Consider the following 54,623-nt stretch of genomic DNA (forward strand, 5'->3'; position numbering starts at 1 on the left):
CCATGAAACGCAGGTGCTTGCGGTCGATATGCTCCTTGAAGTCGATATCGACGGGGCAGGCTACCTGGCTGCGTAGCCCCAGCTCCTGATATTCCTCCTGGAAGCGAATGCCGCTGCGGCCTTCTTTCAGGGACGCGGTGACCGCCTCCAGATTGGTGCCAATGCAGGACGTAATGCCCATTCCGGTGATCGCAACCCGACGCATAGTGGTCTCCGTAAAGCTTGTCGACTTTGGACGTTGTTATTGTTTGTTCGGTCCGGTGTCCGGCAGACGACTGGATTAAAAGTTGTCTGTGCGGGTGAACAGGCCGACGCGCAGGTCCTTGGCTGTGTAAATCTCGCGTCCATCCACAGAGACAGACCCGTCACCGATACCCATCACCAGCTTGCGCTCGACCAGCCGGCTCATCTGGATATGGTAAGTGACTTTTTTCGCTGTCGGCAAAATCTGGCCGGTGAATTTCACTTCACCGCAGCCGAGGGCGCGACCGCGGCCCGGATTGCCCTTCCAGGCCAGGAAGTAGCCGAGCAGCTGCCACATGGCGTCGAGGCCGAGGCAGCCGGGCATGACCGGGTCACCGGGGAAGTGGCACTCGAAGAACCACAGGTCCGGGTGGATATCCAGCTCGGCGATCAGCTCGCCCTTGCCGTAGGCGCCACCGTCTTTTGACACGTGGGTGATGCGGTCGAGCATCAGCATATTGGGGGCCGGCAGCTGGGCGTTGCCCGGGCCGAACATTTCACCCCGAGAACAGGCCAGCAGTTCTTCGCGGGTATAGCTACTTTTCTGAACGAAATTACTCATTTTGTTCCCGATTTTGGGCGTTTTTACAAGAGCGGGCATTCTAAGGGTTGGAGGTTTCTTGTCCAGTCGGTCACCGGCCTATTTGTGACTGGCACGGGGTTTGCTGACTAATTCGCAGTGGTTTCTTGCCGCAAATGCCCATCCGGCCTTGGCCTGGCGCGACATGGGCGCTGTAACTGAATCTGGCCATGAAAATGTGCTAACTTGCGTGTCCGGCGCTGGGGGAGCGCCCTCTATCGACAATGGGGATGTAATAAGAATGCTGAAAAAATGTCTGTTTCCGGTGGCCGGCTACGGCACCCGGTTCCTGCCCGCCACCAAAGCCATGCCGAAAGAGATGTTGCCGCTGGTGAATAAGCCACTGGTCCAGTACGGCGTGGAGGAAGCCATCGAGGCCGGCCTGACCGAGATCGGTTTCGTGACCGGTCGTGGCAAACGGGCCATCGAGGATCACTTCGATACCAATTTCGAGCTCGAGCACCAGATCTCCGGCACCGGCAAGGAGAAGTACCTGGAGAGCGTACGCCGTGTCATCGACCAGGCCAGCTTCTCCTACACCCGCCAGGGCGAAATGCGAGGCCTCGGCGATGCCATCCTGCAGGGCCAGCGCCTGATCGGCGACGAGGCGTTTGCGGTGGTGCTGGCGGACGACCTGTGCCTCAATGACGGACTGGGCGTGCTCGGTCAGATGGTCGAGCTCTACAAGCAGTTCCGCTGCAGCATCGTGGCGGTGGAAGAGGTGCCCCGGGAGCATATCCACAAGTTCGGCGTGATTGCCGGCAATGAAATCAAGCCCGGCCTGTGGCAGGTCACCGACATGGTGGAGAAACCGCCGGCGGAAGAGGCGCCCAGCAATATGGCCATCATCGGCCGTTACATCCTCACACCGGATATCTTCGACCTGATCCGGGAGACCCCGCCGGGCAAGAACGGCGAGGTACAGATTACCGACGCTCTGCTGGCGCAGGCCCAGCGCGGCTGTGTGCTCGCGTACAACTTCAAGGGCCGCCGTTTCGACTGTGGTTCAGTGGACGGCTTTATCGAAGCCACCAATTTTGTCTACGAAAATGTCTACCTGCCGGAGCAGGCGGAACTCGAGAAGTAACAACCAGGTGTGACAACAAGAAGTAACAAGGGAAGTCATTGATGAGTACTCTGACCTGTTTCAAGGCCTATGATCTGCGCGGCCGGGTCCCCGATGAGCTGAACGCCGATGTGGCCTACCGGGTGGGCCGCGCCTTCGCCCAGTTCCTGGATGCGCGCCGGGTGGTGGTGGGCCACGACATCCGCCTGACCAGCCCCGAACTGACCGATGCCCTGGCCAACGGCCTGCGCGATGCCGGTGCCGATGTCTACCATATCGGTGAGTGCGGTACTGAAGAGATCTACTTCTCCACCTTCCACGGCGACTTCGACGGCGGTATCTGCGTGACCGCCAGCCACAACCCCATGGACTACAACGGCATGAAGTTCGTGCGTGCCGGCAGCCGCCCGATCAGTGGCGACACTGGCCTGAAGGACATTCAGCGGCTGGCGGAAGAGAATGAGTTCGCCCCGGTGGAAAAGCGTGGCGAACTGAAGCATTTCGAGCACCGTGCCGATTTCGTCCAGCACCTGCTGGGCTATGTGGACGGCGAGCAGCTCAAGCCACTGAAGCTGGTGGTCAACGCCGGTAACGGCGGTGCCGGCTCGGTAGTGGATGCCCTGGCGCCGCACCTGCCGTTCGAATTCGTCCGCGTACACCATGAGCCGAATGGCAACTTCCCCAACGGTATCCCCAACCCGCTGCTGCCGGAGAACCGTGCTTCCACGGCCCAGGCCGTGAAAGAGAGTGGGGCTGATTTCGGTATTGCCTGGGATGGCGACTTCGACCGCTGCTTCTTCTTTGATGAAAACGGCGAGTTCATCGAGGGTTACTATGTCGTCGGCCTGCTGGCCGAGGCGTTCCTGCTCAAGCAGCAGGGTGCCAAGATCGTGCACGACCCGCGCCTGACCTGGAACACCGAGGATATCGTCAAGGCGGCGGGCGGGGAGCCGGTGCAGAGCAAGACCGGCCACGCGTTCATCAAGGAGCGCATGCGCAAGGAAGACGCCATCTACGGTGGCGAAATGAGTGCGCACCACTATTTCCGTGACTTCGCCTACTGCGACAGCGGCATGATCCCGTGGCTGCTGGTGGCCGAGCTGGTCAGCCGCAGCGGCAAGCCCCTGTCCGAGCTGGTGGGTGAGCGCATGGCGGCGTTCCCCTGCTCCGGTGAGATCAACTCCAAGGTGGAAGACCCGGCAGCCCTGCTGAAAGCGGCGGAAGAAAAGTACGCCCCGGATGCCGAAAGCGTCGAACACGTGGATGGCCTCAGCGTGGCGTTTGCCGACTGGCGCTTCAACCTGCGCATGTCCAACACCGAGCCGGTGGTGCGCCTGAACGTGGAGTCCCGCGGCGACCCGGCGCTGATGCAGGAGAAAACGGAAGAGCTGCTGAATCTGATTCGCGGCTGATCGGCGAAACTGCACTGATGCGATGAAGGGCGAACATGGTGTTCGCCCTTTTTCGTTTGGTGACTTGCACAAAGTGTAGTGGCGGCCCGGTAGCCGGTTGCGCCTTCGCGAGACGTCTGTCGACCTTGTCGGGCCCGCCTGTTCAACTCTTTCAAGCAAAGCTGCTCTCGCGAAGAAAGGCTGGGGCGGTCACATACTGCGCCCTGACAGCACGACCTCGCTGCGCGGGAATGGCTGTCAGGTGGGAAATGGTGTTGAGCTGATGTCTGGATGCAGCCCCCGCCTGCCGAAAGTGGCATTCATTTCGGGGGAAGGTGCTGTTGCTGGCGAACTCCTGCCGGACCTTACGCGGCCATGGATGGCCGCGTAGAGCCTACAGGGAAGTATTTACGGCGTGTCCGGCAGGATTTCGCCAGCGGCAGCGCCGCCACGGAGGTGACGACAGCGGCCGGGGTTACACCGTACGCTCGACTGCAAAACTGGCCAGCTGTTGCAGGGCCGTTTTCTGCTCCCCTTCCGCCAGAAACGCCAGCTGGCTCCTGGCCTCATCGACTGCAGTACGCGCCCGCTCCATGGTGTAATCCAGAGCACCGCAGGCCTCGATCGCCGTCACGATCTCGGTCAGCCGTTCGGCACTGCGCTGCTCGATGGCTTCCCGCACCAGCGCGGCCTGTTCGGCGGTGCCGTTGGCCATGGTGTAGATCAGTGGCATGGTGGGTTTGCCTTCGGCCAGGTCGTCGCCCACGTTTTTGCCCAGCTCTTCCGGATTGCCGCGATAGTCCAGGGCATCGTCCACCAGTTGGAACGCCAGGCCCAGCTTGCGGCCGTAGAGCTTGAGGGCCTCGCGCTCCCCGGGGTTGCAGCCTGCCAGTACCGCGGCCGTCTCGCAGGCGGCCTCGAACAGGGCGCCGGTCTTCTTGTGAATGACGGTGAGGTAGTTCTCCTCACTGACCTGCGGGTCGCCGGCATTCACCAGCTGCTGTACCTCACCTTCGGCGATGGTGTTGGTGGTGTCTGAGAGCACCGCCATGATGTCCATGTCCTGCAGGGCTACCATCATCTGGAAGGCGCGGGAGTAGAGGAAGTCGCCGACCAGAACGGCTGGAGCGTTGCCCCATTGGGCGTTGGCGGTCAGGCGGCCGCGGCGCCGCTCGGAGGTGTCCACCACATCGTCGTGGAGCAGGGTGGCGGTGTGGATGAATTCGATGATGGTGGCCAGGTCGATGTGGTTCTGGCCCTGGTAACCCGCCGCTCGGGCGCAGAGTAGCACCAGCAATGGGCGCAGGCGCTTGCCGCCGGCCTCTACCAGGTAATGGCCGATGTTTTCCACCAGGGGAACGTCCGAGTGCAATTGGTCGAGGATGCGCTGATTGACCGCGGCGAAGTCGTCCGCGGCGACCCGGTGGAAAGGCAACATGGGTGGGTTCCTTATACTGCTTTATAGGGCTGTCAGAGTCGCCGGTGCTGCGGCGCGGGCGCTATTGTATCAATCACGGGAATTGATTAGAATCTGCGCCCCGTTTGACCGGCCCTCGCGGCCCGTCAGGGACAAGCTGTTAAAACACACGGCGCAAGCTCCCGAAATGCGGAGCAGTGACTGCCAGGTTCTGGTGTCTGCCCGCTGCTTCGTGTCGTCCATTCGGAGCATAGAGATATGTACGCTGTAATTGAGAGCGGTGGCAAGCAGCACCGCGTAGAAGAAGGCGAAGTACTTCGCCTGGAGAAGCTGGAAGTTGCAACCGGCGATTCCATCGATTTTGACAAGGTGCTGATGGTCGTCGACGGCGACAAGATCAACATCGGCGCCCCCGTTGTAGACGGCGCAAAAGTGACTGCCGAAGTGGTTAGCCACGGCCGCGGCGAGAAGGTGAGAATCATCAAGTTCCGCCGTCGCAAGCACTCCATGAAGCGCCAGGGCCACCGTCAGTGGTACACCGAAGTTAAAATCACTGGCATCAAGGCATAAGCAGAGGAGTAACGACTCATGGCACACAAGAAAGCTGGCGGTAGTACGCGCAATGGGCGCGATTCCGAAAGTAAACGCCTGGGCGTGAAGCGCTTTGGCGGCCAGGCCGTAGCGGCAGGCAACATCATCGTGCGTCAGCGCGGCACCAAGTTCCACGCCGGCGTCAACGTTGGTATGGGCAAGGACCACACCCTGTTCGCCACTGCGGACGGCGTTGTGAAGTTCGAAGTCAAAGGCCCCAACAACCGCAAGTTCGTTTCTATCGAAACTGCCTAAGCGGTTAGCAGCCTTAGCTTCACGAAAGCCCCGCATATTGCGGGGCTTTTTTGTTTCGGCTCCTGCGGGAGCGGGTAGGAAAAGATTTCGCAGGTTACACTGCCAGAGAGAGAAGCAGCCGCTGGCGCGGTGGAGAGAGCATGAAATTTGTCGATGAGGCGCCCATATACGTACAGGCTGGCAAGGGTGGTAACGGCTGCCTGAGCTTCCGCCGGGAAAAATTCGTCGAAAAGGGTGGCCCCGACGGCGGCGACGGGGGTGACGGCGGCTCCGTCTACCTGGTCGCCGATGAGTCCCTGAACACCCTGGTGGACTACCGTTACCAGCCGCGATACAAGGCCGAGAGCGGCGAGCCCGGTCGCGGGCGCAATTGTACCGGCGCCAAGGGGGAAGACCTGGAGCTCAAAGTGCCTGTGGGCACGACGGTGATCGATACCGACACCGGTGAGACGCTGGGTGATCTCACCGAGCACGGCGAGCGCCTGATGGTGGCCCAGGGCGGCTGGCACGGCCTCGGCAACACCCGCTACAAGTCCAGCACCAACCGGGCACCGCGCCAGACCACCAATGGTACCCCCGGCGAGGAGCGCAACCTGAAGCTGGAGCTCAAGGTGCTGGCGGATGTGGGCATGCTGGGTTTGCCCAACGCCGGCAAATCCACGTTCATTCGCGCCGTTTCTGCCGCCAAGCCGAAAGTGGCCAACTACCCCTTTACGACTCTGGTGCCGAACCTGGGAGTGGTGCAGGTGGAGCGGCACCGCAGCTTTGTGATTGCCGACATTCCCGGGCTGATTGAAGGCGCTGCCGAGGGTGCCGGCCTGGGGATCCGCTTCCTCAAGCACCTGACCCGCTGCCGGGTACTGCTGCACCTAGTGGACCTGGCGCCGTTCGATGGTTCCGATCCGGTGGAAAATGCCCGTGCTATCGAGCGCGAGCTGTCGTCTTTCAGTCCCACACTGGCCAGTCGTGAGCGCTGGCTGGTGCTGAACAAGACCGACCTGGTGCCGGCGGCGGAGCTGGATGCGCGCTGTGAGGCGATCGTGGATGCGCTGGGCTGGGAAGGACCGGTATTCCGTGTCGCGGCCATCCGCAAGGAGGGCACCGATGTGCTGGCCGGGCGCCTCATGGATTACCTGGAAGAGCGCAAGGAAGAGGAAGACGCCAATCCCGAACTGGTGGAGGCGGAGCTGGAGGCGCAGAGGCAGATGCAGCGGGAGGCGCGCCAGCGGATCGAGGAATTGCGCGAAGCACACCGGGCCAGACGTCGCGCCGATCACGATCAGGATGATGACGATTGGGACGACGATGACCACGACGTCGATATAGAATACCGCCACTGAGGCCGGGCGGGCCGGCCTCTGTGCCCCGTATTGGGGCAGTTTCGGGGGGAACATGGATTTCGTAGCGGCTCGCCAGCGGCTGGCAAACACCCGGCGCTGGGTCATCAAGATCGGCAGTGCGCTTATCACCGACAACGGCCGCGGGGTCAACCGCGAGGCCATTTTCCAGTGGGCCAGCCAGATGGCGGCGCTGCGTGCCCGCGGCGTCGAGGTGTTGCTGGTCTCCTCCGGCGCCGTGGCCGCGGGCATGGACCGCCTGGGTTGGCATCGTCGCCCGGAGTCCATCCACCAGTTACAGGCGGCCGCCGCCGTGGGCCAGAGCCACCTGGTGCAGGTCTACGAGCAGGCTTTTGGCCAGTTCGACTGCCGCACCGCCCAGATCCTGCTCGACCACGACGACCTCTCCAACCGCACCCGCTACCTCAATGCCCGCAGTACCCTGCGAACTTTGCTCTCCCTCGGCGTGGTGCCGATCATCAATGAAAACGACACGGTGGTCACCGACGAGATCCGTTTCGGTGACAACGACACCCTGGCGGCGCTGGTGGCCAACCTGGTAGAGGCGGAGGCGTTGATGATCCTCACCGATGCCGACGGCCTGTTCACCGAGGATCCCCGCGACAATCCTGCCGCTGAGCTGATCCGTGAGGGATCCGCCGGTGATCCGGCACTGCTGGGCATGGCGGGTGGTTCCCGCAGCGGTCTCGGTCGCGGCGGCATGACCACCAAGGTGCGCGCGGCCCAGCTGGCGGCGCGCTCCGGCGCCGGCACGGTTATCGTTGGCGGTGCGGTGGAAGGTGTGATTGAGCGGGTGAGTGCCGGTGAGCGTCTGGGCACCCTGCTGTTGCCGGAAGCCGACCCCATGACCGCGCGCAAGCGCTGGCTGGCGGGCCAGTTGCAGGTGCGTGGGAAACTGGTGCTGGATGCCGGGGCCGAGCGGGCGCTGCGGGAGAGTGGTCGCAGCCTGCTGGCGGTGGGGGTCAGTGCCGTGGAGGGGCATTTCCGCCGCGGGGAGCTGGTGTCCTGCTGCAACGGCGCCGGCGCGGAGATCGCCCGTGGGCTGGTGAATTACGACAGTAGCGAAACGATCCGCATCGTGGGGCAGCCGTCAGAGCGGTTCGCGGAGTTGCTGGGCTACCGGGATGACGAGGAACTGATCCATCGCGATAACCTGATCCTGCTGTAACCCCGTCGCTATGGTGGGTTTGCCGCCCTGCAGAAACAAAAAAACCCCGCCGTGGCGGGGTTTTTGCGTCTGAGCGCGGATCAGGCAGCCAGGGCTTTGATCTTGGCGTTCAGGCGGCTCTTGTGACGGGCGGCCTTATTCTTGTGAATAATGCCCTTGTCCGCCATACGGTCGATGACCGGTACCGCTTCCGCGTAGGCTGTCTTGGCTTTTTCCGCATCACCTGCATCAATGGCCGCAACTACCTTCTTGATGTAGGTGCGCACCATGGAGCGCAGGCTGGCGTTGTGTTTACGGCGCTTGTCGTTCTGGCGCGCGCGTTTCTTCGCTTGAGGTGAGTTGGCCACCGGTTGCTCCTGTTGGAATCTAAAAACTCTGTAACTAACGGGCCGGGGCCCGATTGGGACGCGACATTATCCCCACAGTTGGTTGTTTGTCAACCGCTTCCGGGGCTTGCGGCGGACTCTGCATTTCCGGTCAATCCATTGGGTAGCAGCAGCGTGAACACGGCGCCCTTATTGTCTTTGCGATTGGCCGCTGTGAGCCGCCCGCCGTGGAATTCGGCGATGAGTCGGGCGATATAAAGGCCGAGTCCCAGGTGACCACCGCGGTCGCCGTCACTGCGAACGGAGACCAGTGAGTCGAACAGCTTGCGGTCGAAGCCCTCCGGCAGCAGGGGCCCCTCGTTTTCCACCTGAATCACGTAGGCATCACCGTGGCAGCGGGCGTGTACGGCGATTGTGCTGCCTGAGGGGGCGAAGCTCACGGCGTTGTCCACCAGCTTGTCCATTAGCTGTGCCAGCAGTTCCGGCGCGCCGTGGCAGGGCAGGGGGCCCTCGGGGCAGTTCAGCACGAACGGCTGTGTCGGGTGGGCATCTGCGTAGCACTGCACCAGCGCCTGCAGAAGATCCGCCAGGTCGAAGGATTCCCGTTCGGCGTGACGGATGCTGGCCTCCAGGTCGCTGGCGGCGGAGAGGCTGTTGAGGATGCCGCTCAGCCGGGCGCTGCCCTCCTGGGCCCGCGCCGCATAGCGGCGGCCGTCTGCCGGTAATTCCGCCATGGCAAGGTTGTCCAGCGATGAGCGCACCACTGCCAGTGGTGTGCGCAACTCGTGGGAGAGCTTGCTGGCGAGGGTGCGCAGATAGTGGTGGTAGCGGTCCAGCTCAGCCAGCAGATCGGCAAAGGCGCGGTTGAGGTCGCCCAGCTCGTCGCCGAGCCGGGCCCGCGGGAAGCTGCCGCGGAGTCGCCCGCTGCTGTCGACAGCATTGGTGGCAGCCCGGTGCAGCCTGCGCACCCGCCAGGACAGCCAGCTGGCATAGCCGAGCAACAACAATGCTGCGGCCCCGGCGGCGGAGGCGGACAGCAGCCACAGGCGGTGGGCGGCCGACTCCGTCAGTGCCAGCATGCTGTCACCGGACTGGAGGGCGATGACCCGGCCCAGCAACGGTCGCTCGACAATGTCGTCGACCCGGGTGATTACCGGCGCGCTGGCCGCCGCAATGCGGCTCTCCCGGGGGCCGTGGAACCAGAGGGTGTCGGTGTCCCGGTTGTCGGTTGGGAAGGCCGGCATTCCGTCTGCCGGTAGTGCCGGCAGGTCGCTTCTGCTCAGCAGCCTGCGGTAGGCCCAGCGCTGCAGCCAGGACGCGTTTTCCCGCACCGCGGGTGTGGCTTCCATGGCGCCGGCAGTGGCCAGTACAAAGCCCTCGCTGTCCACGACAGCGAGCTGCAGTCCCGGCCGCTGGAAGTGATCCAGCTCACTTTGAAGTTCCGGCAGCGGCTGCACCAGTCGGCCGGGGATGCCGTCATCCGGCAATGTCGAGGCCAGCCTGAGGGGCGGGCCGCCGTTACTGTGCTGGCGATCCAGCACGGAAATGGCCATCTCGCCGGCGGCCAGTGTCCTGGGCAGGGCCAGCTCCAGCTGGTAGCCGCTGGCATCGGAGGTCCAGCGCCCCCGCAGGCGCAGCTCCCGCTCGACGTCGCCGCGCGCACGGTTGTGCCACAGGGCTGACGCCGGCCCCCGGCTGGCCACCGGCAGGGTGAAATGGCGGCCGCCGGTCTGGATCTCTACCGTGTCTCCGCTGGCGTGCAGGCCCGTGCGTGGATCGTTGTAGCTGGGGCTTTTATCAATCACGGTGAGCAACAGGAAGATGCGGTCCCTATGCTGTCCCAGGGTGACCCTGGCCATCGTATTGCTTTCTGCATCGAGCAGCGGTTTCGCGGGCAGGCTCCACTGGCGCCACTCCTCACCATAGCCGTCCACCTGGGGCGCCTGTGGCAGGGGATTGAGGTAGAGCTGGGCCCCGGGCGGGCGAGAGTGGCGTTCGGTGTCGGGCAGGATCAGCCGCGGAGCGCTGGACAGCCGCGCGGCGACGGCACTGGCGGTGGCTTCCAGCGCCTGCATCTGGCCGTTGGCGAGGGCGCTGTCCACCTGGCGCAGGTACTGGCAGCCCGCCCAGGGCATTGCCAGGGTGACCAGGCTGACCAGGAGCAGCTGGCGTCTCAGTCTCACCGTCTAATCCCCATAGGTTGCCGGCACATTGCCGGCTCAGGCCTGCCAGCGATAGCCGAGGCCATAGGCGGTGGCGATGGCATCGAAGCGATCGTCCACTGCCTGGAACTTGCGACGGATGCGCTTGACGTGGGAGGTGATGGTGCTGTCGTCCAGGACCACCTGCGCGGCTTCCATCAGCTGGCTGCGGGATTTCACATGGCCGGGGCGGCGGGCCAGGGCGTACACGATCCAGAACTCGGTCACCGTCAGGTCGACCGGCTCGCTGTTCCAGCGGCAGTGCATTCGCTCGACATCCAGTTCCAGGGCGCCCTGCTGCAGGCGTTCGCCCTCATCGTTACGGCTTTTCAGCACACTCACCCGGCGCAGCAACGCATTGATGCGTGCCTGCATATGAGGCAGGGAGATGTCCTTGGTGAGATAGTCGTCGGCCCCCAGGCGCAGGCCGGAAATGATATCCAGCTCCGAGTCGCGGGCAGTGAGGAACAGGATCGGCAGGGCTGGTGCCATGGCCCGCAGTTCGCGACAGAGCTCGAAGCCGCCCTCCACTTCAGTCCCCAGTCCCACGTCGATCACGGCCAGGTCCGGCAACCGCTGGCGGAAGGCTGTCAGGGCCTCATTGCGGCTTTCGTACAGGTTGACCTGATAGCCGCTGCGGCGCAGGGCGTCGCGATAGTTCTCGGCGATCGCGCGTTCGTCCTCGACGATGGCAATGGTGGGATTCATGGTTGTTTCGGCGTTTCTTTGATCGTGCGGGGGATGATGCCGCATTTGCGCAGGGTAGGCGAGCGGGCACGGCGGCGGGGCATCCGCGGGCGGGACGCCCCGATCGGGGCCCGGTTGTTCGGGCCCCGGGCTTTAAGGGAGGCTCAGAGTCCGGCTGTCGATGCCGGCAGTACGAAGTGGATGTCGACCCGGCGCTCCATGGCGTAGGCGTCGATGTCGCCGCGGGGAGCCTGCGAGTAGGTGGCGCCGAGAGCCTTGCGGCTGATCCGGGCGCTGTCGATGCCCCGGGCCGTCAGGGCGCGCTGCACGCTGAGTGCCCGCTGATCGGACAGTACGTTGTTGTAACCGTCGCTGCCGCGGGGATCTGCGTGTCCTTCCAGTTGGACCTGGAGTTGTGGATGCCGCTCCAGGAAATCGGTCAGTGCGGAGATCTGGTGCAGCTGGGTTTCGGCCAGCTGGTCGTTGCCGGTGGTAAAAAAGAGCTGGAATTGCAGGCTGTCGGCGGCCAGCTGGTTTGCATCGTTGGCCGAGAGGCGCGCTGCGTCCAGTTGATGGGCCAGGTTTTCCAGTTCGCTGCGGCTCTCTGTCAGTTGTGATGCCAGCATGGTTGCCTCTTCTGCCTGTTTAATCTGCTCGCCCAGCCAGGCTCCACCAAGGGCGCCGGCAATAAATCCAATGGGGCCGCCAACAGCAGCGCCCGCGACAGCGGCGCCTGTGAAGACGGTGGCCTGCTTGGCCGGGGTGAGTTTCGATCCTTGAATCTCTGCGGTGTCCGCCTGGGCGCCGGATGCAATTGCGGTTCCCAGGGTCACTGCCATTATTACGTTTTTCACTGTCGTTCTCCTTGCGGTTTCTCCGTCGGGCGCCGTTTGTGGCCCGGTCGAGAGTTATTTAAAAACCGCAAAGAGACATCGGCATGGCGCCGATGGGGCAAAACCGGGTGCAATGATGGCGAATTATGGCATTCGCCATCCCGCGCACCCCGCGGGTTACTGCTGGCGCCGGAAGCGCTGATCCCGGGGCGTATCTATCCGCACCTGTACCCTCTTAGGGCGGGGGCCAAGGGCTGCGGCAGCGTACAGCAGGACTGTCAGCGCCAGGGCGATCAGTAAAGCGTTGATGGTCATCCGTCATCTCCTTACGCCACCAATCCAGTGCGGCGCGCCTTTCGCTCTTCCTGAGTATAGTTTGCTTATGACCGGCCGGTAGGCGAATCTGCTGGCGAGCCGGCGTCCGCAATCATTGTTTTGCGGTAGACTTGCCGGCCATTCCACCGAAGCCGTTTTGCGGAGATCCCAGCTTGTCCTCAGAGCCTGCCAGCGAAGAAAAAAAGACGGTTCCGCGGGCGCCAGGCCTGCTGCGCGGGAGTTCCGTGGTCGGCGGGGCAACCCTGCTGTCCCGGGTCCTGGGGCTGGCGCGGGACATGGTATTCGCCCGTTTTGCCGGCGCCGGTGACGCTGCCGATGCCTTCTTCGTCGCTTTCAAGATTCCCAATTTCTTCCGCCGCCTGTTTGCCGAAGGCGCCTTTGCCCAGGCCTTCGTGCCGGTGCTGGCGGAGTACCGGCAGAAAGGTGGCATCGCCGCCGCCCGGGAGCTGAACGACCGGGTGGCCGGTGCACTCGGAGGGACCCTGCTACTGGTTACCCTGTTCGGCATCCTCTGTGCGCCGCTGGTGGCGGGAATTTTTGCTTTTGGTTGGTGGTGGGACGGCAGCGAGCGGGAAAAGTTCGCCCTGGCCACCGAGATGCTGCGCATTACCTTTCCCTACCTGATGCTGATCTCTCTGACCGGGTTTGCCGGTGCGGTGCTCAACAGCTTCGATCGCTTTGCCATTCCGGCCCTGACGCCGGTGCTGCTCAACCTGGTGCTGATCGGCGCCGCCGTGCTCGGCACGCGCTGGTTCGAGCCGCCGATCATGGCCCTGGCCTGGGGGGTGCTCGCTGCCGGGGTGGTGCAGTTGCTGTTCCAGCTGCCGTTCCTGATGCGGATGGGACTTCTGCCCAGTCCGAAATGGGACTGGCGCTACCCGGGCGTGCGCAAGATCCTGCGTCTGATGGCGCCGGCGATCTTCGGTGTGTCGGTCACACAGATCAGCCTGGTGCTGGATACCGTGCTGGCCTCCTTCCTGCCCACCGGCAGCGTGTCCTGGCTGTACTTCTCAGACCGGCTCGTCGAGTTACCCCTCGGTGTGTTCGGTGTGGCCGTGGCCACGGTGATCCTGCCGAACCTGTCGCGACAGCATGTGGGCGGTGACCCCCAGCGGTTCAGCCAAACGCTGGACTGGGCGCTGCGCTCGGTAACTTTGATTTCCCTGCCGGCGGCCCTGGCCCTGATCGTGCTGGCAGAGCCGCTGCTGACCACGCTGTTCCAGTACGGGCGTATGGAGCCGCGGGATATGTCCATGGCCGCCTGGTCGCTGCGGGCCTATGCCCTGGGCCTGCTGGGCTTCATGCTGATCAAGGTGCTGGCGCCGGGCTATTTCGCCCGCCAGGACACCTATACCCCGGTGCGTTTCGGCCTGATCGCCATCGCCGCCAAGATGCTGCTCAGCCTCGCCTTCGTCATCCCCCTGCATCATTACTTCCGCCTCGGCCACATGGGGCTGGCTCTGGCCACCGCGGCCCAGGCCGCCCTCAACGCCTGGTTGCTGTTCAAGGGTTTGCGCCGCGATGCCGTCTATCAGCCCGAGCGGGGCTGGGGCGCCTTCCTGCTGCGCCTGCTGGCGGCGAATCTTGCCATGGTGGGGCTGTTGCTGGTCGCCCTGACCATCTGGCCGGAATGGAGCAACTGGGCCTGGTGGGAGCGCGCCTGGCGCATGGGGGTGCTGGTGGCCGGCGGCGGTGGTGCCTATCTGCTGGTGCTGCTTGCCAGCGGCCTGCGCCCGCGGCATTTCCGCCCGCAGGCCTAGTGATCCGGCGGCGCTGGTCACTGACCGCCCACCCCGAATCCGCTATACTGCGGCGCTCAATTTTGTGAGGATGGGAAGGCCCCTTGGTCCAGGAGCGCGAACTGATCCGCGGGTTGCACAACCTGCGACCCCGCCACCGCGGTTGCGTGGCCACCATCGGCTCGTTCGATGGGGTGCACCGCGGCCACCAGGCGATCATTGCGCAGGTCCGCGAGCGCGCCCGCGAGCACGGTGTGCCCTCGGTGGCCATGATTTTCGAGCCCCAGCCCCACGAGTTTTTTTCCGGAGAGCGCGCACCGGCGCGCCTGATGCGGTTCAAAGAGAAGGTGCTGGCGCTGTTTGAAGCCGGCGTCGACCGGGTGCTGTGCCTGCAGTTCAACGAGCGCCTGCGCAGCCTGAGTGGTGAGGCCTTTATCCGGCAGATCCTGGTGGATGGCCTGGATATCCGTCACCTGGTGGTGGGGGACGATTTTCGCTTCGGCTGCGACCGCAGCGGTGATTACCGCTTGCTGCAGAAAGTCGGTGCCGAGGTGGGCTACACCGTGGAAGATACGGCCACCGTGGAGATCCGCGGCGCCCGGGTCAGCAGCACGCGGATCCGTCAGGCCCTGGAGGACGGGGACTTTGCCCTGGCCGAGCTCCTGCTGGGCAAGCCCTACCGGATCACCGGGCGGGTGGCCCCCGGGCGCGCCCTGGGCCGCCAGCTGGGCGCCCCGACCGCCAATGTACGGCTGCATCGTTACCGCTCGCCGCTGGTGGGCGTTTACACCGTGCGGGTGCGGGCCACCGACGGCCGTGAGTTGGCACCTGGCCGTCGCGAAATCGATGGCGTGGCCAATGTCGGCTTCCGCCCCACGGTAGAGGGCGAAGGTGCCCAGCCGCTGCTGGAGGTCAACCTGTTCGACTTTACCGGAGAACTCTACGGCCGCGAGCTGGCGGTGGAGTTCTGCCACAAGCTGAGAGACGAGGAGAAATTCGACTCCCTCGAGATTCTCAAGGCGCAGATCGCCCGGGATATCCGCGATGCGCGGGCCTGGTTTGAGCGGCATCCCCGGGCGTCGGATGCCCGCTGAATCCGCGGCCCAGCAACCAATTTCCAGTCTAGAGCTGAAGTAAATACCCAATGACCGATTACAAAGCGACACTGAACCTGCCCCATACTGATTTCCCCATGCGCGGCAACCTGCCGCAGCGGGAGCCGGCCACCCTCAAGCAGTGGCAGGAGGGCAAGCTCTACGAAAAGATCCGCGCGGCCCGTGCCGGGCGCGAGCAGTTCATCCTGCACGACGGCCCGCCCTACGCGAACGGTGATATCCATATCGGTCACTCGGTCAACAAGATTCTCAAGGACATCATCGTCAAGTCGAAGACCCTGAGCGGCTACGACGCCCCCTATGTGCCGGGCTGGGACTGCCATGGCCTGCCCATCGAACACCGGGTCGAAAAGAAAATCGGCAAGGCCGGCGCCAAGGTGGATCACCGGACTTTCCGCCAGAAGTGCCGTGAGTACGCCGCCAAACAGGTGGAAGGCCAGAAGAAAGACTTCATTCGCCTGGGGGTGTTTGGTGAGTGGGACAACCCCTACCGCACCATGGACTTCCAGTTCGAGGCGGACATCATCCGTGCCCTTGGCTGCATCGTGAACAACGGTCACCTGGCCCGCGGCTTCAAGCCGGTGTACTGGAGCGTGGTGGGCGCCTCCGCCCTGGCCGAGGCGGAAGTGGAGTACCAGGACAAGACCTCCTTCTCCATCGATGTCTGCTATCCGGTCACCGAAGAGACGGCGCTGGCCATTGCCGATGCCGCTGGTGGCCACGCCGGTGACGGCGAGCTGTCTGTGGTGATCTGGACCACCACGCCCTGGACCCTGCCATCCAGCCAGGCGATCTCCGTCAATGGCGAACTGGAATACGTGGTGGTGCAGGTGGGTGATCGCCGCCTGCTGGTGGCCGAGGACCTGAAAGATGCAGTGCTGGAGCGCGCCGGCCTTAAGGGCGAGGTGGTCGGTCGTATCCGGGGCGCGGCACTGGAACATCTGAAGGTTCATCACCCGTTTTACGACAAGACCCTGCCCATCGTGCTGGGTGATCACGTCACCACCGACGCCGGTACCGGCTGTGTGCACACCGCGCCGGACCACGGCCCGGACGATTTCCAGGTGGGCAAGAAATACGGTATCGACACGCTCAATTACGTGGACGAGAACGGTGTCTACCGGGACAGCGTGCCACTGTTCGCCGGCGAGCACGTGTACAAGGTGGATGAGAAGATCGTCGAAACCCTGAAAGAAAAGGGCACCCTGCTGCACGAGGGCAAGCTGGTGCACAGCTACCCGCACTGCTGGCGCACCAAGACGCCGCTGATCTACCGCGCCACGCCGCAGTGGTTCATCAGCATGCAGCAGAACGACCTGCTGGATCACGCGCAGAAAGCCGCCGACGCCGTGCAGTGGATCCCCGGCTGGGGCAAGGCGCGTATCGATGCCATGCTGGACGCGAGCCCGGACTGGTGTATCTCCCGCCAGCGCACCTGGGGTGTGCCCATCGCGCTGTTCGTGCACAAAGAGACCCACGAAATCCACCCGGATACCCCGGCGCTGATGGACCAGGTGGCCCAGCGTGTGGAAGAGGGCGGAATGGATGTCTGGTTCGACCTGGACCCGGCCGAGCTGCTCGGTGATGAGGCGGACCATTACCAGAAAGTGACCGACACCCTGGATGTCTGGTTCGACTCCGGCGTGACCCACTACGCCGTGCTGGAGCGCCGCGACGGGCTGCGCTTCCCCGCAGACCTTTACCTGGAGGGCTCCGACCAGCACCGTGGCTGGTTCCAGTCCTCCCTGAAAACGTCCATCGCCATCAACGACTGTGCGCCGTATAAACAGGTGCTGACCCACGGCTTCACCGTGGACGCCGAAGGACGCAAGATGTCCAAGTCCATCGGCAACACCGTGGCGCCCCAGGATGTGATCAACAAGCTGGGTGCCGATGTGCTGCGTCTGTGGGTGGCGGCCACTGACTTCAGTGGCGAGATGGCGGTTTCCGACGAGATCCTCAAGCGCACTGCGGACTCCTACCGCCGCCTGCGCAATACCGCGCGTTTCTTCCTGTCGAACCTGGCCGGTTTTGACCCGGAAAAAGACCTGCTGCCCGCACAGGAGCTGCTGGCTCTGGATCGCTGGGCGATCGACAAGGCTGCGCGCCTGCAGGACGAGATCATCGCGGCCTACGACAACTACCAGTTCCATCAGATCTACCAGAAGCTGCACAACTTCTGTGTGGTGGAAATGGGTGGTTTTTACCTCGATATTCTCAAGGATCGCCAGTACACCACCCGCGAGGACAGTGTCGCCCGGCGTTCCGCTCAGACGGCGCTGTACCACATCGTGCAGGCCTTCACCCGCTGGGTGGCACCGATCCTGAGCTTCACCGCCGAGGAACTGTGGCAGTTCATCCCCGGTAAAAAAGGTGAGAGCGTGTTCCTGGAAGAGTGGTACCCGCTGGAGAAGCTGCCGGCCGATGCGGACAAGGGCGCGCAGTTCTGGGCCGATATCGCGCAGGTCAAAACTGCTGTGAACAAGGTACTTGAGGAGCAACGTAATGCCGGCCAGATCGGCGGTTCTCTGCAGGCGGCGGTTACCCTGTATGCCGACGAGACCCTGCGGGAAAAACTCTGTGCCCTGGAAGACGAGCTGCGTTTCGTGCTGATCTGTTCCTCCACCAATGTGCAGCGTCTGAGCGACGCAGCCGGTGCACATGCAACCGAACTGGAAGGTCTCAAGGTCGATGTGCGCAAGGTGGATCATCCCAAGTGCGCCCGCTGCTGGCACTACCGCGCCGATGTCGGTTCGGTGCCCGAGCATCCGGAGATCTGTGGCCGCTGCGTGGACAACGTGGCCGGTACCGGCGAGGAGCGGCACTATGCCTGATATGTCCAAGCCCTTTTCCCTGCTGGGGCACCCCTGGCGCTGGTACTGGCTCGCGCTGGCGGTGATCGTGCTGGATATCGTCACCAAGGTGTGGGCGGTGGAACGCTTCATGTACGGCCCGGAACTACAGATTATTCCCGGGGTGCTGCAATTCACCTACGCGGAAAACTACGGTGCTGCCTTCAGCTTTCTCGCCGATGCCGGCGGCTGGCAGCGCTGGTTCTTCGGTGCGGTGGCCCTGGGTTTCAGCGTCATGGTGATCGTGTGGTTGTGGCGTCTGCCGGCCGGCAAGCGCTGGGAGCCGATTGCCCTGGCCCTGATCCTCGGTGGAGCCATTGGCAACCTGTGGGACCGCATCATGCTGGGCTACGTGCGCGACTTTATTTCCGTCTACTACGGCAGCTGGCACTTCCCGGTATTCAATGTGGCGGATATGGCCATCAGCGTCGGCGCCGCCATGCTGGTGATTGAGTTATTGTTCTTTGCCGAACCCAAAGACGCTGAGAAGAGCGCGGAAGTTTAGAGAGTATGAGTAACAACGTAATCGGTGAGCACAGCCGCGTTACCCTGCATTTCAGCCTCAAGCTGGATGACGGCAGCGAGGTGGATTCCACCTTCAAGGGAGACCCCGCTACGTTCAGCGTTGGCGACGGTAGTCTGCTGCCAGGTTTCGAGCAGGCACTGTTTGGCCTGAAGGCCGGCGATGAGGCGGAGATCGAGATCCCGCCGGAAGCCGGCTTCGGCCAGCGCAACCCGTCCAATATCCAGAAAGTGCGCCGAGACCATTTCTCCCCGGATCTGGAGTTGGAGCCGGGCCTGATGGTGTCTTTCGACAACGGCAGTGGTGAGCTACCCGGTGTCATTCGCGAAATTGGTGATGACGAGGTGACCGTGGACTTCAACCACCCGCTGGCCGGCCAGACCCTGACCTTTCACGTAAAAATCATCGAGGTGGCCTCCGTCAACTGAGCCACCGGCGGGTGTCCACTGAGTGGAACCCGAGCGAGGTAACTGACTATGCAAATCCGACTGGCAAATCCCCGCGGCTTCTGTGCCGGCGTCGACCGCGCCATTGATATCGTCAACCGCGCCCTCGATGTGTTCGGTGCGCCCATCTACGTGCGCCACGAAGTCGTGCACAACAAGTTCGTGGTCGACAGCCTGCGGGAACGCGGCGCCGTATTCGTGGATGAGCTCGCCGAAGTACCGGACGATGTGATCGTGATCTTCAGCGCCCACGGAGTGTCGAAAGCGGTACAGCAGGAAGCGGCCGACCGCGGACTGCGCGTGTTCGATGCCACCTGCCCGCTGGTGACCAAAGTGCATATGGAAGTGAGCAAGTTCAGCAGTGACGGCAGCGAGTGCATCCTGATCGGTCATGCCGGCCACCCGGAGGTGGAGGGCACCATGGGCCAGTACGACCTCAGCTCCGGTGGCGCCATCTATCTGGTTGAAGATGAAGAGGACGTGGCCAGGCTGCAGGTGAAGGATGAGAACAACCTCTCTTTCGTCACCCAGACCACCCTGTCCATGGACGATACTGCCAAGGTGATCGACGCCCTGCGTGCACGCTTCCCCAACATCCGCGGCCCGCGTAAGGACGACATCTGCTATGCCACCCAGAACCGCCAGGACGCCGTGCGCCAGCTGGCGCTGGAAAGCGACCTGGTACTGGTGGTGGGCAGCCCCAACAGCTCCAATTCCAACCGCCTGCGGGAACTGGCTGAGCGCTGCGGCGCCAGTGCCAAGCTGATCGACGGCGCCGCTGATATTGAGCCGGGCTGGCTCGAGGGCAAAAAATCCATCGGTATTACCGCGGGTGCATCGGCGCCGGAAGTGCTGGTGCAGGAGGTCATCGAGCGCCTGCAGCAACTGGGTGCCGAGCTTCCCGAGGAAATGGCGGGTCGCGAGGAAAATATCCGCTTCACGCTGCCGAAAGAGCTGCGCTGACGAGGCGTTTTGCGCCAATCCTCCCGGGGCAGGGCGGGCTTCCAATGGAGAAGTTGCCGCCCTTTTCAACCTGACGGTTCGCAGGTTCCCCGAGCAGCCCTTCACAGAACCGCCCTTCTCCAGCTTTTTTCTGTCCGTTCATCCGCCGAGAGCGACCATCGGTCCCCATTCGTTGTCTTCTACGCCACCCGAGCTTGTGTCGCTGTTATTGCCAGCGGTACAAATGGCGCTGGTCCAATGACTGGACAGGAAAGGGACAATAATGAATGGAATCTCGAAATCCGCCGGGTTTACCTTGGTGGAGCTGCTCATCACCGTGGCAATTCTGGCAATCGTGGTTGCCCTTGCCGCCCCTTCTTTTAATGATTCCATCCAGCGCAATCAGCGCATCGCCTGCGCCAACGGACTGGTGGGCGTGCTCCAGTTGGCCCGCAGTGAAGCCGTTCGCGTGGCTGCTCCCATAACCGTTACTGCGACTGCTCCATCAGGTATCGCTGGGGGCGTGACGGTTTACCGCGATCTCGATGGCGGCAGTGATGTTGATCCCGATGAGGTGATTCGGCGGACCAGCAGCTGCAATGGGCCCTCTGTTTCCGTTGCCAGCGGCAGCATCGACTTTTCCTACCTGCCTGACGGCCAGACCAGTCTGCCAGATCTGCTTGAAATCGAGATTTGCGAAAACAGCACCAGTGGCGAGACCGGGCGCAAGCTGAGTGTCCTGTCGACCGGCGTGCTCAAAAGCACGCCACTTACCTGCAGCTAGCAGCTAAAGGAGGGAGCCATGGAGGCAACCATGCACAGACAGGAAGGTGCAACCCTGATCGAGGTGCTGATTACAGTCCTGGTTATGTCAGTCGGCCTGCTCGGGCTGACAGCGACCCAGGTCGTCAGCCTCAAAAACGCCAACAATGCCAGCACCAGCTACTTTGCATCACTCACCGCCTACGACATTGCCGAACGCATGCGTATCAATCCGCTTGGGGTGGGCGCCGGGGCCTACGATGCAACAGGGGTGGATAAAGACCGTACGCCAAAGCAAACCTGCACCGCAGGTATCTGCAGTTCTCTGCAGCTGGCCGATATGGATCTGTTTGAGTGGGGCCAGATGGTTTCCGCAAACCTTCCCGGCGGAGAGGGCGCGGTGGCAGTGGACAATAATGGGGTGGCCACTATCACGCTGACCTGGTCGGGCCAACATACCGGTGAGGATCTGGGCACGGCTGCAGGCGGCGCGGAAGATCAAGCCTTTGAACTGGTCGTGGAGCTTTAGACGATGGATAGCTTGCAGAAACAGAACGGGCTTTCCCTGATAGAGCTCATGATCGCCTTGCTTTTATCGGCCATCCTGCTCATGGGTGTCCTGCAGATTTTTGATGGCAACCGCCGCACTCAGAGCCTGCAGGAGTCCCTGGCCAGGATTCAGGAAAGCGGACGTATGGCGACGGACTTGCTCACTAAAGAATTACGCGGGGCGGCTTTTGATGGATGTGTAATTAAGCCTTCATTAATGAAAAACCACACTTCACCATCCATAAGTCTATTTGAAGGCAGTATGGTGGATGGTGCTGATGGGGTTGGAGTTGGACTGATTATTGGTGACAAAACTGTTGAAGGGGGGACCGATGTCCTTCGAGTGCGCGGAGCGCGCGATGCCTGTGCAGGGATGGGCCGCGTTGACGCTGCGAACTCTGGAAGTAATCAGCTTCAGCTGCGGGGCAGCTGCCCGGGTATTGCGGCCGGCGATTACCTGATGGTTGCCAACTGTCGGGCCGGTGACATCACCTCTGTTGTCAGTGTGGCCGGCTCGCCGCCCCTACTGACGACCGACCACAGCTTTAATGCAACCTATGGCAAAGAAGCCCAGGTCTTTGAGCCCTATGTGCGCGAATATTTTATCAGTAGGGCCGATGCGGGCGGTCTGCCCGGGCTGTTTGTCAGCGAGAACGGGCAACCTGCGGAAGAGATTATGCCCGGTGTCGAGGATCTTCAGATCCTGTTCGGCCGCGATGCAGGCAACGGGGACAATATAGTGGATATCTGGGGCGGGCCGCCGGCGAACCTAGTCGAGAGTGAGCAGGTAGCTGCGATCAGGTTCCAGCTCATGGTGGCAGCGTCCGATCGGGTAGGGGCGGATGCCTTCTCATACCGTCGGCTGGGAGAAACGATAGAGACCAGTGCGCCTGACGATGGCCGCCTGCGCAAGATTTACAGTGTGCTGACCAAATTGCGTAACAGGGGGAGCCGGTAATGAGTGCTTCTTTTCCCAGACAGCGTGGCGCTGTGCTGGTCGTTTCACTGCTCGTGCTGCTGATCATGACATTGATCGGTGTCTCCGGGGCGACCAGTATCATCATGCAGGAAAAAATGACCTTCGCTTCGCGCGATGCGCAGTTGGCGCTGCAGGTGGCAGAGAGCGCTGTCCGTACCGCAGAGGAGGAGATTGAATCGCTGGTCGATATCAGCAGTTTCAATAGCAGTGGTAACGGTGGTCTCTATGTGGAAGGTGAGGCGCCGACGGACCTGTTCAATGAAGTGACCTGGGATAGTGCCAAAACTCAGGAAATTACTGTGTCGATGGAGGGGAAAACATTTCCTGCCCGTTACTTCATCGAGCTTGCGGGAGAAATCGACCCGGAAGTCATGGCCGGTAGTGTGGAGATCCATGGCAGTAACAACGTGGTAGCGACCAGCGGCAGTGTCAAGGTGTTTCGTATTGTGGCAAGAGGGCAGGGGCTCGCTAATACGCGCCGTATGCTGGTGACTTACTATGGAAAATTACTCTAGGAAAAAGATATGAATCCTTTTTCGAAGGTTTCGATCAGACCTCTCTTTTCAGTTGGTAGCTCTTTCTTTCTGAGTGTTGCCATGACGGCATCGGTACAGGCCGCTCCAGGGCCGATTGCTGATGTACCGTTGGTTACGCAGGGTGGGGCTAAACCGAATTTGATGATTCTTTTAGATTCCTCTGGCTCAATGGGGGAGGCGGGTGTCGTTAGTGGTGGTAGCCCTTTGATTGATGGGAAAACAAGGTTAGAGATTGCTCAGCAGGCAGCTACCGATCTCGTTTATAGTCTTGAGGATGGCAGTATAAGAGTAGGGTTGGCACAATTTGATGGCAGTAGCGGCGCTAGAATTATCAAGCGTCTTACACTGCTTGATCAAAATGAGAAAAATAATATCGCAAGTAAGATAGGTGGTGTGTCCGCAGGCGGGGTGACTCCATTGGCAGAGGCTGCATCCGATATCGGCCGTTACTTCACCAGTGGGTACGATGAGGAACTCCCGCTTGTGCTTCATCCAGAAAATTCATTTGGTCAAGTCGAGTCCTCAGAGAAAGTTAGTGACATATTCATACGAGAGCCGAAAATTACTGATTCTGGGTCAGCTGGTGATTCCGTTCAATTCTACTGCCAGAAAAACTTTTTTATGCTCCTTACGGATGGTTTGCCAAATGGCGATGATAGCATTGGCGATTCACTGAAAGATTATGACTCTGATTGTAGCATTGCGGATAATGGAAATTCTGATGTTGCGCCAGGAGAGGGTTCTGGAAAAGACGATAGGTATTGTCGTAGCAATGGTAGTGGGACAGATTATTTGGATGATGTCACTACTGCGATGTTCGACATGGATCTTAGGCCGGATCTTAAGGGGCCGGATTTGAATAATCCGATAAAAAACAATGTCTCTTCATACATGGTAGGTTTTGCAGAAGATTCTCTCCAGGATAATGACTTATTGACTGCTGCCGCAAGACAGGCGGGTGGAGATTATATTTATGCATCTAATAGTGAGGCTCTGCAGGGCGCTTTCAGGTCAATTTTAACTGATATTTTTTCAAAAGTTGGCGCTTCTTCAGCAGCTTCATTCAATTCAACGTCGCTGAGCAATAGCGCAGTCGTTTATCTGGCAAGTTATAATAGTGAAAGCTGGTCTGGTGGGTTGGTTGCGCAAGAGATGAATGCCGATGGTACGTTGAAGCCGGGTGAAAAATGGCGTGCAGAAGACATTCTCGATGATTTGAAGCCAGAGGACAGGCTTATCCTTACGTACAAGGGTGGCAAGGGGGTAAGTTTCACCGATACCGTTCTGGGCTCAGAAAGTCCCGATATTCTTGATCAAGACCTTGGTGCTGATGATGGTCTTGCGGAGAAGAGACTTGCTTATATACGTGGTGTTCGTGCCTCTGAAACCGACGGTACTAATTTTCGACGTCGAGCCACCCGGCTTGGGGATATTGTACATTCGACTCCCACATTTGTGGGGGTTCCGAATTTTGATTACCCGAACTCCGAACCCTTTGGAAGTGGTCTGGCTCCTTACTCCAAGTTCGTCGAGAGTCAATCTGCTCGTAAGTCGGTAGTCTATGTCGGGGCAAATGACGGCATGCTACATGGCTTTGATGCCGAGAGCGGGGAAGAGTTGATTGCCTATGTTCCCGAACTGCTGATCAGTGCAGCACAAAAAGAGGGTTTGCATTATCTGACGAGCCAGGACTACGGCCACAAGTATTATGTGGATCTGACGCCGACCGTCGCGGATGTATTTTTTGATGATGAGTGGCATACCGTGCTGGTCGGTGGGCTTGGCGCTGGTGGCAAAGGCTACTTTATGCTGGATATTACCGATCCAGCAGACTTTTCAGCGGAAAACGCTGAATCGATCGTTCTTGACGAATTTGGGGCTGACGATCCCGACATGGGACTGTCATTCAGTCGTCCCAAGATTGCCCTGCTGAATAACGACCGTTGGGCGGCCATTTTCGGTAACGGTTACAACAGCGACAGCGGCGAAGCAGTGCTCTATGTCTACTATTTCGACAACGGGGATGTGCTCAGGCTGCGTACTGGCAAAGGCACAGTGGACGACAAAAACGGCCTCTCGACACCCTCCCTCGCTGATGTGGATGGCGACGGTGTGGTTGATCGGGTCTATGCAGGCGATGTGCAGGGTAATCTCTGGACGTTCGACCTGTGCGACACAGACTCGATTGTTTGTAAAGACTGGGAAGATGTGAGCGAGGAGCCGCTCGGAGAGTTGCTCTTTTCCACCGGTGGCGAGCCCATTACGTCAGCGCCCCGGATCGCACGCAATACTGACAAGTCGGGTAACAATAGCCTCTCTCCGAACCTCTTGGTTCTTTTTGGGAGCGGTCAATACCTCAACGGTTCCGATCTACTGGACACCAAGGGAACCGCTTATTATGGCGTGTGGGATAAGGGGCACAGGGGGCTGGATTCCTCTGATCTCGCTATCAGAAGTATTGTGCTGGATAGTGGCCTGAGGCGAGTGGCTGGCTCGCCGGTAGACTGGTCGACGCAGTATGGCTGGAAAATTCCCCTATCAAATGGCAGTGGTGAGATAGGTGACAGCACAGTTATTGGCGGCGAGAGGGTGGTGACAGAGTCTCTGCTGCTGGGTTCAGTCTTATTCTTCAATACCGCGATCCCGAGCACCGCCGTCTGCTCCTCCGGTGGCACGGGTTACCTGATGAGCGTTGACTTCCGCTCCGGCCTCGCTCCGAGAGTTCCGGTCTTCGATGCCAACAACGACGGTGTCATTGATGACGCGGATAAGGGTTTTGTCGGTGAGCTTCCATCGAGTCTCGGTAATATCGGCAATGACAGCGTCGGGGGCGAGCCTGGTATTCCCACTGCCCCGGCAGTGGTGTCGAACGATGATGGCAGCGGCAAGCTCTGTATCAATGTCAACGGGGCTGCTGTCTGCGGTGATCGCCAGTGGTACGTGGGCAGCCGGGAAGGGCGGCTGTCCTGGCAGGAGCTGACCCCCTACTAGAGCAATCCCTTTTTCGTAGGACGGTCCGGGGCTGGCACAGAGCAGGCCCCGGGCAGTTTTTCGGGCCCCATCGGGGCCTTTCTGCTTTTTTGTCCTATTCCCCACGACAAATGCGGACCGGTTCTCACCCGACTGGGCGTCGATATGCCGCTTGTCGGGAGGAATTTGCCGCTCGTCGATCGGTCTTTTTAGTCAAATTCATTTAAGTTTCCCTCGGTTAGAATGCATTCCGCCGTCACTTAAGGACAAGGGGCGGCGCGTTGTGTCATGTTTCGGAAATGGGTCAACCGCGATGTTAACTTTTCGTGCCGGTCAATCTGGCTTCACCCTGGTTGAGCTGATGATGGTAGTGGCGATCCTCGCCATCGTCATGAGTATCGGGGTGCCCTCGTTCAATTCCATGATCAAGAACAACCGCCTGTCTGCAGCGTCGAACGACATTGCCGGCGCGCTGCATTATGCCCGCTCGGAAGCCGTGCGGCGCGGGCGTAATGTGCAGGTGGAGGCTCTCGACAACAACCTCGCCAACGGTCTGCGTGTCTGGTTCGATGAAAATAACGATGGTGGCTTCGATGCCGGTGAAGAACTCCGCGTAGTGCGCCTTCCCGCGGCTTCCGGCCTGGTCATAAAAGGCCAGGTCGACAGCACGACAAAGACTGACATCGATATGAGCTACAGCCCCCGGGGCGCGGTCAATGGCGCTGGCAATGTGATGGAAGTCACCCTCTGTGATGACCGCGCCGGTAACCATGGAAAGCAACTCCGATTGCTGGCTTCCGGAGTGCTGCGCGCTTCCGCCGGCCTGGCCTGTAACTGAGGGGAAGCGAGATGAAGCAGCAATCTGGTGCAACCATGATCGAGGTGCTGGTGACCATCCTGGTGCTGGCCGTCGGCCTGCTGGGGCTTTCCGCCACCCAGGTCATGAGCCTCAAGAACGGCAACAATGCCCACCACCGCTATATGGCCGCGCTCGCGGCACACGAAATGGCGGAACGACTGCGGGCGAATCCGGACGGTCTCGAGCTCGGCAGCTACGACGGCAAGACAGTGGATGGCAGTGAAACCGAGCCCGGCTGTGGTGAGACTCTGAGCTGTACCGCTACCGACCTGGCCAACCTCGATCTTTATGACTGGGGACAGGTCATTGATGCCAACCTGCCAGCCGGTACCGGTGCGATCACCCGGGCGGGTCGCACGGTCACCCTGACTGTGAGCTGGAACGAACAACATACCGGGGCGGACCGCGGCACGGCTGCGGGCGGAACCGACAATTCCTCCTTTGAGATGGTCGTGGAGCTGTAAGAATGAAGTTGATTGCCAGGCAGCGAGGCCTGTCCCTGATCGAGCTGATGATCGCGATCCTATTGAGCGCGATGCTGCTCTGGGGCGTACTGCAGATTTTTGACAGCAACCGCAACACCATGCAGATGCAGACTGCCTTTGCCCGGGTCCAGGAAAGCGGCCGCTTTGCCATGGACCTGATGACCAAGGAAATCCGCATGGCAGATTACTGGGGTTGTGTGCCGGATGAGAGCGCCATCCAGAACCATCTGGACACCAATGACGCTGACTACACCAGCGCCCAGGACCTTTACAACCAGATCGGTACCAACGGTGTGCTCGGTGAGGACAATGTCAGCGGCCTGACCATTGGTGCCAAGGATGTGATCGACGGTACCGATACGCTGACGTTGCGGGGGTCGGACGACGCCTGCGGCGGTGCCGGTCGCATGGTGCCGAGTATCCAGGCCGCTGCGCTCCATGTCAGCGCTTCCTGTGAGGTGGATGCCGGCGATGTTGTCCTGCTGACCAACTGTCAGAGCGGCGAGCTGATGACCATCACCTCGGTGCAGGGGGAGGGTGGCTGTATCAATTCCGGTGCGGTGAGTAACTCCAACGCCAACAAAAAGACCATCACCCATAACACCGGTAACTGCAACCTGACTGGTGCAGTCGATAACGCGACCAAAACCTTACAGCAGCAGTACGGTGCTGATGCGCGGATCCTGAAACCCTACGAACGCACTTACTTTATTGCCGAGGGTACCGGTGGCCCGTCCCTGTATATCTCCGCCACCGGCACCGGCGTGCAGGAACTGGTACCGGGTATCGACGATATGCAGGTCCTCTACGGCCGCGATAACGACAATGATGACGTGGTGGATGGCTGGACCTCCGCTGCGGGCCTTACAGCGGCGCAGATGGAAGAGGCGATTGCGGTAAAAATCCAGCTGGTGGTTGCCAGCGATAGTGCCGTGCGTGCCGACGACCTGACCGTGACCGATCTCGACGGTGTGGATACGACCTACAGCGACGGCAAGTTGCGCAAGGTATACCTGAGCACGGCCAAGATCCGCAATCGGGGGAGAATGTAATGCGAGTCTTATCCCAACAGAAGGGTGCGGTCCTGGTAGTCAGTTTGATCGTGCTGCTGGTCCTGACCCTGATCGGTGTCTCGGCGGCCCGCACGGTGTTGCTGGAAGAGAAGATGACCTTTGCCTCCCGGGACGCCAAAGTAGCGCTCGAAGTGGCGGAGGCGCTGGTGCGGCAGGGCGAGCAGTATATCGATGGGATTTCCACCACCGGCGAATTCGGCGACCAGAACCAGAAATGGCTGCACGCCGAGGGAGATGCCCCGGACGACCTGCTGGCAGAAGCCACCTGGACTGACAATACATCCCGTTCTTTTACGGTGCCGATGAAGGATTCTAAAGGCAATCCATTGTCGGGACGCATGTATATCGAGATTGCCGGTAATGCCGACAAAGAAGACCCGGCAGACAGTATTACCGTAGGTGGTTACGGTCAGACGACCGGCGGCGGTGAGGTAAAGGTTTTCCGCATCATAGCGCGGGGCCAGGGGCTCAATGACACCACCAGTCGTGTCATCGTCAGTCATTACGGTAAGCGCTTCTAGGAAGGATTCATGAACAACAAAATACTGAAAAACTTTGCTTTGAAGCCGCTCCTGTGTGGACTGTGCGGTTTCTCTTTCACTTTCTCGACCTGCGTCAGTGCAGAACCACTGAAGCTCTCCGATGCCCCGCTGCAGGCTACCGGCAAGGTTGAGCCCAACCTGATGATCCTGATGGACTCGTCAGGTTCCATGGCCTACTACCTTGATAGCACTGATAAGGCATTGAATCCCTTGGATAGTCGCCTCCATATCGCCAAAGAGGCCGCGAAAACCGTCGTGCGTGGTATTGGCGACATGCGTGTTGGTCTGGCGCAGTTCAATGGTGGCGAAGGCGCGACCATCCTGAAAGGGCTGACCAGTATTGGCGATGAAGGAGTGCGGAATGGCCTCATTCAGGAGATTGATAAGATTACTGCTAATGGCAGCACGCCGCTGGCAGAAGCCCTTTCCGATATCGGCCGTTATTATATTGAGGGCTATCCGAATCAGACAGTTACGGTCTACCGTAGCCAGCCCGGCAAAGAGCAGGACATTTCTGCCAGCGCTATCCTCAATGTGGAGCCGAATTACGCTACCGGTGTGGCGAAACCGGGTACCGGTGACAGTGCGGCCATCAAGCAGTACTGTCAAAAGAACTTTGTACTGGCGCTGACGGATGGCATCCCCAATGAGGACTCAGCGCGGAACCAGTACCTGCGCAATTATGACAATGATGGTAATTCCGAGGATGCCGATGCCCTCGATGATGTAGCAAAAGCGCTTTACGACATCAACTGGCGACCTGACTTGGTGAATCCGAACGACCCGGATCACAAAAATAACATTGTCAGCTACTTCGTGGGGTTTGCCGATCCGGTACTCGCCGACAACCAGCTGTTGAAGGATGCCGGTAACCAGGGCGGTGGCAGCTATCAGTTTGCGGACAGCGCCAGCAGCCTGGTTTCCTCCCTGAATGATGCCGTTAATGCGATCTCAAACTCTATTGGTACCCAGGCATCAGTTGCATTCAACTCTACGTCGCTGGATATCGGCTCGGTTATCTATTCGGCGAAGTTTGATACCTCGGACTTCAGTGGTCGCCTTTACGCTCGATCACTGAACCCGGAAACCGGCCGCATCTCTACCACACTGTGGGAAGCCTCTGAGAAGCTCTCGGATGAAAGCTCATCCACCCGTGAGATCCTCACCTACTTCAATGGGCAGGGTGTGCCGCTGACCGGTGCAACATCCGGTGTGGATCGTGACCCGGATTCTCCCCATGAGGGCGATCTCAACTTCAACGATGGCACTGGTACCGCTGACGGGGCCTGGACCGATCGTCTGAGCTACCTGCGGGGCGATACGTCCAATGATGGCCTGAATGGCTATCGCCAGCGCGGTACTTTCTCCTCGCTGCTGGACGGCTTCACCGGCCCCAAGCTGCTTGGCGACATCGTGCACTCCACGCCTATTTATGTGGGTAAACCAGAGTTGAACTGGCCGGCCAGTTTTGGTGGCAACAATAACAACGAAAAGTACGAGCAGTTCAAAATCGACAATGCGTCCCGCACACCCATGGTTTACGTCGGTGCTAATGACGGCATGCTGCATGGCTTCAATGCGGAAACTGGCGAGGAGGTATTCGGCTACGTCCCGTCACTGGTTCTGGACACTGCAAGGTATGAAGGCCTGCATTCTTTCACCAGTAGTGAGTACAGCCACAACTACTATGTCGATCTGACGCCGACGATTTCGGATATTTATATCGATCCGACGGGTGCTAATGGCAATCAGAAAGAGTGGTTGTCTGTCCTGGTCGGAGGCTTGCGCGGTGGCGGCAAGGGCTACTTTGCCCTCAATGTGACCGACCCGACAAAGCTCAATGAGGCCAACGCTGACAATGTTGTGATGTGGGAATTTGATGGTGCATCTGATGCCGCCAACCTGGGTCATTCCTATTCCGAGGCACAGATTGCCAAGCTCAACAACGGCAAGTGGGCCGTGATTTTCGGTAATGGCTACAACAGCGACAACGGTGGGGCGGGTCTGTTTATCGTGTTTATCGATGCAGGTATCGACGGTAACTGGACTGCCGGTGAGTGGAAGTATATCCCCACCGGGGAAGGCACCGATGCCACAGGCCGTAAGAATGGCCTTTCTTCCCCGCGCCTGATCGACCTGAATGGCGATAGTCTGGTGGATCGTGTCTACGCCGGAGACCTGATGGGTAACATGTGGTCGTTCGACCTCTCTGCGACCGCAGACACTGGTTGGGGCGTTTACGGCAACAAGCCCCTGTTCAGTGCCGGCGGTATGGCCGGCCAACCGGCCGCCGCGATCATGGCTGCCCCGCTGGTGGCCCGCAATACTGCGGTGAGCGGCAGTGGTGCCAATGTGCTGGTCATGTTCGGTACCGGCCAGTACCTGAACTCGGGTGACCTGTCGGATGATACGGCCGGCGGTTTCTATGCGGTCTGGGACAACGACTACACCCTCGGCGCCAACTCGGTGGTGGCCGCAGACCTGGCCACCCGGGAGCTCGCCTTCGATGGCACTGCCCGCAAGGTCAATTACGACAGCCTGAATACGGAGACACTGGACTGGACAACGCATCAGGGCTGGAAGATCCCACTGGATACCGGCGATGTGGACGGTACCGGCTACGCTGGCGAGCGGGTCATTTCCTCGCCGACCCTGCGCCGCAACACCCTGTTCTTCAGCACCGTCAGCCCCAACCCCCAGCCCTGTGCCTCCAGTGGCAGCGGCTATCTCATGAGCCTGGATTTCCGCACCGGCGAAGCCAATGATGATGCCGTTGCCGATTTCAACAACGACGGTTCCATCGATGCGAAGGACGATGGTTATGTCGGTATGGCTTTCAACGGCTGTGTGGGCGGCTCATGTGATGGGGAAGGTGGTAATGGCGGCAGTGACCCCGGCATGCCGGGCCAGTCGGGCTTTATCGGCGATGTGCGCTGTACACCGGGCAGCAGTGGCGATGTAATATGTGATGACATCGATGTGGGTGACGAGGAGCGGGAAGGGCGCCTGGCCTGGGAGGAGTTCTCTCCCAGGTAACATGTTGACGGCAGTCTTTCAGGATGCGGGCTGGAAGTGCAGCCCGCTCAGGATACAAAACGGTAGACTTGAAGATGATAAAAACACAACGTGGCTTTACCCTGATCGAGCTGATGATCGTTGTGGCGATCGTGGCCATCCTCGCCGCAGTCGCCTGGCCGTCTTACCAGAATCAGGTGCGCTCAACCAACCGGGCGGATGCGCAGGGTGCCCTGATGGGGCTGGCGCAGGCGATGGAGAGGCACTTTACCCAAAACGGCAACTACCTTGAGGCAGCAGCAGGTGGTGCCGATGATGGGGCTCCAGCTATTTTCCCTACCCAGTCGCCGCTGGATGGCAGTAACAAGTCCTACAACCTGACCATTGATGTCAGCGATGAGGGGGATAGCTATGAGTTGTTTGCTACTCCCATCGCAGGCACAGTTCAAGCCAGCGATGGCCCCCTCAGGCTGAGCTCCAGCGGCGAAAAGGCCTGGGATCGTGATAACGATGGTTTCGACGATCCGGGCGACCTCTGCTGGAACAAGACCTGCAGTTAACCGATCCCCGCCTCATTTTGCAGCGGTGCAGGAGAGATTCTCACCGCTGCCATTCTCTACTATCCCATCGCCATCATTGTCCCTGCCTGAATAGGGCCTCCCCATCGCGTTCAGTACGATGATCCATCCGTATTTTCCATTGCCGTCTGGTGGGCAATAGCTGAAGTTACCACTCTGGTTACGGGTCAGGCCATTGGGGCGGAACTGGAGGTAAGGTTTGTTGCCAAAGCTCGCCCATGCCAGTGAGGCTCCCTCAGGTAAAGGTTCCATGACCCGTTCGATCTGCTCGTCGCTGCTGCGAGAGCCATCGCCATTGGTGTCTGCGAACAAGAGTGCGCCGCGGGCCCAGTCACCGCTGCAGCTTTGATGATCGGCGCTGCCGCAAAGGGTGAACGTCTCACCATGGCCGTAGGCTTTGCTGCGGCTCAGGGCAATCAGGTCGAAGAGCGCCTGCCGCTGGACTTCTGCCCGATAGCGTTTGAGAAAGTCACCCATTGGCGGTGCTGCCAGCGAGATGATAATCGCCATGATACTGAGCACGAGCATCAGCTCGATCAGTGTGAATCCCCGAATATTTTTTATTATTTTTTCCATTGTGAAGTCCTCCATCCGTGAGGGGACTCCAGCATAAACAACCGGGCTCAGAAGCCAATCACAGGCGCTTACAGCACCATTGTGCCAAGTGGCCGGATCAGTCTTCGAGGCCGAGTTTTTTCAGGCGGTAGCGCAGGGAGCGGAAGCTGATACCCAATTTCTGTGCCGCCGCGGTACGGTTCCAGCGGGTATCCTGCAGGGCACTCTCGATGGTCTGTCGCTCGATACTCTCCAGGAATTCATCCAGGGAGCCGTAGTGACCGGTCTCGAACTGGCCCTGGTATTGTTCATGCGAGTTCGGCAGTGCCTCTGCCGGTTGCGGACGGGTAGCGGGTTTGCTCGGGGCGGTGGCAGCGTCCTGGTCGAGGTTCAAGTCCTCTACCTGGATAAAGCCTTCCTCACAGAGGGTAAAGGCCCGCTCGAGGATGTTCTCCAGTTGACGCACATTGCCCGGGAAGGAGTATCGCTGCAGGGCGCCCACCGCGCCGGGGGCGAGTTCGGGTGGGGCTGTGCCGGCACTCTTGGCAATGCGCCGCAGGATGGTATCTGCCAGCAGGGGGATATCACCGGCCCGCTCCCGCAACGGTGGTACCTGAATCTCGATCACATTGATACGGTAATAGAGGTCACTGCGGAAGCGGCCCTCGGCCACTTCCCGGGCCAGGTCCCTGTGCGTCGCACATAATATCCGCACATCCACAGCCACTTCCTGGCTTGCCCCGATGGGTCGCACCGCTTTCTCCTGAATCGTCCGCAGTAATTTGACCTGCATGGGTAGCGGCAGGTCTGCCACTTCGTCCAGGAACAGGGTGCCGCCGGCAGCACTCTGGAACAGCCCGGGCTTGTCGCGGTGGGCGCCGGTAAAGCTGCCTTTCTTGTGCCCGAAGAATTCACTTTCCATCAGCTCCGAGGGAATCGCCCCGCAGTTGACGGCGATGAAGGGTTGCTCCGCCCGTGGTCCCTGCAGGTGGATGGAGCGGGCCGCCAGCTCCTTGCCGGAACCCGACTCGCCGCTGATATAGATTGGCGCATCACTGCGAGCCACTTTGGCAATCTGTGCCCGCAGCTTACGCATCAGCGGCGCCTCGCCCAGCAGCAGGCGGGGCGCAGAGGGTGCGCTGCGCTCGTCACGCTCGCGGTTGAGCCGCAGTGCGAGCTGCACGAGGCTGCGCAGGCGCTCCAGGTCCACCGGCTTGCTGACAAAATCGAAAGCGCCCAGTTTCAGGGCGCTGATGGCGGTATCGGTATTGCCGTGGGCGGTGATGACCGCCACCGGCAGCTGGCCGTCCAGTTCGCGCTGGATCACCTCGACCAGCTCCAGGCCGTCCCCATCGGGCAGGCGCATGTCGGTGAGGCAGAAGTGGTAGCTATGTTCTGCCAGCAGGCGGCGTGCGTCAGCCAGAGAAGTGGCCGTGTGGCAGAGCACGTCCATACGCTGCAGCGTCAGCGTCAGGAGTTCACAGATATCCGGTTCGTCATCGACGACCAGTGCCAGTGGTTGCATGGTTCCGGTACTTTTATTCTTGATTCCGTGAAGTGGGCGATTATGACAGAGAATCGGCCAGAATTGGCGGCTACTGCCGCTCAGTGAACAATCCCTTCCACCGGAGCGAACTCGACCCGGAAACAGCTGCGCTCGTGGCGATCCCGGCAGTGCGTCAGGGTAATCTGGTTGGCTTCCCCCAGTTCGCGGGCGATGTACAGGCCGAGGCCGCTGCCGCCCTGGCCGGTAGTAAAAAAGGGCTCGAATATCTGGTCCAGGTGCTCCGGCGGTACCCCCGGGCCCTGGTCACTGATGTCGAGTACCGCGCAGTCCCGCTGCGGATGACGATAGACTTCGAGCCCGAGCCAGCGGTGCCCGCCGTGCAGCCAGGAATGATGCAGGGCGTTGTTACATAGGTTGGTGGCGATCTGCCCCAGCTGATACGTGTCGCACCGGGCCCGGATTTCCCCATCCGGCAGCTCCAGCTCGATGGTGGTGTCATCCGGGGCGCCGGCGCGGAAGTCGGCCACGAACTGCTCGATCCAGAGGCTCAGGTCCAACAGGCGCGGTTCTGCCGGCTGGCGGCGCGACAGCTGCATCACGTTCTCCACGATCTGGTTCACCCGCAGGCTGTGACGGCAGATGATGTCCACCAGGTGGCGATCCTCGTCCCCGAGCTGGGGGGATTCGGACAGCAATTGGGCGGCGTGACTGATGGCCCCGAGGGGGTTGCGGACCTCATGCGCGATGGAGCCGGTGAGGTGGCCCAGGGAAGCGAGTTTCAGTTTCTGCGCTGCCTCCGCCAGCTTGCGGTTGTCCTCCACCAGCAGCAGGGTGCTGTTGCCCTGCTCCCGGGGCAGGTTGGTGAGGTTTACCCGGAGTTCATCGCCGTTTTCACCCTGTAGCAGCGGGCTCGCATGCGTTGGGTTCTTGCGCCAGTCGCGCACCAGGGTGTGCAGCGCACTCTGGCCACTTGCGCCGGACTGCAGTCGATCACCCAGCAGTCGCTGTGCTGCCCGGTTCACCAGCTCCGGGTTGTTGGCGGAGTCCAGCACCAGTACGCCGGTGCGCATGCGCTCGACGATCTGCTGTGCCAGACGCTGCAGGTGTGCCGCCTGTCGGCTTTGCTGGTCGGCCCGCAGCGTGGCGCTGCGGATACGGCCGGACAGGTACTGCAGTGCGCTGACAGTGGCGAACAACAGAATACCGAGGCTGCCGGCGGCGACAATGTCCTGGGTATCGGCGACCCCGCTCAGCAGACCGTACAGCTGCTGGCCGATGACGGCCATGCTGGCGACGGCGGCGAAAAACGCCCCCATGCGACGGTCCAGCAGCATGGAACCCACCGAGCAGTTGATCAGTAACAGGTAGCCAAGGCCCGAATTCAGCCCCCCGCTGGCCTGGATCAGGATCAGGAGGGTGAGGATGTCACAGCCGAGGATTACGCCTACCTGTCCGGTGCTGGTGCGGTAGTGGTTGCGGCGCAGGTGAAGCAGCCAGCCGATGTTGAGTGCGCAGTAGGCGACTACCGTGTTCAGGTATAGCGCGGGTGCGGAGTTGCCCACGGCGCCGCGGCCGAATTCCGAGTTGAAGATGCCGAGCAGGATCAGCGCGATGGCGACCCGGTAGTAGGCGTAAATGCGCAGCAGCTCGTGGTGTTGCAGGGGCTGGCTGCTGGCGGTGGGGGCGGTGCTGCTCACAGTGGCAATCCGGGGATTTATTGTCGTTATGCTGCTGGCCGGTGCTGACGGCGTCCGGCTCGCGGTACAATTGCGGTCTGTATGGACCGAGGTGAGAAGATGTCTACTTTGCAGCTAGTGCTGGCACAAATCAATTCCCTGGTGGGGGATATCCCCGGCAATACGGAGCGCGTGATCGACACTGCCCGCGAGGCCCACCGGGAACACGGTGCCGACCTGGTGATGTTCCCGGAGCTGACCCTGTGCGGTTACCCGCCGGAGGACCTGCTGCTGCGCCCGAGTATGCAGCGGCGCATTGACGCGGCGCTGGCGCAGCTCAAAGCGGCTGCGCTGCCATGCGCGGTACTGATCGGTTATCCGCGGGTGGTGGCCGGGGCCGTATTCAACATGGCGGGCTTGCTGGTGGACGGCGAACTGGTGGCCGAATACGCCAAGCAGAAGCTCCCCAACTACCAGGTATTCGATGAGCTGCGCTATTTCGTTGCCGGGGACAAACCCTGCGTGGTGGACATTGCCGGCATTCCGACGGCCATCACCATCTGCGAAGACATCTGGCATCCCCAGCCTGTGGCCCAGGCTGCGGCGGCGGGCGCAAAGCTGATGCTCAACATCAATGCTTCGCCCTTTCACCGCGGTAAGGCGCAGGAGCGGCTGGAACTGCTGGGTGCCCAGGCGCGGGCCGGCAAAATGCCCATCGTTTACGTCAACTGGGTAGGCGGCCAGGACGAACTGGTGTTTGACGGCGGCTCCTTCGCCGTGGACAGCCAGGGTAAGCTGGCGGTGCGCGCACCGGAATTCACCGAGAAGCTGCTGCCACTGACGGTGGAGCACAGTGATGGCGCGGTGTCGCTGCGGCCCGGAGAGATCACCCCGGCCCAGGAGGATCTCGCCTCCGTCTACCAGGCCCTGGTGCTGGGCGTGCGGGACTACGTCAACAAGAATGGCTTCAACGGTGTCGTGCTGGGTCTTTCGGGCGGTATCGATTCGGCCCTGACCCTGGCCATTGCAGTCGATGCGCTCGGCAGTGACCGCGTCGAGGCGGTGATGATGCCGTTCCGCTACACCTCGGAACTGAGCCGCAACGACGCCGCGGACCAGGCCCAGCGCCTCGGAGTCCACTACCGGGTCATCAGCATCGAATCCATCTTCGATGCCTTCATGAGTGCGCTGGCCAGTGAGTTTGAGGGGCTGGAGCGGGATACCACGGAAGAAAACCTGCAGGCCCGCTCCCGCGGGGTGCTGCTGATGGCCATCTCCAACAAGAAGGGCGCCATGGTGCTGACCACCGGGAACAAGAGTGAGATGGCGGTGGGTTACGCGACGCTCTACGGCGACATGGTGGGTGGCTACAACGCGCTCAAGGATGTGCCCAAGACACTGGTCTATGCGCTTTCCCGTTATCGCAACACCCTGTCGGAGGTGATTCCGGAGACCGTCATCACGCGGCCGCCCAGTGCCGAGCTGGCGCCGGACCAGGTGGATTCCGACAGCCTCCCGGATTACGACGTCCTCGACCAGATCCTGCACCTGTATGTGGACCAGGATATGAGTGCCGCCGAGATCGTGGCCGATGGCTTCGAGCGCGAGGTGGTCGAGCGGGTGGTGAGGCTGGTCGACCGCAATGAGTACAAGCGGCGCCAGTCGGCGGTGGGAGTGCGTATCTCCCGGCGGGGCTTCGGCCGCGACCGGCGCTATCCGATTACCAATGGCTGGAAGGCCGGGGAGTAACCCGCGGCGGTTGCATAAAAAAACGGCGCCTTATGGCGCCGTTTTTGCTTCGGATCAGGGGCCGGCAATCACATCAGTTCCGGCGGCAGCGGAGCTTCCTCGCGGCGGTACTCGATGTTGTACTGCTCGCGGCTGTCAAAGCCACGCGGATCGGACTTCTCGAACAGGCCCAGCGTCAGGCGGTGCACGATGTTGCGGCCGCTGGCGCCCTTGTAGTAATTGTAGTTGAAGGTGCCGTCACGGCGGAAGGCCGGGTGGTCCGGGTAGTTGGCCTGCAGCACGCGCAGGGAGTTGGCCTCCAGCTCAGGCATCTCCAGCAGGTGGTAACCCTGCACCATGACCGCCAGCGCATCCGGCACTGCCGGGGTCTGCTGGAAGTTTTCCACCACGAAGCGGCCGCGGTTGGTGGCGGCCAGGTAGGCGCCGCGCTTGAAGTAGTAGTTGGCCACATGGATCTCGTAGCGCGCCAGCAGGTTGCGCAGGTGGATCATGCGTTTCTGTGCGTCCGGCGCGTAACGGCTCTCGGGGAAGCGGGCCATCAGCTGGGCAAAATAGGCAAAGGACTCGCGGGCGGAGCCCGGGTCGCGCCGGGTCATGTCGGTGGGCAGGAAGCGCTCAAACAGGCCGGTGCCCTCGGTGAAGGATGCCAGGCCCTTCATGTAATAGGCATAGTCCACATTGCGGTGTTGGGGGTGCAGGCGGATGAAGCGGTCTGCCGAGGCGATGGCAGCATCGTTCTCGTAATTGCGGTAATAGGCGTAGATCAGCTCCAGCTGCGCCTGCTCGGCATAGCTGCCGAAGGGGAAGTTGTCTTCCAGCGCGCGCAGGTTCTTGATCGCCAGGTCCCACTGGCTGGACCGCAGCTGCCGCTGGGCGGCTTCATAGAATGCCTGCTCGGTGCGGCTGCCAGAGGGCAGACCCTCTTCTGACTCATCGGTGCTGGCACAGGCGACCACGATTGCGGACATTACCACCAACCACAGGGCTTTCCAGGCCTGCATAGTGCCTCGCTCTATCATTATTACTCTCTACCTTATTAAACTACGCGCCATCCGTTCATCCCGGGGGCGGCCCGACATTTAACCACAGTCGTGGATCTGCCCAAAGTTTTCGTGCCCGCAGGCCCTGAGTATGACCGACCTGATCCGAGTGGACATCGTAGTACCTTCCCACCTGGCCGGTCAGAGGTTTGACCAGGTGGCAGCCGAATTAATTCCCGACTATTCCCGCGCCCGGCTGCAGGCCTGGATCAAGGACGGTGCGCTGACCGTGGATGGCCGCCGCGGCAAGCCAAAGGACAAGCTGTTCGGTGGTGAGCAGCTGGCACTGCGCGCCGAGCTGGAGCCCCAGGGGGAATGGCAGGCCGAGGACCTGTCCCTCAATGTGGTCCATGAAGATGACAGCCTGCTGGTGATCAACAAGCCCGCCGGCCTGGTGGTGCATCCCGCCGCCGGCAACCCGGATGGTACCCTCCTGAACGGCCTGCTCTACCACTGCCCGGCGCTGGCGAAGATCCCCCGGGCCGGGATCGTGCACCGGCTCGACAAGGACACCAGCGGCCTAGTGGTGGTGGCCAAGACGCTGACTGCGCAGGCAAACCTGGTCGATCAGCTCAAGGAGCGCACGGTCAGTCGTCTCTACGATGCCGTTGCCCAGGGCGCCATGACGGCCGGCGGCACCGTCGATGCCCCCATCGGTCGTCACCGGCAGAATCGCCTCAAGATGGCAGTGCTGCCCGCGGGTGCTGCCGGTGCCAGGGAAGCGATCACTCACTACCGTGTGGTGGAACGTTTCCCGGCCCACACATTATTGCGTTGCCAGCTGGAAACCGGGCGCACTCACCAGATCCGGGTCCATATGGCCCATATCCATCACCCGCTGGTAGGGGACCCTCTCTACGGCGGCCGCGGCCGCCTGCCCCCGGGGGCCTCCCCGGGATTACTGGCAACACTGCAGGCGTTTCCACGCCAGGCCCTGCACGCGGCTGAATTGTCCCTGCAGCATCCGCAGACCGGCGAGACACTGCACTGGAGCGCCGCGATGCCGGAGGATATGCTCAACCTGCTGACCAGCTTACGGGTCGGCTGAGAGGATTTCCGGTGCCGCAATGCCGGCACCGTTACACTCGATTCAGGCCCTGTCGCTATTCATGGGCGCGATGATCGTTTCGCGCCGGGACCCCGGGAGAAACCATGGCCCTCGATCACTACCTGTTTCCGGATTGGCCCGCGCCCGCTGCGGTGCGCGCGGCGGTCACCCTGCGCAGCGGGGGGCACAGTGAGGGCGCCTACAGCTCCTTCAATCTGGGCAATCATGTCGGTGACGACGAGATCGCTGTGTCGGCCAACCGCCGGCAATTGCAGCAGGAATTGCAGTTGCCTGCGGAGCCCCAGTGGCTAGAGCAGATCCACAGTGACAGGGTGGTGGAGGCCCACCATGACGGTGTCGTGCGCACTGCCGATGCCAGCTTCACCGGCAGCCCGGGTGTGGTCTGTGCGGTGCTGACGGCAGATTGCCTGCCGGTGCTGCTGTGTGACCGGCAGGGCACACGGGTGGCGGCCGTGCACGCCGGCTGGCGCGGGCTGGCTGGTGGCGTGATTCGCAACGCGGTCGAGGCCCTCGACTGTGCGCCGGAGGACCTGTTGGCCTGGCTCGGCCCGGCGATCGGCCCGAATGCGTTCGAAACCGGTGTCGATGTACTTGAGGCATTCTTCGAGAGCGCGCAGAGCGCCGACCATGCGGAGAAGATGGCACAGTGTTTCCGCCCGCACAGCAAAAAGCCCCTGCATTTTCTCGCCGATATCTACGGTCTGGGGCGGGCTGAGCTGGAGTCGCTGGGGGTGAGCGCGATTTATGGCGGCGATCGCTGCACGGTCACCGACGCGGAAAGTTTTTTCTCCTACCGTCGCGACAAAACTACCGGCCGCATGGCAAGCCTGATCTGGCTGCAACCCTGATCCTTCGAAAGACCACACGTCACGTATTGAAAAAGCCTCAACCGACCGCACATCAGTTACTAGACTCAGAAGCTGTGCTGTCGCATCAAACCGTAAGAGGATTTTTCCGTGCGCATAGACCGTATGACCAACCCGCTCCAGTCAGCGATTGCCGATGCGCAGTCGGTCGCTGTCGGCCGCGACCACAACCAGATTTACCCCGAACACCTGCTGCAGGCGCTGCTGAACCAGAACAACGGCAGTGTCCCGGCTTTTCTCTCCCAGGCCGGTTTCAACCTGAACGGTCTGCGCAACGACCTGGCCAAGCGACTCGATGCCCTGCCCACCATCAGTGCGCCCACGGGCGATGTGGGTATGTCGCAGGAGCTGGTGCGGCTCTTCAATCTCGCTGACAAGAAAGCGCAGCAGAACAACGACTCCTACATTGCCAGCGAGACCGTGCTGCTGGCGGCCTTCGACCCCGCCGCCGGCGAGGTGGCAAAAATACTTCGCGCCAATGGCGATCTTCAGCAGCTGGAAGCTGCGATCAAAAAAGTGCGCGGCAGCGAGAAAGTTGACGACCCGTCAGCGGAAGATGCACGTCAGGCGCTGGACAAATACACCATGGACCTGACCGAGCGTGCCGTGGCCGGCAAGCTGGACCCGGTGATCGGTCGCGACGACGAAATCCGTCGTACCATCCAGGTGTTGCAGCGCCGCACCAAAAACAATCCTGTACTGATTGGCGAGCCTGGCGTGGGTAAAACCGCCATCGTCGAGGGGCTGGCCCAGCGCATCGTCAACGGTGAAGTACCGGAGGGTCTTAAGGACAAGCGCCTGCTGTCGCTGGATCTTGGGGCCCTGCTGGCCGGCGCGAAGTTCCGCGGCGAATTTGAAGAGCGCCTGAAGGCGGTACTGAACGAACTGTCGAAACAGGAAGGGCGCATCATCCTGTTTATCGACGAGCTGCACACCATGGTTGGCGCCGGTAAGGCGGAGGGTGCCATGGATGCCGGCAATATGCTCAAGCCCGCCCTGGCCCGCGGCGAGTTGCACTGTGTGGGCGCCACCACTCTGGACGAGTACCGCAAATATATCGAGAAGGACGCCGCGCTGGAACGCCGCTTCCAGAAGGTGCTGGTGGATGAACCCTCGGAAGAAGACACCATTGCCATTCTGCGCGGGCTGAAAGAGCGCTACGAAGTACACCACGGCGTGGATATCACCGACTCGGCTATCATCGCCGCTACCCGCCTGTCCCAGCGCTATATCACCGACCGCCAGTTGCCGGACAAGGCCATCGACCTGATCGATGAAGCGGCCAGCCGTATCCGTATGGAGATCGACTCCAAGCCGGAAGCGATGGACAAACTGGAGCGCCGGCTGATCCAGCTCAAGATCGAGCGCGAGGCGGTCAAGAAGGACAAGGGCGATGAGGCGGCGCGCAAGCGACTCGCCAAGCTGGAAGAGGACATCGACCAGATCGAGAAGGAATATGCCGACCTGGAGGAAGTCTGGAAAGCCGAGAAAGCGCAGCTGGCCGGCAGCCACGATATCAAGGAAAAACTGGAGCAGGCCAAGCTGGATATGGAAGCGGCGCGCCGCGCTGGCGACCTGACCCGGATGTCCGAATTGCAGTACGGCGTGATTCCGCAACTGGAACAGCAGCTGCAGGCGGCATCCACTGCGGATAGCGAGACGGCGGAAGAGCCGCGCCTGCTGCGCAACCGCGTGACCGACGAGGAAGTGGCGGAGGTGGTCTCCCGCTGGACCGGTATCCCGGTGTCGAAAATGCTCGAGGGTGAGCGCGAAAAACTCCTGCGCATGGAGGAGGCGTTGCACGCCCGCGTCATCGGCCAGGACGAAGCGGTCAACGCGGTCTCCAATGCTGTGCGCCGCTCCCGCGCCGGCCTCGCTGACCCCAACCGGCCCAACGGCTCCTTCCTGTTCCTCGGTCCCACCGGTGTGGGCAAGACCGAATTGTGCAAGGCACTGGCACAGTTCCTGTTCGATACCGAAGACGCCATGGTGCGCATCGACATGTCGGAATTCATGGAGAAGCACTCCGTGGCGCGGCTGATCGGTGCGCCCCCCGGCTATGTGGGTTACGAGGAGGGGGGTTACCTGACCGAAGCGGTGCGCCGCAAACCCTACTCGGTGATCCTGATGGATGAGGTGGAGAAGGCGCACCCGGATGTGTTCAACATCCTGTTGCAGGTACTGGAAGATGGCCGCCTGACCGATGGACAGGGCCGCACGGTGGACTTCCGCAATACCGTCGTGGTGATGACCTCCAACCTGGGGTCGGACCTGATCCAGAAATACGCCAGTACGGAAGAAGAGGACGAGATCGACAGCGAGATCCGTTACCGGAAGATGAAAAACGCGGTGATGGAGGTGGTCGGCGACCACTTCCGCCCGGAATTCATCAACCGCATCGATGAGGTGGTGGTTTTCCATCCCCTCGGCCGTGAGCAGGTGCGCGAGATCGCCGAAATCCAACTGGACCATCTGCGCCGGCGCCTGGCCGACCGCGATCTCAAACTGGAGATCTCGGACGAGCTACTCAACAAGCTCTCCGAGGTGGGCTTCGATCCGGTCTATGGCGCCCGTCCACTGAAGCGCGCCATCCAGATGTGGCTGGAAAACCCGCTGGCTCAGGAAGTCCTGGCAGGCAAATTTGCACCCGGCGATACCATCCATGCCGATGTCGAGGGCGACAAGGCAGTATTTCGCACTTGATTGCCACGGCGGCGGGTCCTCTCCCGCCGCCCTCTCTCTCCCTCCATGCCTCATCTTCGATGTGCTGGGCTGGCCAGCAAGCCACTGTCCCCAGGCTTTCCTCACAGGTTTTCTCCACACGCTTTCCCCACAGGCTTTGCCGCGTCACCCCTGCTGTGTCGCACTGCTCACCGCACTGATTGCCTATGCTGTCTGCGATGGTGTGCTCAGCGCAAAGGCATTGCTGGTGCCAGGCGACGGATAAGCAATAGGACTGTGAGTGGCAGGAAAAAACCGAGTGTTCAACAAGCCCATGCTGCTGATGCTGCTCGGCTGCCTGCTGCTGTTTGGCGGAATCTTTGCCTTCAAGATGTTCGGCAAGATGATGATGAACCGCGCTTTCGACACCATGGCATTGCCACCCGCCACGGTCACCTCTGCGGCGGTGGAGCAGCAGACCTGGCAAGAGCGACTCACTGCCGTAGGGACCTTGAGAGCCGTCAATGGTGTGGACGTCACCAGCCAGGCTCAGGGCGTGGTCAGCGCCATTCATTTCCAATCCGGTGAAACCGTGCAGGAGGGCGCCCTGCTGGTGGAACTTGCCGCCGAACCGGAGCGGGCCCAACTCAAAGTGCTGGAGGCGGAGCTGCAGCTGGCGCGGCGGGATTACGAGCGGATCCGGAAACTGCACGGCCGGGGCGTGACTACAGATGCGGAGCTGGATGATGCCCTCAGTACCCTGGAACAGGTGCTCGCCAGCATTGAAGTGCAGCGGGCAACGGTAGCAGAGCGCCGGGTCAAGGCACCGTTTTCCGGCCAGTTGGGAATCCGCCAGGTGGACCTTGGCCAGAATGTAAGCCCCGGAGACGCGGTGGTATCCCTGCAGCAGCTTGCACCGATTTATGCGGACTTCTCCCTGCCCGAGCAGCACTTTGCCCGCGTCCAGTCAGACCAGCCTGTGACTCTGCGCACCGGGGCCTATCCGGAGAAGACATTTTCCGGGCAGGTCAGTGCGATTGATTCGCGGGTGGATAACGAGAGTCGCAACTTCCTCATACAGGCGACGTTGCCCAACGACGGGCTTGAGCTGCGCCCCGGCATGTATGCGGACATCACCCTGGAGCTGGCGGCTGAGCGCAGTGTGCTGGTGTTACCACGCACGGCGATCCGGTTCGCACCCTATGGTAACTCGGTGTTCGTGTTACAGCGCGCGACTGAGGGGGAGGGCTACATCGCCAATCGGCGGGTGGTGGAGACCGGCGAAGAGCGCGGGGACCTGGTGGAAATCCGCAAAGGTGTGCAACCGGGTGAGCAAGTGGCAACCAGCGGACTGTTGAAGCTGCGCAACGAGGGCGCCGTGATCATCAACAACGAGAACAAACCGCCTGCTGACATGACCCCGACGCCGGAAAACCGTTGAAGCGCACGCAGGAGCAGGCAGGGAAGCGCGGGTGAATTTTACCGAGATCTTTATTCGCAAGCCGGTACTGGCCACAGTGGTGAGCCTGTTTCTGCTGTTGCTCGGCCTGCGCGCGGCGACGGAACTCAATGTGCGGGAGTACCCGGAGCTGGAGAACGCGGTCATCACCGTCAGCACGGTGTACGTCGGCGCCGACGCGGATCTGGTGCAGGGGTTTATCACCACACCGTTGGAACAGGAGGTGGCCACCGCCGATGGCATCGATTATATGGTGTCCACCAGCGTGCAGGGGCTTTCCACCATCCAGGCGTATGTGCGCCTGGGGTACAACGCCAATGAGGTCCTCACCCAGGTGGTGGCCAAGGTCAACAAACTGCGCAGCGAGCTGCCGGAGGAGTCTGAGGATTCCACCGTCGACATGGCCATCGGCCAGACCGTGGCCGCCATGTACCTGTCCTTTTCCTCTGAACTGCTGGATAACAACCAGATCACCGATTACCTGACCCGCGTGGTGCAGCCGAAACTGTCCACAATCCCCGGGGTGCAGCGGGCGAGGCTGCTCGGCAACCGCACCTTTGCCATGCGCATCTGGCTGCGCCCCGCCGACATGGCGGCCTTTGGTGTCACCTCCGGGGATGTGAGTGCCGCACTGCGGGCCAACAACGTCCTGTCCGCTGTCGGCAGAACCAAAGGCACCATGGTCACCGTCGAAATCTCGGCCGACACCGATATCGCTACCGAAGACGCCTTCAGGCAATTAGTGGTACGTGCCGACGGCGACCGCATTGTCCGCCTGGGGGACATCGCAGAAGTGGAGCTGGGCTCGGAATCTTACGAAAGCTCGGTCACGTTCAACGGACGCTCGGCGACGTTTATCGCCGTGGAAGTGGCGCCAGATGCCAATGCCCTGGATGTGATCCGCGCGGTGCGGGCGAAGCTCGAACAGGAGATTTTTCCGCAGCTGCCCCAGGGCATGATCGGGGAGATCCCCTACGACAGCACCGAATATATCCAGGACTCCATCAACGAGGTGATCAAGACCATCATCGAGGCGGTACTGATCGTCATCGTGGTCATCTACCTGTTTCTGGGCTCTCTGCGCAGCGTGGTGATTCCGGCCGTTGCCGTGCCCCTGTCATTGATCGGGGCACTGTTCCTGATGTTGCTGATGGGATTCTCCATCAACCTGCTGACACTGCTGGCCATGGTGCTGGCGATCGGTATCGTGGTCGACGATGCCATCATCGTACTGGAAAACGTCCACCGCCATATCGAAGAGGGGATGAGCCCGAAGGAAGCCGCCATCGTTGGTGCCAGGGAGCTGGCCTGGCCAGTGGTAGCGATGACCACGACATTGATTGCGGTTTACCTGCCGATCGGTTTTCTCGGTGGCCTCACTGGCACATTGTTCCTGGAGTTCGCCTTCTCGCTGGCCGGCGCCGTACTGCTGTCCGGGGTGGTAGCCCTGACCCTGTCACCAATGATGGCCTCGAAAATCCTGCGTCCTCATAGTGAAAGTGGCGGGTCGCGTCTGGAGCGCTGGCTGGGAGAACGGTTTGACCGTTTGCAGAATGCCTACCAGCGCCGCCTGCACGGCGCCCTTGACGATCGCTTCGTGATCCTGGTGTTTGGGCTCATCGTCATTACCAGCTGCTACTTCCTGTTTGTCACCAGCCCGGCGGAGCTGGAGCCGGACGAGGACCGTGGCTTTGTGCTGACCATTTCTTCCGCAGACGCCTATGCCACCCTCGATTATCTGGAGTTGTTCACCCGCGAGCTCAATGGAATCGCCGAGCGCAACCCGGAAGTGGAAAACCTGTTCCTGCTCAATGGTGTCGGCGGTGCGGCCAATGCCACCAACAGCGCGATTGCCGGCTTCGTGCTGGACTCGTGGAACAAGCGCGATAAAGACACGAAAGAAATGCAGGAAATCATCAGTGGCGAAGTGGCGCAGATCGCCGGGTTGAAGGTTGCCGTGGTGGTGCCCCCCAGCCTGCCCACTGCCGGAGGCAACCTGCCTGTGGAGTTTGTCATCGGTTCCACCGAGCCGATGGAGAACCTGGCTGGATTCGCCGACGAAATCATGGGACGCGCGCTGGCCAGCCGCAAGTTCATCTTCCTTGATTCGGACCTCAAGATCGATAAACCCAAGCTGGCCGTTACCATCGACCGTGACAAGGCGGCCTCCATCGGCGTTACCATGGCGGAACTCAGTCGGGAGCTGGGCGCGATGATGTCGGGGGCATATGTCAATCGCTTCTCGCTGGACAATCGCAGTTACAAGGTGATTCCGCAGGTGGTGCGCCGTGAGCGACTGACCGGTGACCAGCTCAGGCAGTACTACATCCGGGCGGGTAACGGCCAGCTGGTGCCGTTATCGACGCTGGTCAGCCTGCGGGAGACGGTCGAACCGCAGCAACTGAAACGCTTCCAGCAATTGAATGCCGTGACCATTTCCGGTGTTCCGCGACCCGGCATCACCCTTGGTGAGGCATTGGATGTGCTGGAGGGAGCGGCGGGAGAGATCTTGCCCCCGGGTTATTCCATCGACTATTCAGGTCAGTCGCGCCAGTACAAGGCGGAAGGGTCGGAGCTGGTGCTGACTTTTTTCTTCGCCCTGATCGTCATCTACCTGGTGCTGGCGGCCCAGTTCGAATCCTGGCGCGACCCGCTGATCATGCTGGTGACGGTGCCCATGAGTGTCTGTGGGGCGATGATCTTCGTCAGTCTCGGCCTCACCACTATGAACATCTATACGCAGGTGGGGCTGGTGACCCTGATTGGCGTTATCTCCAAGCACGGCATCCTGATCGTGGAGTTTGCCAACAAGTTACAGCAGGATGGTCACAGCAAGCGCGAAGCGATTGAGCAGGCCGCCGCCATCCGGCTGCGTCCGATCCTGATGACGACGGCATCGCTGGTGCTCGCCATGGTGCCGCTGCTGATTGCCGCAGGGCCCGGTGGCGGTGCGCGGTTTGCTATGGGGCTGGTGGTGGCCACAGGGATGACCATCGGCACCCTGTTTACCCTGTTTGTGGTGCCGGCCATGTATTCCTACCTCGGTCGTGATTACGGTCGCTCGCCGCAAGAGAGGGTGGAGGCCTGAGCAGTGCGGGCAGATGGAGTGATGACCGCGTTCGCAGCACATTGCTGTGGGAGACAATTGGCCGACCCTATACTCACGGGCAGCTCAACTCAGTCCGGGTGGGCATCTGGCCAACCGAGGAAGTGAGAGCTTCACTCTGGAGGTAGAATTATGCGTTCATTGCAATTTCTTTTTGCCCGTTTCTTGCTGGCACCACTGATGCTTGCCGCGCTCTACTGTGGGGCGTTACAGGCGGATGAAAGCAAGACGATTGCCGCCAACGCCGCTGGGGCGGAAGCGTTGTCGACTCTGGTGGCGGCAGTCAAGGCCGCTGATCTCGTGGATACCCTGAACAGCGAGGGTCCCTTCACTGTTTTTGCACCTACCAACGACGCCTTTGCAGCATTGCCGGCGGGTACCGTGGATATGTTGCTGAAACCGGAAAACAAGGGCAAGCTGCAGAAAGTTCTCGGTTATCACGTGCTGCCCGGTAAGGCGACTGCCGCCGTGGTAATGGACCTGACCAGAAAGGGCGGCGGACATGCCAAGGTCGCGACTGTGCAGGGCGAAGAACTGACCCTGAGAGTGGACGGCGGCAAAGTAACGGTGACGGACACCAAAGGGAATACCGCTACGGTGATCCAGGCCGACATCATGAGTTCAAATGGTGTGGTTCATGTGATTGACGGGGTACTGATGCCCACCAAGAAATAGGTTGTTGATTGCCTCTACAAGAAAGGCGACCCCTGGGGTCGCCTTTTCTATGAGCAGCAGGTGCCGATGCGGCCTGAAGCGGAAAGGGGTCAGCAGTTTTCGCTGATGATTTGTTTTGCTTTGGCGATCCGCGCCTGGCGCTCCTCCTCTGGTAGCACGCGCTGTTTACCATCGGCGCCAATTTCGCGCACACGGCTGTGGCTGTGGAGTTCCTGGAGGTTGCTCTGGGCCAGTCGGCAGCGCTGTGCCCTGACAGCCATCTCGGCCTTGGTCAGCTGCTGTATTTCTGAGTCCTGTTGTTTGGGCGCTGCGTCCTGAGTCGCGCTGTCCACTTTTTCTGGATCCTCAGCCTCACCTTTTGCTGCGACCTGGGTCGCCACTTGCTCGGCCTCCCACTGCCGATAACGCTCGGTCTTCGGCTTGCGGACTACTTCCACCTGTTTTTCCGCCTGTGGTGGCTGAGAGCCGAAGTGCACTACGCCGTCTTCATCTACCCACTTGTAAATGCCGTCTGCATGGGCGGTCAGTGCCAGGGACAGTGTCGTAACCGTTGCGAGCATCGCGAGAGCAGTGCGCATGGAAGGCCTCAGTCTTTTTCGGATCTTATAAGCTTGGACGTCTGTGCCCATTGTACAGGCCCGGGCACGCTTGCCTATAACGCCTTTAACACTTTGGTTGCAAAGTGTGATGGCCGGCGCACCAGTTGACAGCTTCGGCTGAGTTTGCACAATCGGTTTCCTCCTCGACAAGCAGAGACTGCCGCGCACCCTGCGGTCCGCACGCCATCCCAGCGTGCAGGGTTTCTTCCTCCCCCGGGCCAATCGCCCGTCAACATCCGTCGAGACGGCTCTCCCCACCCCCGGAGGCCTGAGTGTCCAGAGTAGTTTCGGCTGCTGCAGATTGGCGCACTCGCGGCGATCGATGAAGTTATCCTAAAAATTGCCTAAAAAGTGCGTTTCAGGCTGATATTCGTCACCTTTTTCCTTTACAATCGCCTCTGGCATCCTCGTTTGGCGGCATTTTCTGGTCTTTCGAGTGATGAATATCCTAATTTTCGTCAAAACTTAGGGGGCTCCCGTGGAATTACTCTCCGGCGGCGATATGTTGGTTCGCGCGCTGCAGGATGAAGGGGTAGATCTGATTTTCGGCTACCCCGGTGGGTCGGCGTTACATATCTATGACGCCATCTTTCGGCAGAAGAAGATCAAGCACGTTCTGGTGCGCCATGAACAGGGTGCAACTCACGCGGCGGATGGTTACGCCCGCTCCACCGGCAAAGTGGGTGTGGTGTTGGTGACCTCCGGCCCCGGTGCGACTAACGCGATTACTGGTATCGCCACCGCCTACATGGACTCCATTCCGATGGTGGTGATTTCCGGTCAGGTACCCAGTGACAAGATCGGTGAGGATGCTTTCCAGGAAACCGACATGGTCGGCTGCTCGCGGCCGATCGTGAAGCACAGTTTTCTGGTCAAGAACGCCGAAGAAATTCCCGCGGTGGTAAAGAAAGCCTTTTATATCGCCAGTACCGGCCGACCAGGACCGGTGGTGATCGATATTCCCAAAGATGTCACCAACCCCGCGGATCGTTTTCCCTACCGTTTTCCGGAAAAGTTGCGCATGCGCTCCTATACCCCGGCGGGGAAGGGACATACGGGGCAGATTCGCAAGGCCATCGCGCTGCTGCTGTCCGCCAAGCGACCGGTTATCTATGCCGGCGGCGGCGTGGTTCAGGGTGAGGGTTCCGAGCAGTTGACAGAGTTGGCGCAGCTGCTCAATTTCCCGGTGACCAACACCCTGATGGGGCTGGGTGCTTACCCCGGCACGGATCGCCGCTTCCTCGGTATGCTGGGGATGCACGGCACGTTCGAAGCCAATACGGCAATGCACCATGCGGACGTGATACTGGCGGTCGGCGCACGCTTTGACGATCGCGTGACCAACACGCCCGGCAAGTTCTGTCCGGGGGCGAAGATCATCCACGTGGATGTTGATCCGGCGTCCATCTCCAAGACGATCGTTGCCGACGTCCCCATCGTGGGCACGGTGAAATCGGTACTCGGCGATATGCTCGATATGCTGAAGGCCTCCGATGACCAGCCGGATCAGTCGGCAATTGTCGATTGGTGGCGGCAGATCGACGACTGGCGTGAGCGCCATGGCATCTATGCGGCGCCCCGCTACCGCACCGACGGTGACATGCTGATGCCGCAGGAAGTGATCAGCGCGGTGCATGAGATCACGGAAGGGGATGCATTTGTCACCTCTGATGTGGGTCAGCACCAGATGTTCGCTGCCCAGTACTATCGGTTCAACAAGCCGCGGCGCTGGATCAATTCCGGCGGCCTCGGCACCATGGGCTTCGGTCTGCCCGCGGCACTGGGGGTGAAGATCGCCCATCCGGATAGCGATGTCGTGTGTGTGACCGGCGAAGGCAGTATCCAGATGTGTATTCAGGAGCTCTCCACTGCCACCCAGTACCACCTGCCGGTGAAGATCCTGTGCCTGAACAACCAGGCGCTTGGCATGGTGAAGCAGTGGCAGGAAATGCAGTATGAAGGGCGCCTGTCCCACAGTGTCTACGAGGAGTCGTTACCGGATTTCGTCAAACTGGCGGAAGCCTACGGGCATCTCGGCATGAAGATCCAGCATCGTGACGAGTTGCACGGCAAGCTGCGCGAGGCATTTGCCATCAAGGATCGGACGGTCTTCATCGACGTCTATGTGGATCCCTCCGAACACGTTTATCCCATGCAGGTAATGCCCAATGGCTCCATGCGGGATATGTGGCTGAGTAAGACGGAGCGGACCTAGGGAATCATTGAGATGCGCAGAATAGTTTCAGTATTGATGGAGAATGAGCCCGGTGCATTGTCCCGGGTTGTGGGGCTGTTTTCCCAGCGCGGCTACAACATCGAGAGTCTCACTGTTGCCCCGACAGAGGACGCTACGCTGTCTCGGCTGACGCTGGTTACCATCGGCGACGACCACAAAATCGAGCAGGTGACCAAAAACCTGAATAAGTTGATCGATGTGGTAAAGCTGGTGGATCTGACGGAGGGATCCCACATTGAACGCGAGTTGTTGCTGGTGAAAGTGCGTGCGACCGGTGCACAACGCGATGAGGTAAAGCGCAGCGTGGATATCTTCCGCGGCCAGATCGTCGATGTCACGAGCAACATGTATACCGTGCAGGTGGCGGGCACCAGCGAGAAACTGGATGCCTTCCTTCAGGCGCTGGGGGAGCACACCATCATGGAGGTGGTTCGTTCCGGGGTCTCGGGGATTGCCCGTGGTGAAAAAGTTTTGAGTGTTTGATTTAGCAGAAAGCAGGAATAAAACAATGCAAGTTTATTACGACAAAGATTGCGACCAGTCCATCATCCAGCAGAAGACCGTTGCCATCATCGGTTACGGCTCCCAGGGCCATGCCCACGCCAACAACCTGAAAGACTCCGGTGTTGAAAATGTGGTTGTCGGCCTGCGTAAGGGCTCCAGCTCCTGGGCCAAGGCGGAAAAAGCCGGCCTCCGTGTTGCGGAAGTTGCAGATGCGGTGAAGGATGCCGACGTGGTCATGATCCTGGCTCCGGACGAGTACCAGGCGGCGATCTACCGTGAACAGGTTGGCCCCAACCTGAAGCCCGGAGCAGCACTGGCCTTTGCCCATGGTTTCAATATCCACTTCGAGCTGATCGAACCGCCGAAGGATGTGGATGTGATCATGATTGCGCCAAAAGGCCCGGGCCATACTGTGCGCTCCACCTACCTCGAGGGTGGTGGTGTACCAACGCTGATCGCGGTTTACCAGGACGCTTCCGGCAAGGCGAAGGACCTGGCGCTCTCCTATGCGTCCGCTAATGGCGGTGGCCGCTCCGGTATCATCGAGACCAACTTCCGCGAGGAGACAGAGACCGACTTGTTTGGCGAGCAGGCGGTACTTTGTGGTGGTGTGTCAGCGCTGGTTACTGCCGGTTTCGAGACGCTGGTTGAGGCTGGCTATGCTCCCGAGATGGCCTACTTCGAATGCCTGCACGAGCTCAAGCTGATCGTAGATCTGATGTATCAGGGTGGCATTGCCGATATGCGCTACTCTATCTCCAATACCGCCGAGTATGGTGACTATGTCACCGGCCCGCGGATTGTCACCGAAGAGACCAAGGCGGAAATGCAGCGCGTACTGAAAGATATTCAGGCGGGCCGCTTTGCCAAGGACTTCATGCTGGAATCTCTCGCTGGCCAGCCGCGTCTGAAAGCAGAGCGCCGGATTGGTGCCGAGCACCAGATCGAGCAGGTGGGCGCGAAACTCCGCGCGATGATGCCCTGGATCAAGGCCAACAAGATCATCGACAAGACCGAGGGCAACAGCTGAATTTGAGGCTGCTGCTTTGACCGGTTGGAGCGGCGGGGGAAACCCCGCCGCTTTTTTTTGGGCTGTGCCCGCATGCGGCCTTCACTGTACACTCGCCGGTTGCATGATGCTGAAACGGAGATGCTATGAGCGATAAAGGGGAAGAGAACAGGGAGCGGGGCGAAGAGGTGCCTCGTACTTCCGCGGAAGAGATTCGACTACCCGTCGATGAGCATGTGGAAGAGGAAGTGTCGGCCAGCGGCAAGAAAGTGCGCGCCCGGGGGGTCTACTTGCTGCCCAACCTCATCACTACCGGTGCCCTGTTCAGTGGTTTCTATGCCATCGTCGCCGGGATGGGGGGTAACTTTGAAGCGGCGGCCATTGCCATCTTTGCCGCCATGATCCTCGACGGTCTCGATGGTAGGGTGGCACGGCTTACCGACACCCAGAGTGCCTTCGGTGTCCAGTACGATAGCCTCTCTGACATGGTCTCTTTCGGGTTGGCGCCGGCGCTGGTGGTGTTCAGTTGGGGGCTTGGTCCATTGGGCAAGCTCGGTTGGGCTGCCGCCTTCCTGTATGCGGCCTGTGCTGCCTTGCGTCTGGCCCGGTTCAACACCCAGGTCGGTACCGTGGATAAGGGGGTCTTCATTGGCCTGGCCAGTCCGACTGCCGCGGCGATTGTGGCCAGTATGGTGTGGGCCGGCCACGACGCGGATGTGGGGATGGGGCTTGGTATCGTTGCGGCGCTGGTGACCGTGGCCGCAGGGCTGCTGATGGTATCCAACTTCCGCTACACCAGCTTCAAGACCCTCGACTTCAAGGGGCGCGTTCCCTTTGTCATGATGCTGGCGGTAATTCTGATCTTCAGTCTGGTCACCATTGATCCTCCAAGAGTGTTGCTGGCTCTGGCGGTGGTGTACACCCTGTCTGGCCCGGCCATCTGGCTCTGGCGCGTGACTCGTGGGCGCAAGCCGGTCCCGGCTTTGGCCGGGAAATCGGGTGATGAGTCAGGCAGGGAATCGGACGACAGCGATCAGGGGCAAAAATAGTGTCATGTCGCTGGTGAAGCGCGATTTGTGATACTAGAGTTACGAAGTGGCGACAGGGAAACCTGTCACCGCGGGCCAAGGCCCCTCCCCCAAACCGGAATATTCCGGAAAACAGAGGCGGTGACGCAAAAAACTACTTGCGTCAGGGGGTTCTTGTCCGTATAGTTCGCGCCCTCGCTGCTTGATGAGCAGTGAGGTGGCGGCTCCAAGTGATTGATTTTCTTAAGAAAACTTCTTCACAAAAGAGCTTGCCTGGGTCGGAATGGCCGCTATAATGCGCGCCACTTCGACGGAGCCGCAAGCGGCTCCGCACAGGGCTCCCGCGAGTCCTTCAGTTCGAAACAGGGCGCCTTCGGGCAGCGGTTTCGGCACTGAAAAAAGCCTGCAAAAAAGGCTTGCTGCGGAGAGGCGGTTCGCTATAATGCGCGCCCCTCACGAGCTACCGG

The 54,623-nt window shown here is 60.7% G+C and carries 47 protein-coding genes (1 of these 47 cut by a window edge); 34 read left to right on the forward strand and 13 right to left on the reverse strand.

The genetic code is table 11. The features are described 5' to 3' along the window. On the reverse strand, positions 1-205 hold the start of the coding sequence (gene fabB, locus LVD12_RS15770) for a beta-ketoacyl-ACP synthase I (RefSeq protein ID WP_237068674.1). 1,019 nt of this gene lie to the left of the window's left edge; the window shows 205 of its 1,224 coding nt (coding positions 1-205); its start codon is at positions 203-205; the stop codon falls past the left edge of the window. Positions 206-280: 75 nt separating this feature from the next. Beyond that, positions 281-805, reverse strand: coding sequence for a 3-hydroxyacyl-[acyl-carrier-protein] dehydratase FabA (fabA, locus tag LVD12_RS15775; protein WP_069948749.1), 525 nt, complete (start codon positions 803-805; stop codon positions 281-283). Between the two features lie 259 nt (positions 806-1,064). On the opposite strand from fabA, the gene galU reads away from it, so the two are divergent. Together galU and LVD12_RS15785 are read left to right on the forward strand one after the other, a co-directional pair. After that, positions 1,065-1,910 (forward strand): UTP--glucose-1-phosphate uridylyltransferase GalU, encoded by an 846-nt coding sequence (galU, locus tag LVD12_RS15780; RefSeq protein ID WP_237068675.1) that lies wholly within the window; start codon positions 1,065-1,067, stop codon positions 1,908-1,910. 41 nt (positions 1,911-1,951) lie between these two features. After that, the gene (locus LVD12_RS15785) at positions 1,952-3,301 is read left to right on the forward strand and encodes a phosphohexomutase domain-containing protein (RefSeq protein WP_237068676.1); all 1,350 of its coding nucleotides are present in this window, start codon (positions 1,952-1,954) and stop codon (positions 3,299-3,301) included. A 454-nt stretch (positions 3,302-3,755) separates the two neighbouring features. Here the strand turns inward: LVD12_RS15785 and LVD12_RS15790 are convergent, their stop codons facing one another. Next, positions 3,756-4,718: a polyprenyl synthetase family protein gene (locus LVD12_RS15790; RefSeq protein WP_237068677.1), complete on the reverse strand. Its 963-nt coding sequence runs from the start codon at positions 4,716-4,718 to the stop codon at positions 3,756-3,758. Between the two features lie 237 nt (positions 4,719-4,955). Between LVD12_RS15790 and rplU the strand changes: the two genes are divergently transcribed. The 4 genes from rplU to proB all read left to right on the forward strand — a co-directional run bounded on the left by rplU (position 4,956) and on the right by proB (position 8,069). Beyond that, a complete protein-coding gene (gene rplU, locus LVD12_RS15795; RefSeq protein WP_069946955.1) occupies positions 4,956-5,267 on the forward strand; it encodes a 50S ribosomal protein L21 in 312 nt (103 codons plus the stop codon). 18 nt (positions 5,268-5,285) lie between these two features. Beyond that, positions 5,286-5,543, forward strand: a complete 258-nt coding sequence (rpmA, locus tag LVD12_RS15800; protein ID WP_067086922.1) for a 50S ribosomal protein L27 — start codon at positions 5,286-5,288, stop codon at positions 5,541-5,543. Between the two features lie 140 nt (positions 5,544-5,683). Beyond that, on the forward strand, positions 5,684-6,883 hold the full coding sequence (gene cgtA, locus LVD12_RS15805; protein WP_237068678.1) for an Obg family GTPase CgtA: 1,200 nt from the start codon (positions 5,684-5,686) through the stop codon (positions 6,881-6,883). A 52-nt stretch (positions 6,884-6,935) separates the two neighbouring features. Beyond that, entirely contained in the window at positions 6,936-8,069 is a 1,134-nt protein-coding gene (proB, locus tag LVD12_RS15810; RefSeq protein WP_237068679.1) for a glutamate 5-kinase, read from the forward strand. A gap of 80 nt (positions 8,070-8,149) precedes the next feature. Here the strand turns inward: proB and rpsT are convergent, their stop codons facing one another. The 5 genes from rpsT to LVD12_RS15835 form a co-directional block, all read right to left on the reverse strand. Further along, the gene (gene rpsT / locus LVD12_RS15815) at positions 8,150-8,416 is read right to left on the reverse strand and encodes a 30S ribosomal protein S20 (protein ID WP_067086911.1); all 267 of its coding nucleotides are present in this window, start codon (positions 8,414-8,416) and stop codon (positions 8,150-8,152) included. An 89-nt stretch (positions 8,417-8,505) separates the two neighbouring features. Next, positions 8,506-10,578 carry an ATP-binding protein gene (locus tag LVD12_RS15820; protein ID WP_237068680.1) on the reverse strand — a complete coding sequence of 691 codons (2,073 nt, stop codon included), beginning with the start codon at positions 10,576-10,578 and terminating at the stop codon, positions 8,506-8,508. Between the two features lie 36 nt (positions 10,579-10,614). Further along, positions 10,615-11,304, reverse strand: a complete 690-nt coding sequence (pdsR, locus tag LVD12_RS15825) for a proteobacterial dedicated sortase system response regulator (protein ID WP_237068681.1) — start codon at positions 11,302-11,304, stop codon at positions 10,615-10,617. Positions 11,305-11,447: 143 nt separating this feature from the next. Further along, positions 11,448-12,137, reverse strand: a complete 690-nt coding sequence (locus LVD12_RS15830; protein ID WP_237068682.1) for an OmpA family protein — start codon at positions 12,135-12,137, stop codon at positions 11,448-11,450. 156 nt (positions 12,138-12,293) lie between these two features. Then, positions 12,294-12,431, reverse strand: a complete 138-nt coding sequence (locus LVD12_RS15835) for a hypothetical protein (protein ID WP_237068683.1) — start codon at positions 12,429-12,431, stop codon at positions 12,294-12,296. Positions 12,432-12,604: 173 nt separating this feature from the next. Between LVD12_RS15835 and murJ the strand changes: the two genes are divergently transcribed. From murJ to LVD12_RS15925, 17 genes are all read left to right on the forward strand, one after another. Further along, the gene (gene murJ, locus LVD12_RS15840; protein WP_237068684.1) at positions 12,605-14,212 is read left to right on the forward strand and encodes a murein biosynthesis integral membrane protein MurJ; all 1,608 of its coding nucleotides are present in this window, start codon (positions 12,605-12,607) and stop codon (positions 14,210-14,212) included. 83 nt (positions 14,213-14,295) lie between these two features. Beyond that, the gene (gene ribF / locus LVD12_RS15845) at positions 14,296-15,285 is read left to right on the forward strand and encodes a bifunctional riboflavin kinase/FAD synthetase (RefSeq protein WP_237068685.1); all 990 of its coding nucleotides are present in this window, start codon (positions 14,296-14,298) and stop codon (positions 15,283-15,285) included. A 50-nt stretch (positions 15,286-15,335) separates the two neighbouring features. Next, positions 15,336-18,140, forward strand: coding sequence for an isoleucine--tRNA ligase (gene ileS, locus LVD12_RS15850; RefSeq protein ID WP_237068686.1), 2,805 nt, complete (start codon positions 15,336-15,338; stop codon positions 18,138-18,140). Continuing rightward, entirely contained in the window at positions 18,133-18,663 is a 531-nt protein-coding gene (gene lspA, locus LVD12_RS15855; protein WP_237068687.1) for a signal peptidase II, read from the forward strand. The genes ileS and lspA overlap by 8 nt, the downstream gene beginning before the upstream one ends. A gap of 5 nt (positions 18,664-18,668) precedes the next feature. Continuing rightward, complete coding sequence (gene fkpB / locus LVD12_RS15860) at positions 18,669-19,109, forward strand: FKBP-type peptidyl-prolyl cis-trans isomerase (protein WP_237068688.1); 441 nt, start codon at positions 18,669-18,671, stop codon at positions 19,107-19,109. Between the two features lie 48 nt (positions 19,110-19,157). Continuing rightward, entirely contained in the window at positions 19,158-20,090 is a 933-nt protein-coding gene (gene ispH / locus LVD12_RS15865; RefSeq protein ID WP_237068689.1) for a 4-hydroxy-3-methylbut-2-enyl diphosphate reductase, read from the forward strand. A gap of 262 nt (positions 20,091-20,352) precedes the next feature. Further along, entirely contained in the window at positions 20,353-20,853 is a 501-nt protein-coding gene (locus LVD12_RS15870) for a GspH/FimT family pseudopilin (protein ID WP_255771978.1), read from the forward strand. An 18-nt stretch (positions 20,854-20,871) separates the two neighbouring features. Next, positions 20,872-21,360, forward strand: a complete 489-nt coding sequence (gene pilV / locus LVD12_RS15875) for a type IV pilus modification protein PilV (RefSeq protein ID WP_237068690.1) — start codon at positions 20,872-20,874, stop codon at positions 21,358-21,360. Positions 21,361-21,363: 3 nt separating this feature from the next. Beyond that, positions 21,364-22,338, forward strand: a complete 975-nt coding sequence (locus LVD12_RS15880; protein ID WP_237068691.1) for a PilW family protein — start codon at positions 21,364-21,366, stop codon at positions 22,336-22,338. Then, a complete protein-coding gene (locus LVD12_RS15885) occupies positions 22,338-22,874 on the forward strand; it encodes a pilus assembly PilX family protein (RefSeq protein WP_237068692.1) in 537 nt (178 codons plus the stop codon). Before LVD12_RS15880 ends, LVD12_RS15885 begins: the two co-directional genes overlap by 1 nt. A 9-nt stretch (positions 22,875-22,883) precedes the next feature. Then, positions 22,884-25,886, forward strand: a complete 3,003-nt coding sequence (locus LVD12_RS15890; RefSeq protein WP_237068693.1) for a PilC/PilY family type IV pilus protein — start codon at positions 22,884-22,886, stop codon at positions 25,884-25,886. 292 nt (positions 25,887-26,178) lie between these two features. Next, positions 26,179-26,703, forward strand: coding sequence for a GspH/FimT family pseudopilin (locus tag LVD12_RS15895; RefSeq protein WP_237068694.1), 525 nt, complete (start codon positions 26,179-26,181; stop codon positions 26,701-26,703). 11 nt (positions 26,704-26,714) lie between these two features. Beyond that, positions 26,715-27,188 (forward strand): type IV pilus modification protein PilV, encoded by a 474-nt coding sequence (gene pilV / locus LVD12_RS15900; protein ID WP_237068695.1) that lies wholly within the window; start codon positions 26,715-26,717, stop codon positions 27,186-27,188. Positions 27,189-27,190: 2 nt separating this feature from the next. Further along, complete coding sequence (locus LVD12_RS15905; RefSeq protein ID WP_237068696.1) at positions 27,191-28,261, forward strand: PilW family protein; 1,071 nt, start codon at positions 27,191-27,193, stop codon at positions 28,259-28,261. After that, the gene (locus tag LVD12_RS15910) at positions 28,261-28,803 is read left to right on the forward strand and encodes a pilus assembly PilX family protein (RefSeq protein WP_237068697.1); all 543 of its coding nucleotides are present in this window, start codon (positions 28,261-28,263) and stop codon (positions 28,801-28,803) included. The genes LVD12_RS15905 and LVD12_RS15910 overlap by 1 nt, the downstream gene beginning before the upstream one ends. Positions 28,804-28,812: 9 nt before the next feature. Further along, entirely contained in the window at positions 28,813-31,860 is a 3,048-nt protein-coding gene (locus LVD12_RS15915) for a PilC/PilY family type IV pilus protein (protein ID WP_237068698.1), read from the forward strand. 74 nt (positions 31,861-31,934) lie between these two features. After that, the gene (locus LVD12_RS15925; protein WP_305080550.1) at positions 31,935-32,399 is read left to right on the forward strand and encodes a type IV pilin protein; all 465 of its coding nucleotides are present in this window, start codon (positions 31,935-31,937) and stop codon (positions 32,397-32,399) included. A gap of 12 nt (positions 32,400-32,411) precedes the next feature. On the opposite strand, the gene LVD12_RS15930 is transcribed toward LVD12_RS15925, so the two are convergent. From LVD12_RS15930 to LVD12_RS15940, 3 genes are all read right to left on the reverse strand, one after another. After that, positions 32,412-32,993, reverse strand: a complete 582-nt coding sequence (locus tag LVD12_RS15930) for a GspH/FimT family pseudopilin (RefSeq protein ID WP_237068699.1) — start codon at positions 32,991-32,993, stop codon at positions 32,412-32,414. Positions 32,994-33,090: 97 nt separating this feature from the next. Next, positions 33,091-34,497 (reverse strand): sigma-54-dependent transcriptional regulator, encoded by a 1,407-nt coding sequence (locus LVD12_RS15935; RefSeq protein ID WP_237068700.1) that lies wholly within the window; start codon positions 34,495-34,497, stop codon positions 33,091-33,093. An 80-nt stretch (positions 34,498-34,577) separates the two neighbouring features. Further along, positions 34,578-36,176 carry a sensor histidine kinase gene (locus LVD12_RS15940; RefSeq protein WP_237068701.1) on the reverse strand — a complete coding sequence of 533 codons (1,599 nt, stop codon included), beginning with the start codon at positions 36,174-36,176 and terminating at the stop codon, positions 34,578-34,580. Between the two features lie 99 nt (positions 36,177-36,275). Here LVD12_RS15940 and LVD12_RS15945 point away from each other — a divergent pair, with 99 nt between their 5' ends. Further along, the gene (locus LVD12_RS15945) at positions 36,276-37,904 is read left to right on the forward strand and encodes an NAD+ synthase (protein WP_237068702.1); all 1,629 of its coding nucleotides are present in this window, start codon (positions 36,276-36,278) and stop codon (positions 37,902-37,904) included. Between the two features lie 68 nt (positions 37,905-37,972). On the opposite strand, the gene LVD12_RS15950 is transcribed toward LVD12_RS15945, so the two are convergent. Continuing rightward, the gene (locus tag LVD12_RS15950; RefSeq protein WP_237068703.1) at positions 37,973-38,905 is read right to left on the reverse strand and encodes an outer membrane protein assembly factor BamD; all 933 of its coding nucleotides are present in this window, start codon (positions 38,903-38,905) and stop codon (positions 37,973-37,975) included. A gap of 130 nt (positions 38,906-39,035) precedes the next feature. Between LVD12_RS15950 and rluD the strand changes: the two genes are divergently transcribed. From rluD to LVD12_RS15980, 6 genes are all read left to right on the forward strand, one after another. Beyond that, positions 39,036-39,992, forward strand: a complete 957-nt coding sequence (rluD, locus tag LVD12_RS15955) for a 23S rRNA pseudouridine(1911/1915/1917) synthase RluD (RefSeq protein ID WP_237068704.1) — start codon at positions 39,036-39,038, stop codon at positions 39,990-39,992. A gap of 104 nt (positions 39,993-40,096) precedes the next feature. Then, on the forward strand, positions 40,097-40,861 hold the full coding sequence (gene pgeF, locus LVD12_RS15960; protein ID WP_237068705.1) for a peptidoglycan editing factor PgeF: 765 nt from the start codon (positions 40,097-40,099) through the stop codon (positions 40,859-40,861). A 108-nt stretch (positions 40,862-40,969) separates the two neighbouring features. Next, positions 40,970-43,582: an ATP-dependent chaperone ClpB gene (gene clpB / locus LVD12_RS15965; RefSeq protein ID WP_237068706.1), complete on the forward strand. Its 2,613-nt coding sequence runs from the start codon at positions 40,970-40,972 to the stop codon at positions 43,580-43,582. Between the two features lie 277 nt (positions 43,583-43,859). After that, positions 43,860-44,981: an efflux RND transporter periplasmic adaptor subunit gene (locus LVD12_RS15970; RefSeq protein WP_237068707.1), complete on the forward strand. Its 1,122-nt coding sequence runs from the start codon at positions 43,860-43,862 to the stop codon at positions 44,979-44,981. A gap of 31 nt (positions 44,982-45,012) precedes the next feature. Continuing rightward, complete coding sequence (locus LVD12_RS15975; RefSeq protein ID WP_237068708.1) at positions 45,013-48,087, forward strand: efflux RND transporter permease subunit; 3,075 nt, start codon at positions 45,013-45,015, stop codon at positions 48,085-48,087. A 150-nt stretch (positions 48,088-48,237) separates the two neighbouring features. Further along, the gene (locus LVD12_RS15980; protein WP_237068709.1) at positions 48,238-48,780 is read left to right on the forward strand and encodes a fasciclin domain-containing protein; all 543 of its coding nucleotides are present in this window, start codon (positions 48,238-48,240) and stop codon (positions 48,778-48,780) included. A gap of 89 nt (positions 48,781-48,869) precedes the next feature. Here the strand turns inward: LVD12_RS15980 and LVD12_RS15985 are convergent, their stop codons facing one another. Beyond that, positions 48,870-49,358, reverse strand: coding sequence for a DUF4124 domain-containing protein (locus LVD12_RS15985; protein ID WP_237068710.1), 489 nt, complete (start codon positions 49,356-49,358; stop codon positions 48,870-48,872). A 499-nt stretch (positions 49,359-49,857) separates the two neighbouring features. Between LVD12_RS15985 and LVD12_RS15990 the strand changes: the two genes are divergently transcribed. From LVD12_RS15990 to pssA, 4 genes are all read left to right on the forward strand, one after another. After that, positions 49,858-51,594, forward strand: coding sequence for an acetolactate synthase 3 large subunit (locus LVD12_RS15990; RefSeq protein WP_237068711.1), 1,737 nt, complete (start codon positions 49,858-49,860; stop codon positions 51,592-51,594). A gap of 12 nt (positions 51,595-51,606) precedes the next feature. Next, entirely contained in the window at positions 51,607-52,098 is a 492-nt protein-coding gene (ilvN, locus tag LVD12_RS15995) for an acetolactate synthase small subunit (protein ID WP_237068712.1), read from the forward strand. Between the two features lie 25 nt (positions 52,099-52,123). Then, positions 52,124-53,149, forward strand: coding sequence for a ketol-acid reductoisomerase (gene ilvC, locus LVD12_RS16000; RefSeq protein WP_237068713.1), 1,026 nt, complete (start codon positions 52,124-52,126; stop codon positions 53,147-53,149). 125 nt (positions 53,150-53,274) lie between these two features. After that, on the forward strand, positions 53,275-54,177 hold the full coding sequence (gene pssA / locus LVD12_RS16005) for a CDP-diacylglycerol--serine O-phosphatidyltransferase (protein WP_237068714.1): 903 nt from the start codon (positions 53,275-53,277) through the stop codon (positions 54,175-54,177). Positions 54,178-54,623: the final 446 nt, after the last annotated feature.

It is taken from the genome of Microbulbifer guangxiensis (assembly GCF_021729075.1).
Classification (GTDB): domain Bacteria; phylum Pseudomonadota; class Gammaproteobacteria; order Pseudomonadales; family Cellvibrionaceae; genus Microbulbifer; species Microbulbifer guangxiensis.

Excerpts from the sequence above, each read along its gene's own strand:
- LVD12_RS15945 (WP_237068702.1), top strand. The coding sequence starts at position 36,276 with ATGTCTACTTTGCAGCTAGTGCTGGCACAAATCAATTCCCTGGTGGGG.
- rpmA (WP_067086922.1), top strand. The coding sequence starts at position 5,286 with ATGGCACACAAGAAAGCTGGCGGTAGTACGCGCAATGGGCGCGATTCC.
- ilvN (WP_237068712.1), top strand. The coding sequence starts at position 51,607 with ATGCGCAGAATAGTTTCAGTATTGATGGAGAATGAGCCCGGTGCATTG.
- LVD12_RS15915 (WP_237068698.1), top strand. The coding sequence starts at position 28,813 with ATGAACAACAAAATACTGAAAAACTTTGCTTTGAAGCCGCTCCTGTGT.
- fkpB (WP_237068688.1), top strand. The coding sequence starts at position 18,669 with ATGAGTAACAACGTAATCGGTGAGCACAGCCGCGTTACCCTGCATTTC.
- pdsR (WP_237068681.1), bottom strand. The coding sequence starts at position 11,304 with ATGAATCCCACCATTGCCATCGTCGAGGACGAACGCGCGATCGCCGAG.
- LVD12_RS15880 (WP_237068691.1), top strand. The coding sequence starts at position 21,364 with ATGGATAGCTTGCAGAAACAGAACGGGCTTTCCCTGATAGAGCTCATG.
- LVD12_RS15890 (WP_237068693.1), top strand. The coding sequence starts at position 22,884 with ATGAATCCTTTTTCGAAGGTTTCGATCAGACCTCTCTTTTCAGTTGGT.
- ilvC (WP_237068713.1), top strand. The coding sequence starts at position 52,124 with ATGCAAGTTTATTACGACAAAGATTGCGACCAGTCCATCATCCAGCAG.
- LVD12_RS15895 (WP_237068694.1), top strand. The coding sequence starts at position 26,179 with ATGTTAACTTTTCGTGCCGGTCAATCTGGCTTCACCCTGGTTGAGCTG.
- rluD (WP_237068704.1), top strand. The coding sequence starts at position 39,036 with ATGACCGACCTGATCCGAGTGGACATCGTAGTACCTTCCCACCTGGCC.
- LVD12_RS15790 (WP_237068677.1), bottom strand. The coding sequence starts at position 4,718 with ATGTTGCCTTTCCACCGGGTCGCCGCGGACGACTTCGCCGCGGTCAAT.
- pilV (WP_237068690.1), top strand. The coding sequence starts at position 20,872 with ATGGAGGCAACCATGCACAGACAGGAAGGTGCAACCCTGATCGAGGTG.
- rplU (WP_069946955.1), top strand. The coding sequence starts at position 4,956 with ATGTACGCTGTAATTGAGAGCGGTGGCAAGCAGCACCGCGTAGAAGAA.
- LVD12_RS15950 (WP_237068703.1), bottom strand. The coding sequence starts at position 38,905 with ATGCAGGCCTGGAAAGCCCTGTGGTTGGTGGTAATGTCCGCAATCGTG.
- LVD12_RS15985 (WP_237068710.1), bottom strand. The coding sequence starts at position 49,358 with ATGCGCACTGCTCTCGCGATGCTCGCAACGGTTACGACACTGTCCCTG.
- cgtA (WP_237068678.1), top strand. The coding sequence starts at position 5,684 with ATGAAATTTGTCGATGAGGCGCCCATATACGTACAGGCTGGCAAGGGT.
- LVD12_RS15785 (WP_237068676.1), top strand. The coding sequence starts at position 1,952 with ATGAGTACTCTGACCTGTTTCAAGGCCTATGATCTGCGCGGCCGGGTC.
- galU (WP_237068675.1), top strand. The coding sequence starts at position 1,065 with ATGCTGAAAAAATGTCTGTTTCCGGTGGCCGGCTACGGCACCCGGTTC.
- pgeF (WP_237068705.1), top strand. The coding sequence starts at position 40,097 with ATGGCCCTCGATCACTACCTGTTTCCGGATTGGCCCGCGCCCGCTGCG.
- LVD12_RS15835 (WP_237068683.1), bottom strand. The coding sequence starts at position 12,431 with ATGACCATCAACGCTTTACTGATCGCCCTGGCGCTGACAGTCCTGCTG.
- lspA (WP_237068687.1), top strand. The coding sequence starts at position 18,133 with ATGCCTGATATGTCCAAGCCCTTTTCCCTGCTGGGGCACCCCTGGCGC.
- LVD12_RS15905 (WP_237068696.1), top strand. The coding sequence starts at position 27,191 with ATGAAGTTGATTGCCAGGCAGCGAGGCCTGTCCCTGATCGAGCTGATG.
- ileS (WP_237068686.1), top strand. The coding sequence starts at position 15,336 with ATGACCGATTACAAAGCGACACTGAACCTGCCCCATACTGATTTCCCC.
- pilV (WP_237068695.1), top strand. The coding sequence starts at position 26,715 with ATGAAGCAGCAATCTGGTGCAACCATGATCGAGGTGCTGGTGACCATC.
- LVD12_RS15925 (WP_305080550.1), top strand. The coding sequence starts at position 31,935 with ATGATAAAAACACAACGTGGCTTTACCCTGATCGAGCTGATGATCGTT.
- LVD12_RS15930 (WP_237068699.1), bottom strand. The coding sequence starts at position 32,993 with ATGGAAAAAATAATAAAAAATATTCGGGGATTCACACTGATCGAGCTG.
- fabA (WP_069948749.1), bottom strand. The coding sequence starts at position 805 with ATGAGTAATTTCGTTCAGAAAAGTAGCTATACCCGCGAAGAACTGCTG.
- LVD12_RS15910 (WP_237068697.1), top strand. The coding sequence starts at position 28,261 with ATGCGAGTCTTATCCCAACAGAAGGGTGCGGTCCTGGTAGTCAGTTTG.
- LVD12_RS15935 (WP_237068700.1), bottom strand. The coding sequence starts at position 34,497 with ATGCAACCACTGGCACTGGTCGTCGATGACGAACCGGATATCTGTGAA.
- pssA (WP_237068714.1), top strand. The coding sequence starts at position 53,275 with ATGAGCGATAAAGGGGAAGAGAACAGGGAGCGGGGCGAAGAGGTGCCT.
- proB (WP_237068679.1), top strand. The coding sequence starts at position 6,936 with ATGGATTTCGTAGCGGCTCGCCAGCGGCTGGCAAACACCCGGCGCTGG.
- LVD12_RS15980 (WP_237068709.1), top strand. The coding sequence starts at position 48,238 with ATGCGTTCATTGCAATTTCTTTTTGCCCGTTTCTTGCTGGCACCACTG.
- ispH (WP_237068689.1), top strand. The coding sequence starts at position 19,158 with ATGCAAATCCGACTGGCAAATCCCCGCGGCTTCTGTGCCGGCGTCGAC.
- LVD12_RS15885 (WP_237068692.1), top strand. The coding sequence starts at position 22,338 with ATGAGTGCTTCTTTTCCCAGACAGCGTGGCGCTGTGCTGGTCGTTTCA.
- LVD12_RS15870 (WP_255771978.1), top strand. The coding sequence starts at position 20,353 with ATGAATGGAATCTCGAAATCCGCCGGGTTTACCTTGGTGGAGCTGCTC.